The 57671-nt window shown below is 72.9% G+C and carries 54 protein-coding genes and 1 pseudogene (2 of these 55 cut by a window edge); 43 read left to right on the forward strand and 12 right to left on the reverse strand.

The features are described 5' to 3' along the window. The 4 genes in view from KZJ41_RS14050 to KZJ41_RS14065 are tightly spaced (at most 35 nt apart) and all read left to right on the forward strand, a layout consistent with a single transcriptional unit that may run on beyond the window. Positions 1-104, forward strand: the 3' portion of a protein-coding gene (locus tag KZJ41_RS14050; RefSeq protein WP_065922587.1) for a circularly permuted type 2 ATP-grasp protein. Its footprint begins 2482 nt before the window's first position; 104 of the gene's 2586 nt are visible here — the last part of the coding sequence; its start codon lies off the left edge, out of view; its stop codon occupies positions 102-104. After that, positions 101-1051, forward strand: a complete 951-nt coding sequence (locus KZJ41_RS14055; RefSeq protein ID WP_006944840.1) for a transglutaminase family protein — start codon at positions 101-103, stop codon at positions 1049-1051. Before KZJ41_RS14050 ends, KZJ41_RS14055 begins: the two co-directional genes overlap by 4 nt. After that, the gene (locus KZJ41_RS14060) at positions 1044-2069 is read left to right on the forward strand and encodes a putative zinc-binding metallopeptidase (RefSeq protein WP_006944841.1); all 1026 of its coding nucleotides are present in this window, start codon (positions 1044-1046) and stop codon (positions 2067-2069) included. Before KZJ41_RS14055 ends, KZJ41_RS14060 begins: the two co-directional genes overlap by 8 nt. A 35-nt stretch (positions 2070-2104) precedes the next feature. Beyond that, entirely contained in the window at positions 2105-3244 is a 1140-nt protein-coding gene (locus KZJ41_RS14065; RefSeq protein WP_080688626.1) for a kinase, read from the forward strand. Between the two features lie 43 nt (positions 3245-3287). Here the strand turns inward: KZJ41_RS14065 and KZJ41_RS14070 are convergent, their stop codons facing one another. The 3 genes from KZJ41_RS14070 to KZJ41_RS14080 all read right to left on the reverse strand — a co-directional run bounded on the left by KZJ41_RS14070 (position 3288) and on the right by KZJ41_RS14080 (position 6741). After that, positions 3288-3713: a CBS domain-containing protein gene (locus tag KZJ41_RS14070; RefSeq protein WP_006944843.1), complete on the reverse strand. Its 426-nt coding sequence runs from the start codon at positions 3711-3713 to the stop codon at positions 3288-3290. Positions 3714-3799: 86 nt separating this feature from the next. Next, positions 3800-5098: an alkaline phosphatase family protein gene (locus KZJ41_RS14075; RefSeq protein WP_185712730.1), complete on the reverse strand. Its 1299-nt coding sequence runs from the start codon at positions 5096-5098 to the stop codon at positions 3800-3802. Continuing rightward, positions 5095-6741: an alkaline phosphatase gene (locus KZJ41_RS14080; protein WP_185713471.1), complete on the reverse strand. Its 1647-nt coding sequence runs from the start codon at positions 6739-6741 to the stop codon at positions 5095-5097. Before KZJ41_RS14080 ends, KZJ41_RS14075 begins: the two co-directional genes overlap by 4 nt. A 148-nt stretch (positions 6742-6889) precedes the next feature. Here KZJ41_RS14080 and KZJ41_RS14085 point away from each other — a divergent pair, with 148 nt between their 5' ends. The 9 genes from KZJ41_RS14085 (at position 6890) to KZJ41_RS14125 (ending at position 16903) form a co-directional block, all read left to right on the forward strand. Continuing rightward, complete coding sequence (locus tag KZJ41_RS14085; RefSeq protein WP_006947018.1) at positions 6890-8299, forward strand: replication-associated recombination protein A; 1410 nt, start codon at positions 6890-6892, stop codon at positions 8297-8299. Between the two features lie 224 nt (positions 8300-8523). Continuing rightward, on the forward strand, positions 8524-11190 hold the full coding sequence (alaS, locus tag KZJ41_RS14090; protein ID WP_251550926.1) for an alanine--tRNA ligase: 2667 nt from the start codon (positions 8524-8526) through the stop codon (positions 11188-11190). After that, the gene (gene ruvX, locus KZJ41_RS14095; protein WP_170914086.1) at positions 11190-11714 is read left to right on the forward strand and encodes a Holliday junction resolvase RuvX; all 525 of its coding nucleotides are present in this window, start codon (positions 11190-11192) and stop codon (positions 11712-11714) included. The genes alaS and ruvX overlap by 1 nt, the downstream gene beginning before the upstream one ends. Then, on the forward strand, positions 11711-13519 hold the full coding sequence (gene mltG, locus KZJ41_RS14100; protein ID WP_251550928.1) for an endolytic transglycosylase MltG: 1809 nt from the start codon (positions 11711-11713) through the stop codon (positions 13517-13519). The genes ruvX and mltG overlap by 4 nt, the downstream gene beginning before the upstream one ends. Continuing rightward, on the forward strand, positions 13509-14342 hold the full coding sequence (locus KZJ41_RS14105) for a shikimate dehydrogenase (RefSeq protein ID WP_168579621.1): 834 nt from the start codon (positions 13509-13511) through the stop codon (positions 14340-14342). The genes mltG and KZJ41_RS14105 overlap by 11 nt, the downstream gene beginning before the upstream one ends. 86 nt (positions 14343-14428) lie before the next feature. Next, positions 14429-14869 carry an SRPBCC domain-containing protein gene (locus KZJ41_RS14110; RefSeq protein WP_029543580.1) on the forward strand — a complete coding sequence of 147 codons (441 nt, stop codon included), beginning with the start codon at positions 14429-14431 and terminating at the stop codon, positions 14867-14869. Then, a complete protein-coding gene (locus tag KZJ41_RS14115) occupies positions 14862-15203 on the forward strand; it encodes a helix-turn-helix transcriptional regulator (protein ID WP_006947009.1) in 342 nt (113 codons plus the stop codon). Before KZJ41_RS14110 ends, KZJ41_RS14115 begins: the two co-directional genes overlap by 8 nt. A 112-nt stretch (positions 15204-15315) precedes the next feature. Beyond that, complete coding sequence (locus KZJ41_RS14120) at positions 15316-15669, forward strand: YciI family protein (protein WP_161996557.1); 354 nt, start codon at positions 15316-15318, stop codon at positions 15667-15669. 7 nt (positions 15670-15676) lie between these two features. Continuing rightward, positions 15677-16903: an RNA polymerase sigma factor gene (locus KZJ41_RS14125; protein ID WP_168579622.1), complete on the forward strand. Its 1227-nt coding sequence runs from the start codon at positions 15677-15679 to the stop codon at positions 16901-16903. Here the strand turns inward: KZJ41_RS14125 and KZJ41_RS14130 are convergent. Next, positions 16896-17270 carry a DUF1622 domain-containing protein gene (locus tag KZJ41_RS14130; RefSeq protein WP_006947006.1) on the reverse strand — a complete coding sequence of 125 codons (375 nt, stop codon included), beginning with the start codon at positions 17268-17270 and terminating at the stop codon, positions 16896-16898. The genes KZJ41_RS14125 and KZJ41_RS14130 overlap by 8 nt on opposite strands. A gap of 162 nt (positions 17271-17432) precedes the next feature. Here KZJ41_RS14130 and KZJ41_RS14135 point away from each other — a divergent pair, with 162 nt between their 5' ends. The 5 genes from KZJ41_RS14135 to thrS all read left to right on the forward strand — a co-directional run bounded on the left by KZJ41_RS14135 (position 17433) and on the right by thrS (position 22613). Continuing rightward, positions 17433-18038 (forward strand): prepilin peptidase, encoded by a 606-nt coding sequence (locus tag KZJ41_RS14135; protein WP_049904244.1) that lies wholly within the window; start codon positions 17433-17435, stop codon positions 18036-18038. Positions 18039-18085: 47 nt separating this feature from the next. Next, positions 18086-19273 (forward strand): chorismate synthase, encoded by a 1188-nt coding sequence (gene aroC / locus KZJ41_RS14140; protein ID WP_006947004.1) that lies wholly within the window; start codon positions 18086-18088, stop codon positions 19271-19273. A gap of 4 nt (positions 19274-19277) precedes the next feature. Beyond that, entirely contained in the window at positions 19278-19862 is a 585-nt protein-coding gene (locus KZJ41_RS14145; protein ID WP_006947003.1) for a shikimate kinase, read from the forward strand. After that, positions 19859-20968: a 3-dehydroquinate synthase gene (gene aroB, locus KZJ41_RS14150; protein WP_006947002.1), complete on the forward strand. Its 1110-nt coding sequence runs from the start codon at positions 19859-19861 to the stop codon at positions 20966-20968. The genes KZJ41_RS14145 and aroB overlap by 4 nt, the downstream gene beginning before the upstream one ends. 415 nt (positions 20969-21383) lie before the next feature. Continuing rightward, a complete protein-coding gene (gene thrS / locus KZJ41_RS14155; RefSeq protein WP_255326728.1) occupies positions 21384-22613 on the forward strand; it encodes a threonine--tRNA ligase in 1230 nt (409 codons plus the stop codon). A gap of 45 nt (positions 22614-22658) precedes the next feature. Here thrS and KZJ41_RS14160 read toward each other — a convergent pair whose 3' ends face one another. From KZJ41_RS14160 to KZJ41_RS14185, 6 genes are all read right to left on the reverse strand, one after another. After that, positions 22659-24620 carry a cation-translocating P-type ATPase gene (locus KZJ41_RS14160; RefSeq protein WP_251550930.1) on the reverse strand — a complete coding sequence of 654 codons (1962 nt, stop codon included), beginning with the start codon at positions 24618-24620 and terminating at the stop codon, positions 22659-22661. Continuing rightward, entirely contained in the window at positions 24617-24997 is a 381-nt protein-coding gene (locus tag KZJ41_RS14165) for a helix-turn-helix transcriptional regulator (protein WP_043801063.1), read from the reverse strand. Before KZJ41_RS14165 ends, KZJ41_RS14160 begins: the two co-directional genes overlap by 4 nt. Positions 24998-25036: 39 nt before the next feature. Then, a complete protein-coding gene (locus KZJ41_RS14170) occupies positions 25037-25597 on the reverse strand; it encodes a hypothetical protein (RefSeq protein ID WP_029543588.1) in 561 nt (186 codons plus the stop codon). A gap of 164 nt (positions 25598-25761) precedes the next feature. Continuing rightward, entirely contained in the window at positions 25762-25905 is a 144-nt protein-coding gene (locus KZJ41_RS14175; protein WP_006937614.1) for a hypothetical protein, read from the reverse strand. 166 nt (positions 25906-26071) lie between these two features. Next, positions 26072-27292 carry a patatin-like phospholipase family protein gene (locus tag KZJ41_RS14180; protein ID WP_065922581.1) on the reverse strand — a complete coding sequence of 407 codons (1221 nt, stop codon included), beginning with the start codon at positions 27290-27292 and terminating at the stop codon, positions 26072-26074. A gap of 72 nt (positions 27293-27364) precedes the next feature. Further along, entirely contained in the window at positions 27365-27925 is a 561-nt protein-coding gene (locus KZJ41_RS14185) for a B-4DMT family transporter (RefSeq protein ID WP_029543592.1), read from the reverse strand. A 150-nt stretch (positions 27926-28075) separates the two neighbouring features. Between KZJ41_RS14185 and KZJ41_RS14190 the strand changes: the two genes are divergently transcribed. From KZJ41_RS14190 to KZJ41_RS28510, 18 genes are all read left to right on the forward strand, one after another. Next, positions 28076-29170 carry an aminopeptidase P family protein gene (locus KZJ41_RS14190; RefSeq protein WP_006937618.1) on the forward strand — a complete coding sequence of 365 codons (1095 nt, stop codon included), beginning with the start codon at positions 28076-28078 and terminating at the stop codon, positions 29168-29170. A gap of 35 nt (positions 29171-29205) precedes the next feature. Beyond that, positions 29206-29769: an elongation factor P gene (gene efp / locus KZJ41_RS14195; RefSeq protein WP_006937620.1), complete on the forward strand. Its 564-nt coding sequence runs from the start codon at positions 29206-29208 to the stop codon at positions 29767-29769. Then, the gene (gene nusB / locus KZJ41_RS14200) at positions 29770-30279 is read left to right on the forward strand and encodes a transcription antitermination factor NusB (RefSeq protein WP_006937621.1); all 510 of its coding nucleotides are present in this window, start codon (positions 29770-29772) and stop codon (positions 30277-30279) included. A 191-nt stretch (positions 30280-30470) separates the two neighbouring features. Then, positions 30471-31070 (forward strand): bifunctional pyr operon transcriptional regulator/uracil phosphoribosyltransferase PyrR, encoded by a 600-nt coding sequence (pyrR, locus tag KZJ41_RS14205; protein ID WP_006937623.1) that lies wholly within the window; start codon positions 30471-30473, stop codon positions 31068-31070. Further along, positions 31067-32011, forward strand: coding sequence for an aspartate carbamoyltransferase catalytic subunit (locus KZJ41_RS14210; protein ID WP_006937625.1), 945 nt, complete (start codon positions 31067-31069; stop codon positions 32009-32011). The genes pyrR and KZJ41_RS14210 overlap by 4 nt, the downstream gene beginning before the upstream one ends. 65 nt (positions 32012-32076) lie before the next feature. Further along, positions 32077-33396 (forward strand): dihydroorotase, encoded by a 1320-nt coding sequence (locus KZJ41_RS14215; RefSeq protein WP_065922580.1) that lies wholly within the window; start codon positions 32077-32079, stop codon positions 33394-33396. Next, positions 33396-33902 carry a hypothetical protein gene (locus KZJ41_RS14220; protein WP_029543596.1) on the forward strand — a complete coding sequence of 169 codons (507 nt, stop codon included), beginning with the start codon at positions 33396-33398 and terminating at the stop codon, positions 33900-33902. The genes KZJ41_RS14215 and KZJ41_RS14220 overlap by 1 nt, the downstream gene beginning before the upstream one ends. Positions 33903-33998: 96 nt before the next feature. Further along, positions 33999-35162 carry a glutamine-hydrolyzing carbamoyl-phosphate synthase small subunit gene (gene carA, locus KZJ41_RS14225; protein ID WP_006937638.1) on the forward strand — a complete coding sequence of 388 codons (1164 nt, stop codon included), beginning with the start codon at positions 33999-34001 and terminating at the stop codon, positions 35160-35162. Further along, a complete protein-coding gene (gene carB, locus KZJ41_RS14230; RefSeq protein ID WP_006937639.1) occupies positions 35163-38552 on the forward strand; it encodes a carbamoyl-phosphate synthase large subunit in 3390 nt (1129 codons plus the stop codon). After that, positions 38549-39373 carry an orotidine-5'-phosphate decarboxylase gene (gene pyrF, locus KZJ41_RS14235; protein WP_029543601.1) on the forward strand — a complete coding sequence of 275 codons (825 nt, stop codon included), beginning with the start codon at positions 38549-38551 and terminating at the stop codon, positions 39371-39373. The genes carB and pyrF overlap by 4 nt, the downstream gene beginning before the upstream one ends. 423 nt (positions 39374-39796) lie before the next feature. Next, entirely contained in the window at positions 39797-40117 is a 321-nt protein-coding gene (gene mihF / locus KZJ41_RS14240) for an integration host factor, actinobacterial type (protein WP_003935409.1), read from the forward strand. 67 nt (positions 40118-40184) lie between these two features. Continuing rightward, positions 40185-40832: a guanylate kinase gene (gene gmk, locus KZJ41_RS14245; RefSeq protein WP_006937649.1), complete on the forward strand. Its 648-nt coding sequence runs from the start codon at positions 40185-40187 to the stop codon at positions 40830-40832. After that, on the forward strand, positions 40829-41131 hold the full coding sequence (gene rpoZ, locus KZJ41_RS14250) for a DNA-directed RNA polymerase subunit omega (RefSeq protein WP_003935406.1): 303 nt from the start codon (positions 40829-40831) through the stop codon (positions 41129-41131). The genes gmk and rpoZ overlap by 4 nt, the downstream gene beginning before the upstream one ends. Beyond that, positions 41128-42411 carry a bifunctional phosphopantothenoylcysteine decarboxylase/phosphopantothenate--cysteine ligase CoaBC gene (coaBC, locus tag KZJ41_RS14255; RefSeq protein ID WP_006937650.1) on the forward strand — a complete coding sequence of 428 codons (1284 nt, stop codon included), beginning with the start codon at positions 41128-41130 and terminating at the stop codon, positions 42409-42411. Before rpoZ ends, coaBC begins: the two co-directional genes overlap by 4 nt. Positions 42412-42605: 194 nt before the next feature. Then, on the forward strand, positions 42606-43820 hold the full coding sequence (metK, locus tag KZJ41_RS14260; RefSeq protein WP_006937654.1) for a methionine adenosyltransferase: 1215 nt from the start codon (positions 42606-42608) through the stop codon (positions 43818-43820). A gap of 21 nt (positions 43821-43841) precedes the next feature. Continuing rightward, positions 43842-45860 carry a primosomal protein N' gene (locus KZJ41_RS14265; RefSeq protein ID WP_065922579.1) on the forward strand — a complete coding sequence of 673 codons (2019 nt, stop codon included), beginning with the start codon at positions 43842-43844 and terminating at the stop codon, positions 45858-45860. Between the two features lie 244 nt (positions 45861-46104). Next, positions 46105-47082 carry a triacylglycerol lipase gene (locus KZJ41_RS14270; RefSeq protein WP_006937662.1) on the forward strand — a complete coding sequence of 326 codons (978 nt, stop codon included), beginning with the start codon at positions 46105-46107 and terminating at the stop codon, positions 47080-47082. Between the two features lie 114 nt (positions 47083-47196). Then, positions 47197-48345, forward strand: a complete 1149-nt coding sequence (locus KZJ41_RS28510) for a phosphatase PAP2 family protein (protein WP_029543608.1) — start codon at positions 47197-47199, stop codon at positions 48343-48345. Here the strand turns inward: KZJ41_RS28510 and KZJ41_RS14280 are convergent. Next, a pseudogene (locus KZJ41_RS14280) lies at positions 48245-48625 on the reverse strand (rhodanese-like domain-containing protein); the annotation flags it as partial. The gene KZJ41_RS28510 and the pseudogene KZJ41_RS14280 sit on opposite strands and share 101 nt — an antisense overlap. 227 nt (positions 48626-48852) lie before the next feature. On the opposite strand from KZJ41_RS14280, the gene fmt reads away from it, so the two are divergent. The 3 genes from fmt to KZJ41_RS14295 all read left to right on the forward strand — a co-directional run bounded on the left by fmt (position 48853) and on the right by KZJ41_RS14295 (position 52239). Beyond that, the gene (fmt, locus tag KZJ41_RS14285; protein WP_006937666.1) at positions 48853-49776 is read left to right on the forward strand and encodes a methionyl-tRNA formyltransferase; all 924 of its coding nucleotides are present in this window, start codon (positions 48853-48855) and stop codon (positions 49774-49776) included. Further along, a complete protein-coding gene (locus KZJ41_RS14290) occupies positions 49773-51218 on the forward strand; it encodes an RsmB/NOP family class I SAM-dependent RNA methyltransferase (protein WP_006937668.1) in 1446 nt (481 codons plus the stop codon). Before fmt ends, KZJ41_RS14290 begins: the two co-directional genes overlap by 4 nt. 91 nt (positions 51219-51309) lie before the next feature. Beyond that, entirely contained in the window at positions 51310-52239 is a 930-nt protein-coding gene (locus KZJ41_RS14295; RefSeq protein ID WP_006937670.1) for a 1-phosphofructokinase family hexose kinase, read from the forward strand. Between the two features lie 87 nt (positions 52240-52326). On the opposite strand, the gene ppsA is transcribed toward KZJ41_RS14295, so the two are convergent. Further along, complete coding sequence (gene ppsA / locus KZJ41_RS14300; protein WP_006937672.1) at positions 52327-54606, reverse strand: phosphoenolpyruvate synthase; 2280 nt, start codon at positions 54604-54606, stop codon at positions 52327-52329. Positions 54607-54779: 173 nt separating this feature from the next. Here ppsA and rpe point away from each other — a divergent pair, with 173 nt between their 5' ends. The 4 genes in view from rpe to KZJ41_RS14320 are tightly spaced (at most 60 nt apart) and all read left to right on the forward strand, a layout consistent with a single transcriptional unit that may run on beyond the window. Beyond that, entirely contained in the window at positions 54780-55463 is a 684-nt protein-coding gene (rpe, locus tag KZJ41_RS14305; protein ID WP_029543611.1) for a ribulose-phosphate 3-epimerase, read from the forward strand. After that, positions 55460-56503: a bifunctional diaminohydroxyphosphoribosylaminopyrimidine deaminase/5-amino-6-(5-phosphoribosylamino)uracil reductase RibD gene (gene ribD, locus KZJ41_RS14310; RefSeq protein ID WP_231772842.1), complete on the forward strand. Its 1044-nt coding sequence runs from the start codon at positions 55460-55462 to the stop codon at positions 56501-56503. Before rpe ends, ribD begins: the two co-directional genes overlap by 4 nt. Positions 56504-56513: 10 nt before the next feature. After that, entirely contained in the window at positions 56514-57122 is a 609-nt protein-coding gene (locus KZJ41_RS14315; protein WP_006937678.1) for a riboflavin synthase, read from the forward strand. Between the two features lie 60 nt (positions 57123-57182). Beyond that, positions 57183-57671, forward strand: partial view of a bifunctional 3,4-dihydroxy-2-butanone-4-phosphate synthase/GTP cyclohydrolase II gene (locus KZJ41_RS14320; RefSeq protein ID WP_006937680.1) — the start only. 762 nt of this gene lie beyond the right edge of the window; the window shows 489 of its 1251 coding nt (coding positions 1-489); it begins with the start codon at positions 57183-57185; its stop codon lies off the right edge, out of view.

Below are 57671 nucleotides of genomic sequence, written 5' to 3' on the forward strand. Positions count from 1 at the left end.
CCGGACTCGAGCAGCTGGCCGAGCAGCTGCTGCGCGGGCCGCTGTCGCTGCCCGGCGGCACCCGGCCGCTGTGGGGCGGCGCCCAGCGGAGGACCCTGCCGTGACCGATCCGCTCGACCCCGCCCGGCGCCGGTACCGCATCGTGCATCGCACCACCTACCGGTACTCCGGCGTGGTGACCTCCTCGTACGGCCGCGGCTACCTGCTGCCCCGCGACACCGACAACCAGCGGGTCGTCTCGAGCAGCGTCACCGTCGACCCCGCCCCGGCCGACACGTCGGTGGGGGCGGACCTGTGGGGCAACCGCGACGTCTACTTCCACGTCGCCGAGCCCCACGACACGCTCGTCGTCACCGCGGAGTCCGAGGTGACGGTGACCCCGCCGGATCCGGCGCGGCTGGTCGCCGGTCCCGCCGTCGCGCCGTGGGAGTCGGCGCGGCCGGTCGGCACGGCCGGCGCCCTGGCCACCGACTTCGTTCTGGACCTCGACCCGCCCGAGGTCGACGCCGAGGTACTCGCCTACGCCGCGCCCACCTTCCCTCCGGGCCGGCCGCTGGTCGAGGCGATCGCCGAACTCACCCACCGCATCTTCACCGACTTCGCCTACCACTCCGGATCGACGTCGGTGTCCACGCGCGTCGCCGAGGTCCTGGTCGCGCGCTCCGGCGTGTGCCAGGACTTCGCGCGCCTGGCCCTCGCCTGCCTGCGCGCGCACGGCCTCGCCGCCCGCTACGTGTCCGGCTACCTCGCCACCGATCCGCCCCCCGGACGCGAACGCATGGTGGGCGTCGACGCGACGCACGCCTGGGCGGCGGTGTGGCTGCCCGGCGACACGTGGCTCGCCTTCGACCCGACCAACGACCAGTTCGTGGACGAGCGGTACACCACCGTCGCGTGGGGCCGCGACTACGCCGACGTGCCGCCGCTGCGCGGGGTGATCTACACCGAAGCCAAGGACAGCACCATCGACGTGTCCGTCGACGTGGCTCCGCTCGCGCCCACCGGCGGCGACCGCACCGACCCCGAACCGACAGGAGCGGCCGATGCGTGACTTCTCGTGCCCGATGTGCGGGCAGCAACTGACCTTCGAGAACTCGGTCTGCCTGCGCTGCGGCAGCGCAATCGGCTTCGACCTCGGCACCGTCTCGATGGTCGCGATCCTGCCCGAGGACGACGCCGACGGTCCGGCCTCCGGTGCGGTGCCGGCCCGCCGCTACCGGCTGTGCGACAACCTGCACCTGGCCCGCTGCAACTGGATCGTCGGCCGCGACGAGCCCGGCCTGTGCCGGTCGTGCCGGCTCACCCGCACCCGCCCGGCCGACGACGACACCGACGCGCTGGCCGCGTTCGCCGACGCCGAGGCCGCCAAGCGCCGGCTGATCGTCGAACTCACCGAACTCGGCCTGCCGCTCACCGGCCGCGACACCGACCCGGACACCGGCCTCGCGTTCGACCTGCTGTCGAGCCGCGACGAGCAGGTCCTCACCGGACACGCGTCGGGAGTGATCTCCCTCGATCTCGCCGAGGGCGACGACGTGCACCGTGAGCAGCTGCGGATCGAGATGGGCGAGCCGTACCGCACCCTGCTGGGCCACTTCCGGCACGAGATCGGGCACTACTACCAGATGGTCCTGATCGCCACCCCCGCCGTGCGGGCCCGGTTCGAGGCGCTGTTCGGCGATCCCGACGCGGACTACCAGGCGGCGCTGGACCGGCACTACTCCGAGGGAGCACCCGACGGGTGGGAGGACGAGTTCGTCTCCTCGTACGCGACGATGCATCCGGCCGAGGACTGGGCCGAGACGTTCGCGCACTATCTGCACATGCGGGACGCGCTGGACACCGCCGCCGGGTTCGGGTTCGCACCCGCCGGCGCCGCCCTGGACCGCCCCCAGCCCGGCCCGGCCGGCTTCGACAAACTCCTCGAGCGCTGGCTGCCGCTGGCCTGGTCGCTGAACATGGTCAACCGGTCGATGGGTCACACCGATCTGTATCCGTTCGTGCTACCCCCGCCCGTTTTGGTCAAGATGCGGTTCGTGCACGAACTGATCGTCGCCCGAACCGGGTAGATTGTCAGACGATGACTGCAACATTGGCGGAGCCCATGTCGGAAGTGGTGGAGGCGGCCGAAAAGCTGCTGACCCGGCGCACCGGCGCACCCGTGACCTTGGCCGATCCGGTGGATCTCGGCGGCAGTGGCCGCTCGGTGGTTCTGCGCGTGCGGGTCGCGGCGAACCCGTTCTCCCTGCCGCGCACCCTGGTGCTCAAGCAGGTGCCCCCGCGCGCCGAACGGCGGGTGGGCTTCCGTGGCGCCGCCACCGACGACGAGGTCGCGTTCCTGCGCGAGGCGGTGTCCTACCAGTTCGCCACCGCCCTGGCCAAGGACGACCGGCCGGGCGCCGAACTGCTGGCCTACGACTTCGAGTCGCGGCTGCTGGTGCTCAGCGACCTCGGCGACGCCACCCCGATCGCCACGCTGCTGCGCAGCGACGACACCGACACCGTCACCAACACCCTCATGGCGTTCGCCCAGGCCCTCGGCCGGATGCATGCCGCGACCGTCGGGCGCGAGGAGGACTTCGCCGCCCTGCTGCGCCGTGCCGAGGTGGCGCACTTCGCCGACGCCGTCGTCGAGCAGGCCACCGGCGCGCTGCGCGTCGTGCCCGACCGCTTCGCCACCGAGTTCGGCCTCGAGGTGCCGCAGAGCGTGATCGACCGCGCCGAGCGGGCCGCGAAGCTGTTCACCGCCGGCCGGTTCCGGGCCTTCAGCCCCTCGGACCTGTGCCCGGACAACATCGTCGTCGGCGACGAGGGCGTGCAGTTCCTCGACTACGAGTGGGGCGGCTTCCGCGACGCCACCCTCGACATCGCCTACGCCCTGACCTCCTTCCCGGCGTGCCTGTGCAAGGCGCCGCTCACGCTCGAGCGGGCCCGCGCGATGGCCGACGCGTGGCGGGCCGAGGTGGTGGGCATGTGGCCCTCGCTCGGCTTCGACGAGGTGCTCGCCGAGCGGCTGCTCGACGCGCAGCTCGCGTGGGTGTGGCTGAGCACCTACCTGTTCGTCCCCGAGGACCATGCCCGCATCGCGGCGGTGCGGGACCACCACCTGTCCGTGCCGTGGTCCGACGCGCTGCGCAGCCGCTGGTCGCTGCTCGCCGACTACGCCGCCGACACCGGACACGACGACGTCGCCGGGCATGCCCGAGACGTCCTCGAACGTCTCGAGCAGCGCGTCGGCGACTGACCGCGCTACGCCCGGGCCGTCACGCGCGGTATGCCCGGCCCGCCTACGGCGCGGTACGTGCGCAGATGGCCTCGACAAACCGGCCCACCTCCGACTCGGGCAGATGCGTGGCCAGGTCGGCCTCGCTGATCATGCCGATCAGCCGATGCTCCTCGACCACCGGCAGCCTGCGGATGCGGTGTTCCTCCATCATCGTCAGGACCCGGTCGACGTCCGCGTCCGCGTCGACCACGTAGGGCTTGCCCTGGGCGAGCTCACCGGCCGTCATGGAACTCGGGTCGCCGCCCGCGGCGACGCACTCGAGCACGATGTCGCGGTCGGTGATGATGCCGTGGAGCCGGTCGTCGTCGCCGCAGATCGGCAACGCGCCGATGTCCAGTTCCCGCATCCGCTGGGCCGCGGTCTCGAGGGTGTCGTGTTCGCCGATGCAGACCGCGTCGCGGTGCATGATGTCGCGTGCAGTGGTCATCACTGCCTCCTCCGTTGAAAACGGTTACTGCACTTCCATTGTCACGCGCGACGGCGACCGGCGGAAGGGCTGCGGAGGCATCGGGCTCACCCGGCGAAGGCGTGCGTTGCCGCGCGGCCGTCCCAGCCACCCGCCGGCCCGGCCAACCCGAACAGCGCCGCGACCGTCGGGGCGACGTCGAGGGTGCGCACGGGGTCGGCGACGGTGAGGCCGCGGCGGATACTCGCATGCCCGCCGGCGACGAAGAACGGGATCTCGACGGTCGCGGCGTGACCGTGATTGCCCGGAATCGGATTCGACAACGGGCTCGGATCGGAGAACCGCCACCCCGCGTCGCACAACGCCACCAGATCACCCGCGGCGGCGCCGAGACCCAGATCCGCACCCGCGTACAGTGCGGCCACGCCCGGGACGGCGGCGGCGACCTCCCGCATCCGCGCCACCGCGTCCACCCGGGCCGCCGGATCGCCGACCCAGTACAGCAGGTTCGCACCGCCGTTCTGGGCGGTGCGCACCGATCCGGCGAGCAGCGGGTCGGCGCCGAGCACGTCGACGAGGCCGATCAGCTGGTCCGGCGCCGACCAGTCCATCCCGTGGTCGGCCAGCACCATCAGCACCGACCGTTCCCACCGTCCCGTCGCGCGCAGGAACTCCACGAACCGGGCCACCTGCTCGTCCGCCGAGCGCAGCGCCGCGGTACGCGCGAGCCGCAGCGACGCGCCGAGCACGTCCAGGTGCCCGACGCGGTCCACGTCGCCGAGATTGGTGAACGTGAACCGCGGCGACCGCTCCTCCACCACGGAGATCAGCGCGTCGACCGTGAACCGATCCGGCGCGTGTTCGGTGAGCGGCAGCAGCGGCACCGGATCCCACGCCACCGACGCGCGGCCGCCGAACAGGCCGTGCAGGTACCGCTTGGACAGCACGCTCGCGGTCGTCAGCCCCAGCTCGCGGGGCAGCCGGTCGAGCACCGTCCCGGCGCGCAGGTCGGTCGGCCGGTCGAGGTCCCGGGTGCGGCCGAGCACCGGGTCGAAGATCGAGTTGGCGGGCACGCCGGAGCGGTGCGGCAGCACACCGGTCATCATCGCCGCATGGTTCGGCAGCGTCTCGGCCACCGAGATCGCCCGGGCCGCGGTGTACCGGGTGCCGGCGTCGGCGAGCGCGAGCAGATGCGGCGTGAGACCCGGCGCGAGCTCGTCCGGGCGCATCCCGTCGACGACGAGGACGTGCACGTCCGCGTCCGGTAGCAGCGCCGACGGCGTCGCCGCCCGGGCCGGAGCCGTGCCGATCAGGGCCGGAGCCGTGCCGATCAGGGCCGCGCCGGCCAGCACGGCCGTGCCGGCGAGCATCGTGCGCCGATCGATCGCTCCGGCGGGTGGCGTCACGGCCGGGCCTGCCGGCCGTGCGCACCCGGATCGAGCGCGGCCGCCGGCTCCAGCCGCGGCGTGCCGGCGGCGACCCGCCGGCTCGTGCCGTACCGCACGCCGGTGCCCGGGTCGGTCGGATCGAGCACGTACAGCCAGTCCATCTGCACCGCGTCGGGTGTCACGTCGAGGACACCGAAGCCGTGCGAGTCCAGTTCGACGTACCGGATGTGGTGGTTCGTCGCCAACACCGCCGCCTCGATCGACGGGGTGACGGTGCGGGGCGCGACGCCCAGCATCTCGTCGATATTCGCCGAGGTCACCGACGGCACCACCAGTTCGGTGGCCACGGTGCCCGCGCCGGGGTAGTTCGCGGCGTCGACGGGGATGTCGGCGGCCCACGACGAGTGGATGTCGCCGGTGAGGAACACCACGTCGCGGCCGGAGGCACGAATCGCGTCGAGCAGCCGTCGCCGGTCGGCGGGATAGCCGTCCCACTGGTCGACGTTGAACGGTGCCCCCGCCGCGGGGAGCCCCGCAACTGCGGTCAGCGCCGCCGTGGTCCGCTCGTCCAGGGGCGGCAGCAGCACCGGGGCGATCATCACCGGGTTCCCGATGAGCTGCCATCGCGTGCCCGAACTCGTCACGCCCGCGGTCAGCCACGCCATCTGCTCCGCGCCGGTGATGGTGCGCGCCGGGTCGTCGATGCGGCGCCCGTGCACCTGCTCGGTGCGATAGCTGCGCAGATCCAGCATCGACAGCTCGGCCAGGTCCCCGAACTGCAGCCGCCGGTACAGCCGGGGCGCGTCGGCGGTGCCGCCCGGCCGGAGGGGCTGCCACTCCAGGTAGGCCTGCAGGGCCGCGGCCCGTCGCTCCGCCCAGGCTCCCTCGACGGCGGGGTCGTGGTTCTGGGCGCCGCCGGACCACGCGTCGTTGGCGCTCTCGTGGTCGTCCCACACCACGATCCACGGCAGCAGCGCGTGCAGCCGCTGCAGATCGGGATCGCTCTTGTACTGGCCGTGCCGGATCCGGTAGTCGGCGAGGGTGACGATTTCGTGCCGCGGGTCGTGCGGGCGCACCACCCGGTTGCCGCCGGAGGCGTATTCGCCCGTGCCGTACTCGTACAGGTAGTCGCCGAGGTGCACGACGGCGTCGAGGTCCGGGCGCGCCGCCAGGTGCCGGTAGACGCCGAAGAACCCGGCCTCCCAGTTCGAGCACGACACCACCGCGAACCGTAGCCGGTTCAGCTCGGACCCCGGCCCGGGCGCGGTGCGGGTGCGGCCGACCGGGGAGGCCGCGTCGCCGGCGGTGAAGCGGTAGAAGTAGGCGGTGTCCGGCTCGAGGCCCGTCGCATCGATCTTGACCGTGTGGTCGGACGCGGGGGACGTCGTCACGGACCCCGAGGCCACCACGTCGCGGAGGTCGCCGTCGGTGGCGATCTCCCAGCGGACCGTCGTCGCGGCGCCGAGGCCGGAACCGGGCACGGCGTCCGGGGCGGGCGTGACGCGGGTCCACAGGATCACCCGGTCGGGTAGGGGATCGCCGGAGGCCACGCCGTGCGCGAACACGACGCTCTCCGCCGCGGCGGGGGAGACGGAGACGGCCGCCAGGGCCGCGGCGCCGAGGGCGACGCCGCCCGCGCGCAGCGCGGTCCGTCGCGACACGACACGGGTTTCGGTGGGAGGCACCGGACGATCAGACCAGCGTCCCCCGCGATGAGCAAGTACCGCGACGGAATGTCCCGAACGTTCACGGCCGGTTCACGCGCCGTCGGCCCGACCCGCCGTCGGGCCGGGACGGTAGCGTCGTGGGGTGAGCACCTTCTTCGGAGCGGAGGAACCAGCCGGACCGGACGCCCTGTTCGAGACCCCCCGCCCGACCGAGCCCGACCCCGCACCCGTACCACCGGCGTCGCGCCCGTCCCGCGGTGCCGGACCGAACGCGCCGCTCGCCGCGCGGATGCGCCCGGCCGACCTGAGCGAAGTCGTCGGCCAGCAGCACCTGCTCGCCCCCGGTGCGCCGCTGCGCCGCCTCGTCGAGGGCTCCGGCGCCGCGTCCGTCGTGCTCTACGGCCCGCCGGGGACCGGCAAGACCACCCTGGCCTCCCTCATCTCCGGTGCCACCGGCCGCCGCTTCGAGGCGCTGTCCGCGCTGTCGGCCGGCGTCAAGGACGTGCGGGCCGTGATCGACCTGGCCCGTCGCCGCCTGGGCGCCGGTGAACAGACCGTGCTCTTCATCGACGAGGTGCACCGCTTCTCCAAGACCCAGCAGGACGCGCTGCTCGCCGCGGTGGAGAACCGGATCGTGCTGCTCGTGGCGGCCACCACCGAGAATCCGTCGTTCTCCGTCGTCGCCCCGCTGCTTTCCCGCTCGCTGGTGCTGCAGCTGCAGCCGCTGGGCCCGGACGACATCCGGGCCCTGCTCGAGCGGGCCCGCACCGACGAACGCGGTCTCGGCGGCGGTGTGGAGATCACCGACGACGCGCTCGACCACCTGGTGCGCCTCGCGGGCGGAGATGCACGTCGCGCGCTGACCGCGCTCGAGGCGGCGGCCGAGACCGCGCTCGACCGCGGCGGTACGGGCGCGACGATCGACCTGCCGACCGTCGAGTCGAGCATCGACAAGGCCGCGGTGCGCTACGACCGCGACGGCGACCAGCACTACGACGTCGCGAGCGCGTTCATCAAGTCGCTGCGCGGCTCCGACGTCGACGCGGCGCTGCACTATCTCGCGCGGATGATCGTCGCGGGGGAGGACCCGCGGTTCATCGCGCGGCGGCTGATGATCCAGGCCAGCGAGGAGGTCGGCATGGCCGATCCCACCGCGCTGCAGGCCGCGACGGCGGCCGCGCAGGTCGTGCAGCTCGTCGGCATGCCCGAGGCGCAGCTCGCCCTGGCGCAGGCCACCATCCACATCGCGACCGCGCCCAAGTCGGGTGCGGTGACCGCCGCGCTCGGCGCCGCGATCGCCGACGTCAAGGCCGGCCGGTCCGGGTCGGTGCCGGCGCATCTGCGCGACGGTCACTACGCCGGCGCCCAGAAGCTCGGTAACGCCGTCGGCTACCGCTACCCGCACGACCACCCCGACGGCGTGCTGGCGCAGCAGTACGCGCCGGACGAACTCGTCGGCGTCGACTACTACACCCCGACCGGCCACGGCGCCGAGCGCGAGCTGGCGCAGCGGGTGCCCAAGCTGCGCCGGATCGTGCGCGGCGAACGGTAGGGCACCGCGTGCGCCGCAGGTCGCGCGGCAGTCCCCGAGCGAATGAACCATGCCGTCGGACTACGGAGGTGAACGATCCATTCGCTCGCCCCCCGGCGGGGGACGGAGCGGCGCGGGTGGCGAGAACGGCCACCGTCGCCCGCGCGATAAGCTGAACGATGGCCGATTCGCCGTGCCCGCGCGGGTTCGGCAGCCCACACCGTCAGACAAAGAGGACCATCGACGTGCAGACCCACGAGATCCGCAGGCGCTTTCTCGACCACTTCGTGAAGGCCGGCCACACCGAGGTGCCCAGCGCGTCGCTGATCCTCGCCGACCCGAACCTGCTGTTCGTCAACGCCGGCATGGTCCCGTTCGTGCCCTACTTCCTCGGCCAGCAGACCCCGCCGTTCAGCACCGCGACATCGGTGCAGAAGTGCGTGCGCACCCTCGACATCGAGGAGGTGGGCATCACCACCCGGCACAACACGTTCTTCCAGATGGCGGGCAACTTCTCGTTCGGCGACTACTTCAAGGAAGAGGCGATAGGCCATGCGTGGTCGCTGCTGACCAGCCCCGTCGAGGACGGCGGCTACGGCATCGATCCCGAGAAGCTCTGGGCGACGGTGTATCTGGACGACGACGAGGCGTACTCGATCTGGCACGACAAGATCGGTGTCCCCGCCGAGCGCATCCAGCGTCGCGGCATGAAGGACAACTACTGGTCCATGGGCATCCCCGGCCCGTGTGGCCCCTGCTCGGAGATCTTCTACGACCGCGGCCCCGAGTACGGCGCCCCGGGCGGCCCGGAGGCCGACGAGGACCGCTACATCGAGATCTGGAATCTCGTGTTCATGCAGAACGAGCGCGGTGAGGGCGGCGCCAAGGAGAGCTACCCGATCCTCGGGCCGCTGCCGAAGAAGAACATCGACACCGGCATGGGCGTCGAGCGCGTCGCGTTCCTGCTCCAGGGCGTCGAGAACGTCTACGAGACCGACCTGCTGCGCCCGGTCATCGACAAGGCCGCCGAGCTGACCGGCAGTGTCTACGGCGCCGACCACGCCTCCGACGTGCGGTTCCGCGTCATCGCAGACCACGCCCGCACCGCCGCGATGCTCATCGTCGACGGCGTCAACCCCGGCAACGACGGTCGTGGCTACGTGCTGCGCCGCCTGCTGCGCCGGATCGTGCGCTCGGCCCGGCTGCTCGGCGCCGACACGCCGACGATGGCCGAGTTCATGGCCGTCGTGCGCGACACCATGAGCCCGTCCTACCCGGAACTGGCCACGGACTACTCGCGCATCGAGACCGTCGCCGTCGGCGAGGAGACCGCGTTCCTCAAGACCCTGGGCACCGGCAGCAAGCTGTTCGAGGGTGCGGTCGAGACCGCGAAGGCGCAGGGCAGGTCCGTCCTCGGCGGCACCGAGGCCTTCACCTTGCACGACACCTACGGGTTCCCCATCGATCTGACGCTGGAGATGGCCTCCGAGGCGGGCCTGACCGTCGACGAGGACGGGTTCCGTTCCCTCATGGCCGAGCAGCGCCAGCGCGCGAAGGACGACGCCCGCGCCCGCAAGCACGCCCACGCCGACCTGACCGTCTACAAGGAGCTGCTCGACCGCGGCCCCACGGAGTTCACCGGCTTCACCGAGCTGGTGACCGAGGCGACGGTGCTGGCCGTCATCACCGGCGGCGAGCGGCTGCACGCGGCGCAGGCCGGCCAGGACGTCGAGCTGATCCTCGACCGCAGCCCCCTCTACGCCGAGTCCGGCGGCCAGATCGCCGACGTCGGCACCATCACCGCCGGCGGCCTGCGCATCAAGGTCAACGACGTCCAGAAGATCGCCAAGCAGCTGTGGGTGCACAAGGTGACCGTGCTCGAGGGACAGGTCACCGAGGGCGATGCCGTGCTCGTGCAGGTCGACCCGTCCTGGCGCAAGGGCGCCACCCAGGGCCACTCGGGTACCCACCTGGTCCACGCCGCGCTGCGTGAGGTCCTCGGCCCCAACGCCGTGCAGGCCGGCTCGCTGAACAAGCCGGGCTACCTGCGGTTCGACTTCTCCTGGCCCGGCGCGCTCAGCGAGCAGCAGAAGACCGACATCGAGGCCGTCACCAACGAGGCCGTCGCCGCGAACTACCCGGTGAACACCTTCGTCACGGACCTGGACAAGGCCAAGAAGATGGGCGCGATGGCGCTCTTCGGCGAGAACTACGGCGACGAGGTCCGCGTCGTGGAGATCGGCGGCCCGTTCTCGATGGAGCTGTGCGGCGGCACCCACGTCGAGCACTCCTCCCACGTCGGCACCGTCACCCTGCTCGGCGAGCAGTCCGTCGGTTCGGGCGTGCGCCGCGTCGAGGCGTACGTCGGCCTGGACTCGTACCGGCACCTGGCCAAGGAACGGGCGCTGCTCGCGGGTCTCTCCTCGACGCTGAAGGTGCCCTCCGAGGAGGTGCCCGCACGGGTCGAATCCCTGATCGAGCGGCTGAAGGTGGCCGAGAAGGAGCTCGAACGCACCCGCGCCGCCGCGGTGCTCGCCTCGGCCGGCACCTTCGCCGAGAAGGCGCAGCGCACCGGGGATCTTCTCGTCGTCGCCGAGACCGCCCCCGAGGGCGTGGCCGGGAACGACCTGCGCAGCCTCGCCTCCGACGTCCGCGGCCGGCTCGGCAGCGAGCCCGCCGTGGTGCTGCTGCTCGGTTCCGCCGACGGCAAGGTGCCGTTCGTCGTCGCCACCACCAAGGCGGCCCAGGCGAGGGGCATCAAGGCCGGCGACCTGGTGTCGAGCTTCGGGCCCGCCATCGGTGGCCGCGGCGGCGGCAAGCCCGACATGGCGCAGGGATCCGGATCCGATCCGGCCGGGATCCCTGCGGCGCTGACCGCGTTCCGGGCCCGGCTGAGCGAGCTGGCCGGCTGATCGTGGCCGACTTCGCCGGTCCCGACCGTCCGGGCGTCGACGACCCCGGCCGCGGCCGCCGCATCGGCATCGATGTCGGAAGTGTCCGAATCGGGGTCGCCTCGTCCGACCCTGACGGCATCCTGGCCACTCCGGTCGAGACCGTGCCCCGCTCGAAGGAACGCGGGTCCGACGCGCCGGATATCCGGCGCATTGTGGACATCGTCACGGAGTACGAGGCCGTGGAGGTTATCGTCGGACTGCCGCAGACCCTGCGCGGGGAGCCCGGCAAGGCCGCGAAACTGGCCCGTGATTTCGCGGGACGGCTGCGCCGGCGCCTGACCGGGATCCCTGTGCGGATGGCCGACGAACGATTCACGACGGTCACTGCGGCGCGGGCGCTCCGCGAGAGCGGAGTCAGCGCGCGCGGTGCGCGGCCGGTGATCGACCAGGCCGCCGCCGTCGCCATCTTGCAGGGTTGGTTGGACGAGCGGAGTGCAGTTGTGAACGTGGCCGAGGACGGCAAGCCGGGGAGCGGGCAGTGAGCCGGCACGGGCGGCCGGACGACGAGTCCACCGGGGCGGACCACGACTTCCCCGGGGGGCGCTCCGGCTTCGGACCCGCGCAGCAGGACGAGTGGTACCGCCCGCGGCACGGTTCTCCGGGGCCCGACGTCCCGGAGCCGCCGGCCCCGGCCGGGGACGGCTACCGATACGAGCACCCACCGCATCCGGCCGCCGGACATCCCTTCGACGACGCGCCGACCACCGAGCACGTCTACCGGCTCGACGACTACGCCCCCGGCGCCCCGTCGCAGCCCGACCCCCGCCACGACCGGCAGGACCTCGATCCCCACGGCCGGACTCCCACCGACGGGCCGGGCCACGACACCTTCGAGGCCCGGGCCCACGAGATGCAGGGCTACGAGACGCAGGGCTACGAGCCCCGGGACTACGACCCCCGCGACCACGACGGGTACGACCCCGAGCCGGGGGCCTACCGGTACGACGACTACGAGCAGCGGCCGGCCTACGACGAGGCGGGCTACGACCAGTTCGGCTACGCCGCGGTGGACGACGACCCCCGCGGATACGCCGAGACGCCGGCCGCAGGGCGGGACTGGACCGACTCCGCCGACCGCGCCGCCCCCGAAACCGTCGGAGTGTCCCCGGCCCGCCGGGCCCACGCCCGCTCGGCCCGGGCCCGCCGCACCCGCGGCCGGATCGTCGGGATCCTCGCCGTCGCGGCCGTGCTGGTCCTGCTCCTCGGCGGCGGATTCTTCGCCTACCAGAAATTCACCGGCCCGGACCTGCCGCCCGACTACACCGGTGCGGGCGGTCCCGCCGTCGTGGTGCAGGTGCACCCGGGCGACACCGCCGAGCAGATCGGCGCCGCCTTCAAGGAGGCGGACATCGTCGCCAGCTCCGATGCCTTCTACAACGCCGCCGTCCAGGACCCCGGCATGAACTCGCTGCAGCCGGGCTTCTACTCGATCGCCAGCCGGCTTCCCGCCCGCGAGGCCGTCGCCGCCCTGGTCGACCCCGCGAACCGGGTGGGGGCGGTGGTGATCTCCGAGGGCCGGCAGTTGCACGACATCCGTGACGTCAACACCGGCGCGGTGCGCAAGGGCATCTACACCCTCATCGCGGAGGCCAGCTGCCTCGACCGCGACGGGCAGCGCACCTGCCTGACGTACGAGGAGCTCGACGCGGCCGGCGCGAGCACCGACCTCGCCGCGCTCGGCGTGCCGGAATGGGCGCGGGGCGCGGTCGCGAACGTGCCCGACCGCAACCGTCAGCTCGAGGGGCTCATCGCGGCGGGCCGCTGGGACTTCGACCCCAGTGCCGGGGCCGCCGAGATCCTGCGGTACCTCGTCTCCACCAGCGCGCAGCGCTACGACGAGACCGGCATCACCCAGGCCGCGGCGAAGGTCGGGCTGACCCCGTACGAGATGCTCGTCGCCGCGTCCCTCGTGGAACGCGAGGCGCTGCCGGACGACTTCGCGAAGGTCGCGCGGGTGATCCTCAACCGCCTGAAGATCGGGCAGCCGCTGCAGTTCGACTCGACGGTCAACTATGCCCTCGACGAAACCGAGCTGGCGACCACCGACGCCGACCGGGCGCAGGTCACCCCCTGGAACACGTACGCGAGCCCCGGACTGCCCGCCACGCCGATCTCGTCGCCGAGCATCGAGGCGCTGCAGGCCGTGGAGAACCCGGAGGCGGGGGACTGGACGTACTTCGTGACCATCGACGCCCAGGGCACGACCCTGTTCACCAACAGCTACGACGAACACCTGACGAATACGCAGCAGGCTCTGGAAAGCGGAATCCTCGACAGTGGCAGATGACATCGTGACCGGCGGCCGCAAGGCCGCGGTCCTCGGCAGCCCCATCGCGCATTCGAAGTCCCCGCTGTTGCACCTGGCGGCCTACCGGGCGCTGGGGCTGACGGACTGGACGTACGAGCGCATCGAATGCACCGGCGAGCAGCTGCCGGCGCTGGTGGCCGGGCTCGGCCCCGAGTGGGTCGGGGTGTCGGTGACGATGCCCGGCAAGTTCGCGGCGCTCGAGTTCGCCACCGAGCGTACCGACCGGGCGGTGCTGATCGGCTCGGCCAACACCCTGGTGCGGACCGCGGACGGCTGGCGGGCCGACTGTACCGACGTCGACGGCGTCACCGGCGCGCTGCGCGCCGCCGGCGTCGGGGATCTGACCGGCGCCTCGGCGGTGGTGGTCGGGGCCGGGGGGACGGCGCGCCCGGCCCTCGTGGGGCTCGCCGAGCTCGGGGTCACGTCGGTGACCGTCGTCGCCCGCAGCGAGCTCCGGGCCGCCGAGACGTTCGACTGTGCCGAGGCGGTGGGCATGAAGCCGCGCTGGCTGCCGTTCGAGGCCCCGGAACTCGGGGAGGTGTGCGCGTCCGCGGGCGCGCTGGTGAGCACCGTGCCGGCGGCGGCGGCCGCGCCCTACGCGCAGCGGCTCGGCCGCGCGCCGTTCGTCCTCGACGCGATCTACGACCCGTGGCCCACGCCGCTCGCCGAGGCCGCCGCGGCGCACGGCTCGGTCGTCGTGGGTGGCCTGCAGATGCTGCTGCACCAGGCGTTCGGCCAGGTCGAGCAGTTCACCGGCCGGCCGGCCCCGCGGGAGGCGATGGCAGCGGCCGTCGCCGGCTGAACCACCGGTAGGTGCTACCGTCCGGTTGCACATCGTCCGGGTAGGTGCAACCATGAAGTTGCATGTCATCGGACGAGGAGGTTCCCATGGACACGCAGGACCGCATCGAACGGGAGATCCGCATCGAGGCGCCCGCCGCTCGGGTGTGGCAGCTCGTCGCCCGGCCCGGCTGGTGGATCGGCGACGGCGACCGTTCCGGGCACACCGTGACCACCGACGGCGACCTGATCGTCGTCCACGACCCGCGGTACGGGAAGTTCCCGATGTACCGGGTGGCGTCCGATGAGCCCCGGTACCTCGCGTACCGCTGCTCGGCGGTGATCGACGAGCCGCCCCGTGACGGCGCCGCCACCCTCGTCGAGTTCTTCCTCACCGAGGTGGGCGGCGGCACCGTCCTGCGCGTCGTCGAGAGCGGGTTCGGCGCCCTGGACGGGACCCCGGCACAGCGCCGCGAGGCGTTCGAGGGCAACACCGACGGCTGGCGGCAGCAGCTCGACATCGCCAAACGGGACGTCGAGAGTGCCTGACCCCGCCGATTCCGCCGTCGGCGCGGTGCTCGCGGCGCTGGCCGACCCGACCCGCCGGCTCATCCTCGGCACGCTCGCCGAACTGGGGAGGGCCAGCGCCACCACGCTCGCCGGGCGGGTCCCGGTCTCGCGCCAGGCGGTGGTCAAGCAACTCCAGATCCTCGAGACCGCGGGCCTGGTCGACGCCGCCCGCGCCGGCCGGGAGGTGCTCTACACCCCGCGCCCCGAGACCCTGGACGGCTCGGCCCGGTGGCTCGCCGAGCTGGCCGACGCCTGGGACCGCCGTCTCGGGGCGGTGAAACGCGCCGCCGAAGAGGGCCGGCCCTCCCGCTGACCGGCGGAGGAAGAAAATTCCGCGCCGGATGTCGATCCACCCGCCGGCCGTTCGTGTACAGGTTGGATCACCGGCACCGGGCCGGGGACCGCCACCGCGAGGAGGATCGGCCATGACCCAGTACCTGCTGAGCATCTACCAGCCCGACGGTGACCCGCCGCCGCCGGAGTTCCTCGACCCGATCATGCGCGACGTCGAGGCCGTCGATGCCGAGATGCGTGCCGCCGGCGCCTGGGTGTTCGCCGGGGGACTGCACCCCCCGAGCACCGCCACCGTGCTCCGGCTCGCGGGCGACGGCATCCTCACCACCGACGGCCCGTACCTCGAGGGCAAGGAACACATCGGCGGGTTCACCGTGATCGAGGCGCCCGACCTAGACGCCGCCCTGGAATGGGGCCGCAAGCTCGCCCGCGCGATCACGCTGCCGATCGAGGTGCGGCCGCTGCAGGGCGGGCACTGCGGGTGACACGCCCGTGCCCGAGGTGACGGACGCGGAGATCGCGCGCGTGTTCCGCGCCGAACACGGCCGTGCGGTCGCCGCGCTCGTCCGCGCCTTCGGGGACATCGACCTGGCCGAGGAATCCGTGCAGGACGCGTTCGCCGTCGCCGTCGCCCGGTGGCCGGTCGACGGGCTGCCGCCGAGCCCGGCCGGGTGGATCGTCACCACCGCCCGGCGCCGCGCGATCGACCGGATCCGCCGGGAGAAGGCCCGCGCCGGCAAGCACGCCGAGGCCGCCCGGCTGCACGAATCCGGGGACACCGCCGTCGACGGCGAGGAGACCGTCGTGCCCGACGACCGGCTGCGCCTGATCTTCACGTGTTGCCATCCCGCGCTGGCGCCCGCCGCCCGCGTCGCCCTCACGCTGCGGTTGCTCGGCGGCCTGACCACGGCCGAGATCGCCCGGGCCTTCCTCGTCCCGGAGACGACCATGGCGCAGCGGCTGGTGCGCGCCAAGGGCAAGATCCGCGACGCCCGCATCCCGTACCGCGTTCCGGACCCCGGTGAGCTACCCGCCCGCCTCGGCTCCGTGCTCGCCGTCGTCTATCTCGTCTTCACCGAGGGGCACACCGCGGCCGGTGGGGACCGGCTGGTCCGCGACGACCTGTGCACCGAGGCGATCCGGCTCGCCCGCCTGCTGGCCGAGCTCATGCCCGACGAACCCGAGGTACTGGGCCTGCTCGCGCTGCTGCTGCTCGCCGACGCGCGACGACCGGCCCGCACGAACGCCGCCGGGAATCTGGTGCCCCTCGCCGAGCAGGACCGCGGGCTGTGGGACCGCGACCGGATCGCCGAGGGACAGGCCCTCGTCCGGCGCTGCCTGCGGCTCGGGCGGCCCGGCCCGTACCAGATCCAGGCCGCGATAGCCGCCGTCCACGGCGACGCCGCCACGGTCGAGACGACCGACTGGCGGCAGGTCGTCGCGCTCTACGATCAGCTGCTCGTCGTCGCACCCACCCCGGTCGCCGCCCTGCACCGGGCAGTCGCGGTGGCCGAGGTCGACGGCCCCGCCGCGGGTCTCGCCCTCGTCGACGCCCTCGACCTGGACCGCTACCACCTGTTCCACGCGGTGCGCGCCGACCTGCTCCGCCGGCTCGGCCGCATCCCGGAGGCCACCGCGGCGTACGACGCGGCGCTCGCGCGGACCGCCAACGCCGCCGAGCGCGGCTTTCTGCAGCGCCGTCGCGCCGAGCTCAGCTGACCGGCGACTCCTCCGCCGGCGGCCCGGTCCTGCCGTTCTGCCACGGCCACCGGCCGGAGATCTCGAGCTGCAGGGACCAGCTCAAGAAGGTCCGGATGAGGACGATGACCGCCAGTACCCCCACCGAGGTGAAGGTGGGGGTGACGGCGACCGTCTTGATGATGTCCGCGGCCACCAGGAATTCGAGACCGAGCAGGATCGACCGCCCGAGATCGCGCCGATAGCGTTCGTAGATCGGTGCGGCGGCGGAGCGGCGCCAAGACCGCACGGCGACCCAGCTCGCCACCGCCGCACCGACGACGATCACCGCCACCCCGACCACGTCGACGGCGCCGCCGACGGTCTCGAGCACGCGGGACAGCTCCATGCGAACCTCCGGGGTGCGGACGGGACGATTCGGTCATGTTCGCAGGTCCGGCTCGATCCGTCCCGGCAACCGGTTGTCCACACCCGGACCGGTTATCCACAGATTCCGCCTGCGGGCGGCGAGATCGCCGTGCCGGCGCCGCGCGCGCGGCACGCTGCCGCCATGACCGTATTGCTGTTCGCCGTGCTCGGCGCCGCGGCCGGTGCCGGCGCGCACCGCCTCGTCGCCCGCCTCGCCGGGCGCCACCCACCGCGCGGGGTGTGTGAGGCCGCCGCCGCGGCCGGCGGCGCCGTGGCCGTGCTCGCCACCGCCACGGCACCGGGTGCGGCCGCCGTCGCGGCGCTGATCTGGTGGTGTGTGTGCCTGAGCGCGGCCGACCTGTCGGCGCGGCGGCTGCCGAACGTCCTGACGGTGCCGGGCGCCGCCGTCGTCCTCGCGGTCGCCGCAGGAGCGGGACACGCGGCCCCCGCGCTCGCCGGGGCGGTCCTGCTGGCCGGGCCGTACCTGCTCGCTCACCTGGCCGCCCCGCGGAGTCTCGGCGCGGGCGATGTGAAGCTCGCCGCCGGGCTGGGGGCGGCCGCGGGCGCGAACGGCGCGGCCGCGTGGACGACGGCGGCCCTGCTGCCACCGCTGCTCACCGCCGCGGCGGGCGCCGTCGTCGTCGGCGCGGGTTGGGTACGGGCACATCGCCGCCCGCGCGGTGTGGTGCTGCCGCACGGGCCGTCGATGTGCGCGGCGGCCGTCGCCGCGGTCCTGGCGGCGGGTTGACCGGGGCGGCGTCCTGCCGGTGGCGGTGCACGTGGAAGGATGGGATTGTGCTGCGCTGGATAACTGCTGGAGAGTCCCATGGTCCCGCCCTCGTCGCGATGCTCGAGGGGATGGTCGCCGGTGTCGAGGTGACGTCGAGCGACATCTCGGAGCAGCTGGCGCGGCGCCGCCTCGGCTACGGCCGCGGCGCGCGCATGAAATTCGAGGCCGACAAGGTCACCATCCTCGGCGGCGTCCGGCACGGCCACACCCTCGGCGGCCCGGTGGCCATCGAGATCGGCAACACCGAGTGGCCCAAGTGGGAGACCATCATGTCCGCCGACCCGGTGGACGCCGAACTGCTCGCCGGGCAGGCCCGCAACGCGCCGCTGACCCGTCCGCGACCCGGCCACGCCGACTACTCCGGCATGCTCAAGTACGGCTTCGACGACGCCCGGCCCGTCCTCGAGCGCGCCAGCGCCCGGGAGACTGCGGCCCGCGTCGCCGCCGGCACCGTGGCCCGCAACTTCCTGCGCCAGGTGTTCGGCGCCGAGGTCGTCTCGCATGTGATCTCCATCGGCGCGTCCGAACCCTACGTGGGGGTAGAGCCGACCGGCGCCGACCTCGCCGCCATCGACGCCAGCCCGGTGCGGGCCTTCGACAAGTCGGCCGAGGAGTCGATGATCGCCGAGATCGAGGCCGCCAAGCGCGACGGTGACACCCTCGGCGGTGTCGTCGAGGTCGTGGTGCACGGCTTGCCCGTCGGTCTCGGCTCGTTCATCAGCGGTGCCGACCGGCTCGACGCCCGGCTCGCCGCGGCCCTCATGGGCATCCAGGCCATCAAGGGCGTCGAGGTCGGCGACGGCTTCGAGACCGCCCGCCGCCGCGGCAGCGTCGCCCACGACGAGATGCGGCCCGGCCCCGACGGCGTGCTCCGCTCGACCAACCGGGCCGGCGGCCTCGAGGGCGGCATGACCAACGGCGAGGCGCTGCGGGTGCGGGCCGCGATGAAGCCCATCTCCACGGTGCCGCGCGCCCTCGCCACCGTCGACATGTCGTCCGGCGAGGAGGCCGTCGCGATCCACCAGCGCTCCGACGTGTGCGCCGTGCCCGCGGCCGGCGTCGTGGCCGAGGCGATGGTGGCGCTCGTCGTGGCGCAGGCCGCGCTCGAGAAGTTCGGGGGCGACTCGATCGACGAGACCCGCACCAACGTCCGCAACTACCTCGAGGCCGTCGCGGCCCGGGTGCCACGGTGACGACATGACGCCACGCGCAGTTCTGATCGGGCCGCCCGGGGCCGGCAAGTCGACCATCGGCCGCCGGCTCGCCCAAGCCCTCGACCTGCCGTTGCTCGATACCGACGCCGAGATCGAGCGCACCACCGGGCGCACGATCCCGGACATCTTCGGCACCGACGGCGAACCGGCGTTCCGGCGGATCGAGGAAGAGGTGGTGGCCGACGCGCTCGCCCGTCACGACGGGATCGTCTCGCTCGGCGGCGGCGCGATCCTGTCCGAGCGCACCCGCGCCCTGCTCGAGGGGAGGACGGTGATCTACCTCGAGATCAGCGTCGCCGAGGGCCTGCGCCGCACCGGGACCAACACCACGCGGCCGCTGCTCGCCGGGGCGGATCCCGCGGCGAAGTACCGGGAGCTGATGCGCCGGCGCCGCCCGCTGTACCGGCAGGCGGCCACCATCCGGGTGCGCACCGACGGGCGCAGCCCCGGCCGCGTGGTGCAGCAGGTCCTTGCCAAACTGGAGGCGCAGACGGATCTGGCCGCCACCGGTGCCCACCCGTCCGCTGCCAGCGGGACCAGTACAGAGAATCGGAGCAATCAACCGTGACCGAACCGGTACGCGTCGACGTCCAGACGGCCCAGCCCTACCCGGTGATCATCGGCCGAGGCCTGCTCGGTGAGCTCGTCGACGAACTCACCGGCACCCGCACCGTCGCGATCCTGCACCAGCCGCCGCTCGCGGAGACCGCCGAGGCGGTGCGCACCGCGTTGGCGGAGAAGGGGATCGACGCCCACCGGGTCGAGATCCCCGACGCCGAAGACGGCAAGGACCTCGCCGTCGCGGGATTCTGCTGGGAGGTGCTCGGGCGCATCGGGTTGACCCGCAGCGACGCGATCGTCAGCCTCGGCGGGGGAGCGGCCACCGACCTGGCCGGGTTCGTCGCCGCGACGTGGATGCGCGGGGTGCGGATCGTGCACGTGCCCACCACGCTGCTCGCGATGGTCGATGCCGCGGTCGGCGGCAAGACCGGCATCAACACCGACGCCGGCAAGAACCTCGTCGGCGCCTTCCACGAGCCGTCCGCGGTGCTCGTCGATCTCGCGACCCTCGAGACGGTGCCGCGCAACGAGATCGTCGCCGGCCTCGCCGAGGTCGTCAAGACCGGCTTCATCGCCGACCCGAAGATCCTCGAGCTGATCGAGGCCGACCCGGAGGCCGCGCTCGACCCGGCGGGAACGGTGCTGCCCGAACTGATCCGACGCTCGATCGAGGTCAAGGCGAAGGTCGTCGCCGCGGACCTCAAGGAGTCGAGCCTGCGCGAGATCCTCAACTACGGGCACACCCTCGGGCACGCCATCGAACGGCGCGAACGCTACCGGTGGCGTCACGGCGCCGCTGTCGCCGTCGGCCTGGTCTTTGCCGCCGAGCTGGGCCGCCTCGCGGGGCGCCTGGACGACGCCACCGCCGACCGGCACCGCAGCATCCTCGAGCTCGTCGGGCTGCCCACGACCTACGACGCCGACGCCTTCCCGCAGCTGCTCGAGGGCATGCAGTCCGACAAGAAGAACCGCGCGGGCATGCTCCGGTTCGTCGTCCTCGACGGCCTCGCCAAGCCCGGCAGGCTCGAGGGACCGGATCCGTCGCTGCTCGCGGCGGCGTACTCGGCCGTCGCGCGGGAGGGGACCGCCGACCCGGGCACCGTGCTCCTGTGATCCGCTGAGCCCCCTCGACGGGCCGGCGCACCGAAGGGTGCGCCGGCCCGTTCCATTTTTCCGGGATCCCTCGGCTTACTCGGCCAGAGGTAATTCGAACCGGACGGAATCAAAGAATTTTCCGAATCGAAGGTCGCGGCCCCACCGGACGGCCGACCGCAGCCACGGAAATGAAAGACTTTTCGCCGCAACGTGTTCGGATTCGCCCTCGGCTCTTCGTTGATTTCCGGGTGGTACCGGCCGTACGATTCCCGTCATGATGAACGCTCAGCAGGTCACGACGACGCCGGATGCCTTCCGGCGCCGCGTCGCTCACTGCTGACCCACCACGCGAGCCCCGGGAGTCGACGTCCCGGGGCTTTCGTCGTGTTCGGGCACGTCGCTTCCTCTCGCCGACACGAGAGTCGAGGAACGGATCATGAACGGTGCAGATCACCGAGTGCTCGGTCGCGAACTCGAAATGTTCGCCACCGCACCGATAGTGGGTGCGGGCCTTCCGCTGTGGCTGCCGGACGGTGCGGTGATCCGTGCCGAACTCGAGGCCTTCGCCGCCGAGGTGGCGGCCGAAACCGGCTGTCGCCGCGTCTACACCCCGGTGCTCGCCAAGAAGGAATTGTTCGTCCGGTCCGGCCACTGGTCCAAATTCGCCGACGACATGTTCCCCGAGATGCGGGTCGGAGGCGAGAGTTTCGTTCTCCGGCCCGCCAATTGCCCCCACCACGCCCAGATCTTCGCCTCGCGGGGCCGCAGCTACCGCGACCTGCCGATCCGCCTGTCGGAGCTGGGATCGATGTTCCGCAGCGAACTGTCCGGCGTGCTCGCCGGCCTGAGCCGGGTCCGGCAGATCAGTCTCGACGACGCGCACGTGTTCTGCGCGCCCGAACAGGTCGGCGCGGAGGTGGAACTCGCGCTGAGTGCGATCGAGCGCTGCTACGGGGTCCTCGGGCTCGACGACCGGCGTTACCGCCTGTCCCTGGGTGACGCCGGCGGGCGGTATCTCGGCACCGGCGAGCAGTGGGCGCACGCCCAGGATCAACTGCGCGGAGCGCTCGAACGGCGCGGGCTGGACTTCTTCGAGGCCGAAGGGGAGGCCGCGTTCTACGGTCCGAAGATCGACATCCAGGTCGCCGGCGCGCACGGGCGCGAGGAGACCGTGTCCACCGTCCAGCTCGACTTCACTCAGCCCGAGCGCTTCGGCCTCGAATACACCGGCGAGGACGGGCGCAGGCATCGGCCCGCGATGATCCACCGGGGTGTGCTCGGGTCGATGGAGCGGCTGATCGCGATGCTCGTCGAACGCTTCGAAGGGCGCATGCCGCCCTGGCTGTCGCCCCGCCAGGTGGCGGTCCTGCCCGTCGGGGACGGCCACGGCGACGGGGCCGGCAGGCTGCGGGACAGGTTGGTGGCCGAGGGGATTCGCGTCGACGTGCTCGCCGGGGGTTCGTTGGGCAGCCGTATCCGGGCCGCGCGCCTGCACCGCGACCCGTACATCGCGATCGTCGGCGACGAGGAACTCGCGGACGAGACCGTCAGCGCACTGGTGCCGCAGTCGGGGCAGCGGGCGTGCCTCGGGCGCGAGCAGTTCGTGCAACGGGTGCGGGCCGACGTCCGGGGCCGGGTCCTGCGTCCGTCCGCGCTGCCGTGAACGCCCCCTCGTGGACGCCGGCCGAGGGGGAGCCGGCGTCTCGGGTCATGACCGGGTTCCGGCGATCGGCTCGGCCGCCGTCGGCGCTGGTCGTGCCGTCGCAGTCGGGCTCCGAGCGCGCCCGGCCCGGACTCCGTTGGCGATCACGACGATCTCGGCGACCTCGTGGACGAGGACGACCGCGGCCAGGCCGAGGACTCCGAACAGGGCGAGTGGCATCAGAACGGTGATGATCGCCAGGGACAGTCCGACGTTCTGCAGCATGATCGTCCGCGACCGTCGAGCGTGGCGGAGCGCTCGGGGCAGGTGCCGCAGGTCCTCGCCCATCAGGGCGACGTCGGCGGTGTCGATGGCGACGTCGGAGCCCATCGCACCCATCGCGATGCCGAGGTCGGCGGCCGCGAGCGCAGGGGCGTCGTTGACCCCGTCGCCGACCATCGCGGTCGGCCGTGTGGCGCGCAGGGTCTCGACGAGACGGGCCTTGTCCTCGGGGCGCAGGTCGGCGTGCACCTCGTCGACACCGGCGTCGGCGGCCAGGGCTCGGGCGGTGCGGTCGTGGTCGCCGGTGAGCATCGCGACGGTGTAGCCGTCACGGCGCAGCCCGGCGACCACCTCGCGCGCTTCCGCGCGGAGCTCGTCGCGGACGGCGACCGCCCCGATCGCGGCGCCTTCGCGTTCGACGAGGACCGCGGTGGCCCCGGCATGCTGCATCCGCTCGATGTCCGCGGCGAGCGGACCGGCGTCGATCCAGCCGGGCCGGCCCAGCCGGACAGGAGCGCCGGCGATGCGGCCGGTCAGGCCGGCACCGGGGACCGCGTCCACCTGTTCGGCCGGCACGTAGTCGTCGACGGCGGCGAGAATCGCCGGGGCGAGGGGGTGTTCGCTGCGGGCCTCCAGAGCGGCGGCCACGGCGAGAACGTCGTGGGGGGTCGTTCCCTCCGCGGTGGCGACGTCGAGCACGGCGGGCCGGTTCCGGGTGAGGGTGCCGGTCTTGTCCAACGCGATGCCGCGGATGCGGCCGAGAGCCTCGAGGGCGGCGCCGCCCTTGACCAGGACGCCGAACCTGGATGCGGCGCCGACCGCGGCGACGACCGTAACCGGGATCGCGATCGCCAGCGCGCACGGCGACGCGGCGACCAGCACCACCAGGGCGCGTTCGATCCACACGCGCGGATCCCCGGCCAGGCTGCCGACGACGGCGATGGCCGCGGCCGCGACCATCACGGCCGGGACGAGTGGGGTGGCGATCCTGTCGGCCAGGCGTTGCGCGTCGCCCTTGCGGGACTGCTCGGCCTCGACGATCCGCACGATCCTGGCCAGCGAGTTGTCCTGCGCGCCGGCGGCGACCTCGACCTCGAGGACACCGGTGCCGTTGATCGACCCGGCGAACACCTCGTCGCCCGGACCGGCCTCGACGGGCATCGATTCCCCGGTGACGGCGGAGGTATCCAGGGCGGTGCGCCCGGATCGGACGATCCCGTCGGTGGCGATCCGCTCCCCGGGTTTGACGATCATGACCTCGCCGAGCGCGAGGTCGGCAGGCGGAACGGTCTGCTCGCGACCGTCGCGCAGCACCGTGGCGGTGTCCGGGACCAGGGACAGCAGTGCGCGCAGGCCACGGCGGGTGCGGGTGACGGCGTACTCCTCGAGTCCCTCGCTGATCGCGAACAGGAACGCGAGCATCGCGGCCTCGCCGACCTCACCGAGCAGCACCGCGCCGAGGGCCGCGATCGTCATCAGGGTCCCGACGCCGATCCCGCCCCTGGCCAGGCGTTCGAGCGTGGCGGGGACGAAGGTGTAGCCGGCGACGATCAAGGCCACCGCCTCGAGTCCCACACCGAGAGCGTCGGGTCCGCCGCCGACACGGACGATCAGGGCCGCCACCAGCAGGACCCCCGCGGCGGCGGCCGCCCGGATCTCCGTGATCTGCCACAACTTCTCGGGCGCGTCCTCGTCCTCGCCGGGGAGGCGGGGTTCGGCGTGGCCGCAACCGCAGGCGTCGCTCACGACGCGCTCCCGGTGCCGGTGCCGTAGTTCGGGCACAACGCGACCGCGTTCCCGGTCGCGGCCAGCAACGTCTCGGCCGAGGCGAGCAGATCCATCAACTCGGGTCGGGTCAGCGAGTAGAACACCTGCCGGCCCTGGGGGCGGCCCTCGACGAGGTTGCAGTCCCGCAGGCACGCCATGTGCGCAGAGACCGTCGACTGCGCCAACCGCAGCTCACCGACGAGGTCCGCCACCCGCGCCTCACCCTCGGCGAGCCGTCGCACGATCGCCAATCGGGTGCCGTCCGAGAGGCTGTGGAACAGCGCCACCGCGGCGTCGAGGTCCGACACCGGCCCGGTCGACGTCCGGACCGCACCACCGTCGCGATTGATCGTCATACGGCGATGATAGCGGTTTCAGGCGATGTAACGCTGCGACTACTCGGCGCCGCGCACGACCTGCAGGCCGGGACGGCCGGCACGCGACGGCACGGGCGTTCCGCGGCGGCCCCGGTTGTCCCGGACGGGATGGGAGAGCCGGTGGGCGTGCAGGTAGGCGACGCCCACGCGGGAATACCAGGCGGCGGTCCAGGACGGGATGCCGCCCAGCATCGACAGCGCGAACCCGTGGTGGCGGTCGACGAAGTCGACGGTCACCGCGTACAGATCCACCCCCGGGCACTTCCTGGCCGCCGCCTCGATGTCGAGGTCGTCGGGCCACCAGCTCGCGGGCAGGACGGGGTCGGCCGCCTCGGGGGTGCCCGGGTGGCGGCGACCGAGCACTCGTCCGCGCACCACCTTGGCGGCGGCGCTGCACGAGCCCTTCGCGAGGCCCCACGTCGTGGACCACAGGCCGGCGGGGTGCGTCAGCGGCAGGATCGCCCCGAGCAGTCGTCCCAGCTGCGGTTCACCACCGGTCCGGGAGCACCAAGGCCCACCCTCGTCCGAGCCGTTCGGGGCCGTCTTCCCGTCGGGGCATACCGGAGCGCGCTCTCCCATGGTTCCCTACTCTAAATGTATTGGGCGCCAGTCGGATTGATTTTCGGTGATCGCATCGCGGCAGGGGGATCCGACCGGGCGGCTCCGCCTGCCCGGCATCCGGGTCGCGGACGGGGCGGTGCTGGGGCGGTCGCTGCGCGTGGGGACTCTGCCGAGGATCGGTCTCATCCGCCGTCGAGGCTCCGGTGGGCCAGTTCCTCGCGCGCGGCGGTCTCGACGCCGACCGGGAGGGCAGGGGTGCGGCCCAGTTCGAGGTCGGCCACGAACTCGGCGAGCAGGTCGGTCGGCCATCGATCGAAGTCGGCCATCGCAATCCCCCTCGGTGCGTCCGATCGGGCGAGCGGCTTTCCCTCGCCTGCTCCCGATTCTCGATCCCGATGCTTCACAATTACACCACCGGCACGTCGTGTGACACGACTCCTCGCATAATCGGTCCGTTCCGCCCGTCCCGTCCGATTCCGGCCCGGGCGCGGATCACGCCCGGATGCCCTCCACGGCCGGCGCGGAGCTCGGTTCGGCGCCGTGTTCCCGGCCCAGGTCGGCGATCGCGGAGGTGAACTCCGGGTCGAACAGCAGGAAGCTGAGCAGGTCTCCGCGATCCTCGTCATCGCCGCCGACCAGCCGCGCGACGACGGACGGCGCGGGGTTGCGCAGGAACCGGCGCACGGCGGGCCGGCGACGCACCACGTCCTCCGCGATCTCGGCGATCCGGCCGGCCTGGCCCGGTGGTGGGCCGGCGAAGTCGATCCCGATGGGACGGTCGGTCGGGGACACCGCGCGGGTCTGCGCGATCCGTGCGTTGCGGAATTCGAGCGTGTGCAGATCCTCGATCATCCGGTAGCCGAGCATCGCGCGCAGTGCCAGGGCCGCGACGCCGGCCACGTCGGGAGGCGCCGGCCGGTGCCTCCCGGTGCGCGCCGCGACCGGCGGGGGCCACACCCGCGGCTGCGTCGCCACGACGCCGACGTCGTTCGCGCCCAGCAGCAGCGCGGGTTTGATCGGGGTGTTGAGCAGCAGTCCGCCGTCGATGTACCAGCCGGAGCGCTGCGGGGCGCATCGGTCGGTGACGTGGATGGGCCGGAACAGGATCGGGACCGCCGAGGAGGCCAGCAGGTGGTCGACGGTCAGCGTCGTCTCGACGTAGCTGATGTTGCGGCGGATGTCGTACTCGGGCAGGCGCACCGAATCGTTCTTCTCCACGAACACCACCGTCCCGCCGGTGGCCACGGACGTCGTCGCGACGGCGACCGCGTCCACCAACCCGGCCCGGATGTTCTCGTGCAGCCGGGTCCACGGGACGAGGCGCTGCAGGGTTCCCCGGATCGGGGTCGTATCGAGCAGGCTGACGAGACGCGTGCGGGGAAAGCCGATCGCCTGGCCCAGGAAGGCCGCGCCGGTGCCGAGAAGGCTGTGCACCGACGAGTACACGTCGGACGAGCCCACCCCGGTCCACAGGTCCACGACCCGTTCCGCGGCCGTGGGCAGTCCCTCGTCGGCAAACGCGGCGAGCCCGAGCACGTTGATCGCGCCCGCGCTGGTCCCGACGAGGATCGCGGGCGCTGCGCCGTGCCGCGTCATCCGGGGAAGCAGGGAGGTGATCGCCCCGGCCTGATAGGCACCGCGCGCGCCCGCGCCCGCGACGACCAGCGCCGTCCGCCGGCGTCCGTGGGTACCGCGCGCCCCGCGTCCGGCCATGGGCGGAACGGTACCTGCCGGCCTCCGGCCACGGACCCGATTCCGCAACCGGCCCGGTCCGATCGGGAGACGCTAGGGGCGGCGGTCCGGATCGATCCGCTCGAACACCTCGGTCGGGGCGTCGTCGTCGCGCCACCCCGGATCCGGCGCCGCGGCCGCCCCGACCGGCGCCGGCCCGGCGTCGGGCTTCGCCTTCGGCGCGGACTTGCGCTGCTCCCGGCGCACCAGGAACCGCCCGAGCATCACCGCGGCCGTCGCGGGGACGTACACCAGCAGCACGGTGAACGCCGCACCCGAGGTCAGTTCGAAGAACAGCGACTTGACCCCGACCTGGATCGGGCTGACCGTGTCGATCAGCCAGGTGAGCAGGCCGGCGACGAGGCCGGTGACCGCCGCCGCCTTCAGCCACAGCATCGTCAGGTCCGCACCGTCCTCCGACTGCGGGTGCGCCCGCTGGTCGCGGATCCCGTCGAGCCCGGCCCACACGATCGCGGCGAGCACGACGACGGCCAGCGCGACCATCCGCAGCACCGAGCCTTGCAGCGGCCATTGCACCAGGGCGGCCCCCAGCAGGACCCGCACGAGCACGTGCACGAGGGTCAGGCCGAGCCCGCGAAGCAACCAGGGTTTCATGTACCTCAGAGTAACGTCTGGATCGGCGGAAGTGTGTTCCGCCCCACATGGTCTCCGCTCCTCATCGTCCTGCCCTTCGTCGTCCTGCCCTTCGTCGTCACCGCCCGGGCGGCGGCCGTTCCGGCCCCGCCCCGGGAGTACGTTGAGCCCATGCCCGCCGATCACGCCTCCCGCCGCGCCGCGCTGCGCCGGCTGCTCGCCGACCGGGACCTCGATGCGCTCCTGGTGACGGACCTGCTCAACATCCGCTACCTCACCGGCTTCACCGGTTCGAACGCCGCGCTGCTCGTCACCGCCGACGACGACGCCGACGAGTCCCGCACCGTCGTGTGCACCGACGGCCGCTACCTCACCCAGATCGCCGCGCAGGTGCCCGACCTGCGGGCCCGGATCGCCCGCGCCAGCGCCGATCACCTGGTCGGTTCCGCGGCCACGCCGGCCCGGTGGGGCTTCGAGAGCCACATCGTCACCGTCGAACAGCACGTGCGCTGGGCGGGGCTGGACAGCCCGCTCACCCTCACGCCCGCGCCCCGGCTGGTCGAGCAGTTGCGCATGGTCAAGGACGAACACGAGGTCGGGCTGCTGAAGGCGGCGTGCGCCGCCGCGGACCGGGCGCTGGCCGACCTCGTCGCCGCCGGCGGGCTGCGCCCGGGCCGCACCGAACGGCAGGTCGGCCGCGATCTCGAGGCCCGCATGCTCGACCACGGCGCCGACGGCATCTCCTTCGAGACGATCGTCGCGACCGGGGCGAACTCGGCTGTGCCGCACCACCGGCCCACCGACGCGGTGCTCGCCGCCGGGGACTTCGTCAAGCTCGACTTCGGCGCGCAGGTCGGGGGATACCACTCCGACATGACCCGCACCTACGTCCTCGCGCGGGCCGCCGACTGGCAGCGGGAGGTGTACGACCTCGTCGCGCGCGCCCAGGCGGCCGGGCGGGCGGCGCTCGTGCCGGGCGTCGACCTGGCCGCCGTGGACGCCGCGGCCCGCGGCGTCATCGCCGACGCCGGGCACGGTGATCTGTTCCTGCACGGACTCGGCCACGGGGTCGGTCTGGAGATCCACGAAGCACCCGGAATCGGCCAGGCGGCGACCGGTACACTTGCCTGCGGTGCGGCGGTGACCGTCGAACCGGGCGTGTACTTCTCCGGGCGCGGAGGCGTGCGGATCGAGGACACGCTCGTGGTGCGTGAGCAGGGACCGGAGCTGCTCACGCTCACCGACAAGACATTGACCGTCGTATAAGGGCGGTACCTCGACTCTAGGAGACGCGAAACCAAGTGGCCGATACCAGCGATTTCAAGAACGGGCTCGTGCTGAAGATCGATGGTCAGCTGTGGCAGATCATCGAGTTCCAGCACGTCAAGCCCGGCAAGGGGCCGGCGTTCGTCCGTACGAAGATCAAGAACGTGCTCTCCGGCAAGACCGTCGACAAGACCTGGAACGCCGGGGTGAAGGTCGAGACCGCCACCGTCGACCGCCGCGACATGACGTACCTGTACCACGACGGCACCGACTACGTGTTCATGGACGGCGAGACCTACGACCAGATCTCCATCAACGAGGAGACCCTGGGCGACGGCGCGAAGTTCCTGCTCGAGAACATGCAGGTGCAGGTGGCCACCCACGAGGGCACCCCGCTGTTCGTCGAACTGCCGGTCACCGTCGAACTCGAGGTCACCCACACCGATCCCGGCCTGCAGGGCGACCGCTCCACCGGGGGCACCAAGCCGGCGACCCTCGAGACCGGCGCCGAGATCCAGGTCCCGCTGTTCATCAACACCGGCGACAAGCTCAAGGTCGATTCGCGTGACGGCAGCTACCTCGGGCGAGTGAATTCCTGAGTGTCCGGTACGCAGAAGAAACTCGGAGCCCGGCACAAGGCGCGTAAGCGCGCCGTCGACCTGCTGTTCGAGGCCGAAGCCCGCGACATCGACCCGGTCGGTCTCGCGGCCGACCGCATCGCGCTCGCCGTAACCGACGACCAGGTCGCCCAGGTGCCGCCGTACACGCAGACCGTCGTGCGCGGCGTGGCGGAGCATCTCGACGAGCTCGACCAGGTGATCGCCGAGCACCTGCACGACTGGACGCTCGAGCGGCTGCCCGCCGTGGACCGGGCGATCCTGCGCATCTCGGTGTGGGAGCTGTTCCACGCCTCCGACGTGCCGCCGGTGGTGGCCGTCGACGAGGCCGTCGAACTGGCCAAGCAGCTGTCCACCGACGACTCGCCCGCCTTCGTCAACGGCATCCTCGGCCAGATCGTGGCGCTCGCCGACCAGGTCCGTGCCGCCGCGGCGGCCACCTCGTCGCGCGCCGCCGAGCCGGCCGAGCAGCGGGAGTCCGAGCGGCCCTGACATCGCAACGTGAGCGGGCCCGGCCGGGGACGGAAGTCGCCGGCCGGGCCCGCTCGTCGCTACCGGGACGGCGGCCTGTGGCACGCCTCACCCCGCACCCGTGTCTGGGGGTCACCGGCCGCTGCTAGGCTGATGCACCGTCAGGCATCCTTTAACGATCCGTCCAGCGAGGCGGAGAAGGAGGTCGCAGTATGGCCATGTCCGAAGACGGGTCGCCGGTATCCACGCCCGGTCCGGCCCGCGAATTGCTCTCCGCAGCCGACGTCGGCCGCACCGTCGCCCGCATCGCGCACCAGATCATCGAGAAGACCGCGCTCGACGCCCCCGAGGGCGAGGCCCCCCGCGTCGTCCTCGTCGGTATCCCCACCCGCGGCACCACCCTCGCGCACCGGCTCGCCGAACGCATCGCCGAGTTCTCCGGGGTGACCGTGCCCGTCGGCTCCCTCGACATCACCCTCTACCGCGACGACCTGCGCACCAAGCCGCACCGGCCGCTCGAGCGCACGTCGGTGCCCGAAGGCGGCGTCGAGGACGCCCTCGTCGTCCTCGTCGACGACGTCCTGTTCTCCGGCCGCTCGGTGCGCGCCGCGCTCGACGCCCTGCGCGACCTCGGCCGGCCCCGCGCCGTGCAGCTCGCCGTCCTGGTCGACCGCGGCCACCGCGAACTGCCGCTGCGCGCCGACTACGTCGGCAAGAATGTCCCCACCGCCCGCGCCGAGGACGTGCGGGTCCTGCTCACCGAGCAGGACGACCGCGACGCCGTGGTGATCTCCGGAGGCAAGATTTCGTGAAGCACCTGCTCTCCATCGCGGACCTGACCGAGGCGTCCGCGACCGAGCTTCTCGACGAGGCCGAACGGTTCGAGCAGGCGCTGCTCGGCCGTGAGGTGCGCAAGCTGCCGACCCTGCGGGGCCGCACCGTGATGACGGTGTTCTTCGAGAACTCCACCCGCACCCGGGTCTCGTTCGAGGTCGCCGGCAAGTGGATGAGCGCGGACGTGATCAACGTCAGCGCCTCGAGCTCGTCGGTCGCCAAGGGCGAATCGCTGCGCGACACCGCGCTGACCCTGCACGCCGCCGGCGCGGACGCGTTGATCGTGCGGCACCCCGCCTCGGGCGCCGCGCACCGCATCGCCGACTGGACCGGCGACGGCAACGGCGGCGGGCCGGCGGTGATCAACGCCGGCGACGGCACCCACGAACACCCCACGCAGGCCCTGCTCGACGCGCTGACCCTCCGGCAGCGGCTCGGGTCGATCGCCGGCCGGCGCATCGGGATCGTCGGCGACATCCTGCACAGCCGTGTCGCCCGCTCCAACGCGCTGCTGCTGTCCACGCTCGGCGCCGAAGTGGTGCTGGTCGCGCCCCGCACGCTGCTGCCGGTGGGCGTGGAGACCTGGCCGGTGACCGTGTCGCACTCGCTCGACGCCGAACTGCCCGGCCTCGACGCGGTGCTCATGCTGCGGGTGCAGGCCGAACGCATGAACGGCGGGTTCTTCCCGTCGGCGCGCGAGTACTCGATCGGATACGGGTTGTCGGAGAAGCGGCTGGCGATGCTCGGCGAGCACGCCGTGGTGCTGCACCCCGGTCCGATGCTGCGCGGCATGGAGATCGCCTCCGCGGTCGCCGACGCCCCGCAGACCGCGGTGCTGCAGCAGGTGAGCAACGGCGTGCACGTGCGCATGGCCGTGCTGTTCCGTCTGCTCGTCGGCACGGAGAGCGCGATCGCATGACCGGCTCGCACGCGGACCGCGCAGCCGCGCAGGATACGAAGAACACTGGGACAGGAGAAGATTCGGTGTCGCCGCAGGTGCTCATCCGCAACGTGCTCGTCTACGGGGAGGGCGCGCCGACCGACGTGCTGCTCGGCGACGAGCAGATCCTCGGGATCGGGACCGACCTCGATGCCGGCTCCGACGCCGAGGTGATCGACGGCGCCGGACGGGTCCTGCTGCCCGGCTTCGTCGACCTGCACTCGCACCTGCGCGAGCCCGGCCGCGAGGACACCGAGACCATCGACACCGGATCCGCCGCGGCGGCGCTCGGCGGCTACACCGCGGTGTTCGCGATGGCCAACACCGACCCCGTCGCGGACTCCGTCGTCGTCACCGACCACGTGTGGCGGCGCGGGCAGGAGGTCGGCCTCGTCGATGTGCACCCCGTCGGCGCCGTCACCGTCGGCCTCGCGGGCAAGCAGCTCGCGGAGATGGGCACCATGGCCGCCGGCGTTGGCCGCGTCCGGATGTTCTCCGACGACGGGCACTGCGTGTACGATCCGCTCATCATGCGCCGGGCGCTCGAGTACTCGAGTTCGCTCGGGGTCCTCATCGCCCAGCACGCCGAGGAACCGCGGCTGACCGCCGGAGCCGTCGCCCACGAGGGCCCCACCGCGGCGCGCCTCGGCCTGGCCGGCTGGCCGCGCGCGGCCGAGGAGTCCATCGTCGCGCGCGACGCCCTGCTCGCCCGGGACGCCGGAGCCCGCGTGCACATCTGCCACGCCTCCACCGCCGGCACCGTCGAGCTGGTGAAATGGGCCAAGGCGCAAGGGATCCCGATCACCGCCGAGGTCACCCCGCACCACCTCCTGCTGGACGATTCGCGGCTCGAGACCTACGACGGCGTCAACCGCGTCAACCCGCCGCTGCGTGAGCGCTCCGACGTCGAGGCGCTGCGCCGCGGCCTGGCCGAGGGCGTGCTCGACTGCGTCGCCACCGACCACGCCCCGCACGCCGAGCAGGACAAGTGCTGCGAGTTCTCCCAGGCCCGTCCCGGCATGCTCGGCCTCGAGACGGCCCTGTCGATCGTCGTCGAGACGATGGTCCGCCCCGGGCTGCTGGACTGGCGCGGCGTCGCGAAGGTGATGAGCGAACGGCCCGCCGAGATCGTCGGCCTCGACGACCAGGGGCGGCCCCTCGAGGTGGGGGAGCCGGCCAACGTGGTGCTCGTCGACCCCGACGCCGAGTGGACGGTGCGCGGACCGGAGCTGGCCTCGGTCGCGCACAACACGCCGTACGAGGCGATGACCCTGCCCGGCAAGGTCGTCGCGACCGTGCTGCGCGGCCGGATCACCGCGCTCGACGGCACGGTCCGGCCGGCCACCGGAAGCGGGGTGCGGTGATGGACCGCGTGTTGCTCACACTCGGCTTCGTCGCCCTGTGGGTGGTGCTGGCCCTGCTGATGTGGAAGGGCTGGCGCGGCCGCGGCCGACGCCAGGCCGATGCCGTCGGTGCCCTCCCGCCGGTGCCGGCCGAGCTGGGGGAGCAGCTGGTGGCCCCGAGCACAGGCCTGTACGTGGGCAGCACCCTCGCGCCGAGCTGGCAGGACCGGATCGCCGTCGGCGACCTCGGCCACCGCGCGGCCGGCGAGCTCAGCCGCTACCGCGCCGGAGTGCTGCTCGAACGCGACGGCGCCTCGCCGATCTGGATCCCGCAGGACTCGATCCGGGCGATCCGCACCGAACGGGGCCTCGCCGGGAAGGTGATGACCAAGGACGGTGTGCTGGTGATCCGCTGGCAGCTGCCCTCCGGCACCGAGATCGACACGGGATTCCGCGGCGACGACAAGACCATCTACCCCCTGTGGGTGCAGGAGACGAACGAGAATTACCGGGACAGTGAAAGCTAGGACGACAGCCTGGACGGCTGGTACAGCGACGACGGTACGCGAGATTTCGGCTGATGCGGCGAGCTCCGGTGAGGTCGAGCAGAACGGAGAGAACGCATGAGCGGCAACAACTTCGACACGGACACCGCGATCCTGGTGCTCGAGGACGGGCGCACGTTCCGCGGCACCGTCTTCGGTGCGGTGGGGCAGACCCTCGGCGAGGCCGTGTTCAGCACCGGCATGACCGGCTACCAGGAGACCCTCACCGACCCGAGCTACCACCGGCAGATCGTGGTCTCCACGGCCCCGCAGATCGGCAACACCGGGTGGAACACCGAGGACAACGAGTCCGTCGGGCCCACCGGTGACCCCGCCGGCGCGAAGATCTGGGTCGCCGGCTACGTCGTGCGCGACCCGGCGCGCCGCACCTCGAGCTGGCGCGCGTCCGGCTCCCTGCAGGACGAGCTCGAGCGGCAGCACATCGTCGGCATCGCCGGGATCGACACCCGTGCCCTGGTGCGGCACCTGCGCACCCGCGGCTCGATGCGGGCGGGCGTCTTCTCCGGTGATGCCCTCGCCGACGAGCAGACCCTGCTGGATCGGGTGCGGAGCCAGCCGTCGATGCTCGGCGCCGACCTGGCCGGTGAGGTCACCACCACGAGCGGCTACGTCGTCGAGCCCGACGGCGAGGCCCGCTTCACCGTCGCCGCGATCGACCTCGGGATCAAGACCAACACCCCGCGGATGTTCGCCCAGCGCGGCATGCGCGTGCACGTGCTGCCGTCCACCGCGACGCTGCACGACATCCTGGACCTGAAGGCCGACGGGGTCTTCCTCTCGAACGGCCCCGGCGACCCGGCCACCGCGGACGGCGCGGTGCACCTGACCAAGGAGGTGCTCGGGCAGGGACTGCCGCTGTTCGGCATCTGTTTCGGCAACCAGATCCTCGGCCGCGCCCTCGGCCTGGGCACCTACAAGATGAAGTTCGGCCACCGCGGCATCAACATCCCCGTGATCGAGCACGAGACCGGCCGCATCGCCATCACCGCCCAGAACCACGGCTTCGCGCTCGAGGGCGAAGCGGGGCAGGAGTTCGACACGCCCTACGGCCGGGCCGTGATCAGCCACACCTGCGCCAACGACGGCGCCGTCGAGGGCGTGCGCCTGCTCGACGGGTCCGCCTTCTCCGTGCAGTACCACCCCGAGGCGGCGGCCGGCCCGCACGACGCCTCCTACCTGTTCGACCGGTTCACCAGCATGCTCGAGGGAGAGAAGAACTAAATGCCACGCCGTACCGATCTCTCCCACATCCTCGTCATCGGCTCCGGCCCGATCGTCATCGGCCAGGCCTGCGAGTTCGACTACTCCGGCACGCAGGCGTGCCGGGTGCTGCGCGAGGAGGGCCTGCGGGTCTCCCTCGTCAACTCCAACCCGGCGACGATCATGACCGACCCGGAGTTCGCCGACTCCACCTACGTCGAGCCGATCACCGCCGAGTTCGTCGAGAAGGTCATCGCCGCCGAGCAGGCCAAGGGCACCCCGATCGACGCGGTGCTGGCCACCCTGGGCGGGCAGACCGCGCTCAACACCGCAGTCGCCCTGCACGAGCAGGGCATCCTCGCCAAGTACGACGTCGAGCTCATCGGCGCCGACTTCGACGCCATCCAGCGCGGCGAGGACCGGCAGAAGTTCAAGGACATCGTCGCCAAGTGCGGGGGCGAGTCCGCGCGCTCGCGGGTCTGCTACACGATGGACGAGGTGCGCGACACCGTCGCCGAACTCGGCTACCCCGTCGTGGTGCGCCCGTCGTTCACCATGGGCGGCCTCGGCTCCGGCATGGCCTACGACGAGGCCGATCTCGAGCGCATCGCCGGCGGCGGCCTCGCCGCCTCGCCGACCGCGAACGTGCTCATCGAGGAGTCCATCCTCGGCTGGAAGGAGTACGAGCTCGAGCTCATGCGCGACGGCCGCGACAACGTCGTGATCGTCTGCTCGATCGAGAACGTCGACCCGGTCGGCGTCCACACCGGCGACTCGGTCACCGTCGCGCCGGCGATGACCCTGACCGACCGCGAGTACCAGGAGATGCGCGACCTGTCGATCGCGATCCTGCGCGAGGTCGGCGTCGACACCGGCGGTTGCAACATCCAGTTCGCGATGGATCCGCGCGACGGTCGCCTCGTGGTGATCGAGATGAACCCGCGCGTGTCGCGCTCGTCCGCGCTGGCGTCGAAGGCCACCGGCTACCCGATCGCGAAGATGGCCGCCAAGCTCGCCATCGGCTACACCCTCGACGAGATCGTCAACGACATCACCAGGGAGACGCCGGCCTGTTTCGAGCCGACGCTCGACTACGTCGTCGTCAAGGCCCCGCGGTTCGCGTTCGAGAAGTTCCCCGGCGCCGACGGCACCCTGACCACCACCATGAAGTCGGTGGGTGAGGCCATGTCCATCGGCCGCAACTTCACCGAGGCGTTCGGCAAGGTCCTGCGGTCGCTCGAGACCAAGCGGTCCGGGTTCTGGACCGGCCCCGAGGTCGAGACGGAAGATCTCGGAAGCCTGCTCGAGGAGCTGAAGGTCCCGCACGACGGCCGCTTCTACGGCATCGCCAAGGCCTTCGAGCTCGGCGCCACCGTCGAGCAGCTGTTCGACGCCACCAAGATCGACCCGTGGTTCCTCGACCAGATCCAGCAGATCGTCGAGCTGGGGGAGAAGGTGCGCGCCGCCGGGACGTTCGGTGCGCGGGAACTGCGCTTCGCCAAGCACCACGGTTTCTCCGACCGGCAGCTCGCGGCGCTGCGCCCCGAACTCGGCGACGAGGACGCGGTGCGTGCCCTGCGCGAGCAGCTCGGCGTGCACCCGGTGTACAAGACCGTCGACACCTGCGCCGCCGAGTTCGAGGCCAGGACCCCGTACCACTACTCGACGTACGAGCTCGACCCGGACGCCGAGACCGAGGTCGCCGAGCAGCACGAGCGGCCGAAGGTGCTCATCCTCGGCTCGGGCCCCAACCGCATCGGCCAGGGCATCGAGTTCGACTACTCGTGCGTGCACGCTGCCCTGACCCTGTCGCAGGCCGGCTACGAGACCGTCATGGTCAACTGCAACCCCGAGACGGTCTCGACCGACTACGACACCGCCGACCGCCTCTACTTCGAGCCGCTCACCTTCGAGGACGTCCTCGAGGTGTACCGGGCCGAGTCGCAGTCCGGCACCGTCGCCGGCGTCATCGTCCAGCTCGGCGGCCAGACCCCGCTCGGGCTCGCGCGGCGGCTGAAGGCTGCCGGGGTGCCGATCGTCGGCACCAGCCCGGAGGCCATCGATCTGGCCGAGGACCGTGGCGAGTTCGGCCGGGTGCTCACCGAGGCGGGCCTGCCGGCGCCGAAGTTCGGCACCGCCACCACCTTCGAGGGCGCCCGTGAGATCGCCGCCGGCATCGGCTACCCGGTGCTGGTCCGCCCGTCCTACGTGCTCGGCGGGCGCGGCATGGAGATCGTCTACGACGAGACGGCGCTCGAGAACTACATCTCCCGCGCCACCGAGATCTCCGAGGACCGCCCGGTGCTGGTCGACCGCTTCCTCGACGACGCGGTCGAGATCGACGTCGACGCTCTGTGCGACGGCACCGACGTCTACATCGGCGGCATCATGGAGCACATCGAGGAGGCCGGCATCCACTCCGGCGACTCGTCGTGTGCGCTGCCGCCGATCACCCTCGGCCGCTCCGATCTCGAGAACGTGCGCCGCTCCACCGAGGCCCTCGCGCGCGGCATCGGCGTCAAGGGCCTGCTCAACGTGCAGTACGCCCTCAAGGACGACATCCTCTACGTGCTCGAGGCCAACCCGCGCGCCTCCCGCACCGTGCCGTTCGTCTCGAAGGCCACCGCGGTGCAGCTCGCCAAGGCCTGCGCCCGGGTCATGATGGGCGAAACCATCGCCGACTTGCGCGCCGAGGGCATTCTGCCCGCCCACGGCGACGGCGGGCACGCCCCGGCCGACGCTCCCGTCGCGGTGAAGGAGGCGGTGCTGCCGTTCAACCGGTTCCGCCGCGCCGACGGCACCGGCATCGACTCGCTGCTCAGCCCGGAGATGAAGTCCACCGGCGAGGTCATGGGCATCGACGACGACTTCGGCACCGCGTTCGCCAAGAGCCAGACCGCCGCCTACGGGTCGCTGCCCACCTCCGGCTCGGTGTTCGTCTCGGTCGCCAACAAGGACAAGCGGTCGCTGATCTTCCCCGTCAAGCGGCTCGCCGACCTCGGCTTCCGGGTGCTCGCCACGATCGGCACCGCGGAGGTGCTGCGCCGCAACGGCATCCCGTGCGAGCACGTGTACAAGGTGTCGGAGGAGGAGCGGCCCGAGGGGGCACACACCATCGTCGAGAAGATCCGCGCCGGCGAGGTCGACATGGTGATCAACACCCCGTGGGGCAATTCCGGGCCGCGCATCGACGGCTACGAGATCCGCACCGCCGCCGTCGCCGCGAACATCCCGTGCATCACCACCGTGCAGGGTGCCTCCGCGGCCGTCCAGGGCATCGAGGCCGCCATCCGTGGCGACATCGGGGTCCGCTCGCTGCAGGAGATGCACGCCGGGCTCCGCGAGGACGCGGCGGCGGAATCCGCCGGCGTCGGCGGCCTGCCCGACGGCACCACGGGCCCGGCGTCGTGACGACGTTCGGGCAGCGCCTGCACGCGGCCCTCGCCGAGCGCGGGCCGCTGTGCGTCGGCATCGACCCGCACCCGGAACTGCTCACCGACTGGGGGCTGACGGTCGACGTCGCGGGTCTCGAGCGGTTCGCGGAGGCGTGCGTCGACGCCTTCGCCGGGCAGGTGGCCGTGGTCAAGCCGCAGGTCGCGTTCTTCGAGGCGTTCGGTTCCGCGGGCATCGCGGTGCTCGAACGCACCGTCGCGGCGCTGCGGGGCACCGGCACCCTCGTCCTCGCGGACGCCAAGCGCGGCGACATCGGTTCGACGATGGACGCCTACGCCCGCACGTGGCTGACCGACGCGTCCCCGCTCGGGTCCGACGCGGTCACCGTCTCGCCGTACCTGGGGTTCGGGTCGCTCGAGCCGGCGCTGCGCCGCACCGCCGACGGGCGCGGGGTGTTCGTCCTCGCGGCCACCTCCAACCCGGAGGGGGCGCAGGTGCAGCACGCGCGCGTCTCCGACGGGCGCAGCGTCGCGCAGGTGATGGTCGACGAGGCCGCGGCCCGCAACGCCGGCGCCGACACCCTCGGCTCGGTGGGTGTCGTCGTCGGGGCGACCCTCACCCGGGCGCCGGACCTGAGCGCGCTGCACGGGCCGATCCTGATGCCCGGCGTGGGCGCCCAGGGCGGCACCGCCGACGACGTGCGCCGTCTGGCGGGCGAGCACCTCGACGCCGTCGTGCCGAACGTCTCTCGCGAGGTGCTGCGGGCGGGCCCGACGGTCGCGGCGCTGCGCGGCGCCGTGGCCCGCACCGTGGACTCGTTCGCCTTTCTGCGGGCCTGACCGGCCCCGCACCGCCACCTCCGGCTCGGCCCGGATCCGATTCCCGGATCCGGGTCGAATGTCCGTTCCGACGCAGGTGGGAGCGCCCCGACACGCTCGCGCGCGGATATTTTTCCGATCCGTTTCCGGCCGGGACGAGCCGGCGTCGGCGTCGCCTCGCAGGCGGACGCCCGCACCGGCCCGCCACGCCGAGCGCAGCGCCTCTACCTGCGGTGATGCCGTGTTCGCCGAGGTGGTGGACGGTGCCCGCGGGGCCCGGCCGGACCGGGTCGGGGACGGCGATCCGGGCGCACTACCGCACGTGTTTTCGAGCCGAAACGGCGGGGGGTGGGTTCGCAATCGTCGTCCGGCGTGAGTACGGTCGCTATCGCCGCTGGTTAACCGGCGGATGAGACTGTTTGCCAACGATGAGACGGAGGAACCGTGGCCCTTCCCCAGCTGACCGACGAGCAGCGCGCCGCTGCTCTGGAGAAGGCGGCTGCTGCCCGTCGCGCCCGGGCTGAGCTCAAGGACCGCCTGAAGCGCGGCGGCACCGACCTCAAGCAGGTCCTGGCCGATGCCGAGAACGACGAGATCCTCGGCAAGATGAAGGTGTCCGCCCTGCTCGAGGCCCTGCCGAAGGTGGGCAAGGTCAAGGCGCAGGAAATCATGACCGAGCTCGAGATCGCCCCGACGCGTCGCCTGCGCGGCCTGGGCGACCGTCAGCGCAAGGCGCTGCTCGCCAGGTTCGACTTCGACGCCTGAGCGACCGGTGGTAGCTGACGCACACACCGTGTCGGACAGCGGTTCCACGACGCGGAGGGGCCGGCTGGTGGTGCTGGCCGGCCCCTCCGCCGTCGGGAAGTCGACCGTTGTCCGCCGGCTCCGCAGCCGGGTGCCCGACCTGCTGTTCAGCGTGTCGGCCACCACCCGCGATCCCCGGCCCGGCGAGGTGAACGGGGTGGACTACCACTTCGTCAGCCGCGACGACTTCGATCGGATGATCGAGTCCGGGGACCTGCTCGAGTGGGCCGAGATCCACGGCGGTCTGCAACGCTCGGGCACTCCCGCGGGGCCCGTGCGGGACGCGCTCGCCTCGGGACGCCCCGTGCTCGTCGAGGTGGACCTCACCGGCGCCCGGTCCGTGCGCGCCGCCATGCCGGAGGCCGTGCTGGCCTTCCTGGCGCCGCCGAGCTGGGATGTGCTGGTCGCCCGACTCACCGGCCGTGGCACCGAATCGGACGAGGTCGTCCGCCGCCGGCTCGAGACCGCCCGGACCGAACTCGACGCGCGCGACGAGTTCGACACGGTGATCGTGAACGAGGACGTCGACCGCGCCTGCGACGAATTGGTATCCTTGTTGGTCGGTCCCCGCGACGATCCCGCCGACCGTCCGCGGCCGATCACCACATCCCCGGCCTCGACCCCGAACCCCGGACCCCGCCAGAGCTCCGGAACGACACAGGAGAATACCGAGTGAGCAGCACCCAAGCAGCCGTGTCCGACACCGCCGGGCACGACCTGCCGGCCTACGACACCCCGCTGGGCATCACCAACCCGCCCATCGACGAGCTGCTCGAGCGCACCTCCTCGAAGTACGCGCTGGTGATCTACGCGGCCAAGCGCGCCCGGCAGATCAACGACTACTACAACCAGCTCGGCGACGGCATTCTCGAGTACGTCGGCCCGCTCGTCGAGCCGGGCCTGCAGGAGAAGCCGCTGTCGATCGCGCTGCGGGAGATCCACGCAGACCTGCTCGAGCACGCCGAAGGCGAGTGAGCCAGCGCGCCGCGGGCACCGCGGACCACTCGGAATTCGGGCAGCGCCGCCGCGTCGTCATCGGCGTCGGCGGCGGCATCGCCGCGTACAAGGCCTGTGCGCTGATCCGCGCCTTCACCGAGAGCGGACACCACGTACGGGTCATCCCGACGGACTCGGCGCTCGAGTTCGTCGGCCGCGCCACTTTCGAGGCCCTGTCCGGCAACCCCGTGCACACCGGCGTGTTCGCCGACGTGCCGCAGGTGCCGCACGTGCGGCTCGGGCAGGAGGCCGACCTCGTCGTCGTCGCCCCCGCCACCGCCGACCTGATGGCCCGCGCCGCCCACGGCCGCGCCGACGACCTGCTCACCGCCACGCTGCTCACCGCGCGGTGCCCGGTCGTGTTCGCGCCGGCGATGCACACCGAGATGTGGGAACACCCCGCGACGGTGGACAACGTCGCCACCCTGCGCCGTCGCGGCGTCGTCGTCGTCGAGCCCGCCTCCGGCCGGCTCACCGGGCACGACACCGGCGCCGGCCGGCTGCCCGAGCCCGACGAGATCTTCGGCCTGGCGTCGCTGCTGCTCGAACGGCCCGACGCGTTGCCGCGGGACCTGACCGGCCGGCGCATCGTCGTCTCCGCCGGCGGCACCCGCGAACCGCTGGACCCGGTCCGGTTCCTCGGCAACCGCAGCTCCGGCAAGCAGGGCTACGCCCTCGCCCGGCTGGCCGCCCAGCGCGGCGCCGACGTCACCCTCGTCGCCGGGGCCGTGGCCGGCCTGGCCGACCCTGCCGCGGTGGACGTGGTGCGGGTGCAGACCGCCGCCCAGATGCAGGCCGCGGTCACCAAGCACGCCGCCGGCGCCGATGCGGTCGTCATGTCCGCGGCCGTCGCCGACTTCCGGCCCACCACCTTCGCCACCAGCAAGATCAAGAAGGGCCGGGGTGAGCCGGACGCGATCGCGCTGACCAAGAACGAGGACATCCTCGCCGGGCTGGTGACCGCCCGCACCGAGGGCACGCTGCCGGCGAGCACCGTCATCGTCGGCTTCGCCGCCGAAACGGGCGACGCCGAGGGCGACGTCCTCACCCACGCCCGCGCCAAGCTGGCCCGCAAGGGCTGCGACCTGCTGGTCGTGAACGCCGTCGGCGATGGGAAGGCGTTCGAGGTCGACCACAACGACGGCTGGTTGCTGGCCGCGGACGGTTCCGAGACCGCCCTCGCGCACGGCTCCAAGGCGCTGATGGCCAGCCGTGTCCTCGACGCACTGCGGCCGCTGCTGGCGCCGGAACGTCCGTGACCCCCGGGGCGGCGCGCCCGTGACCCCCGGGGCGGCGCGCCCGTGACCCCCGGGGCGGCGCGCCCGTGACCCCCGGGGCGGCGCGCCCGTGAGCGAAAGTCTCGCGCCGGCGCGACCGGAACAGTAGCGTCGCCCATATCGTTGACATCAGTTCGTTCGTTCGAGCTAGACACAACCAGTCGAGAGGGAGTTCCGTGAGCAAGACCGGCGGTCGGCTTTTCACCAGTGAGTCCGTGACGGAGGGGCACCCGGACAAGATCTGTGACGCGATCAGCGACTCCGTCCTCGACGCGCTGCTCACCGAAGACCCTCGCGCCCGTGTCGCGGTCGAGACCCTCGTGACCACGGGGCAGGTGCACGTGGTCGGCGAGGTCACCACCTCGGCCTACGCGGACATCCCGAAGATCGTGCGCGACCGGGTCCTCGAGATCGGGTACGACTCGTCCTCGAAGGGTTTCGACGGCAACTCCTGCGGGGTGAACATCGCCATCGGCGCGCAGTCCCCGGAGATCGCCGGCGGCGTCGACGTCTCGCACGAGGCGCGTTCCGGGGTGCTCACCGACGACGAGGTGGCGCTGCAGGGCGCCGGCGACCAGGGCCTGATGTTCGGCTACGCCTGCTCGGACACCCCGGAACTGATGCCGCTGCCCATCGCGCTGGCGCACCGGCTCTCGCGCCGGCTCACCGAGGTCCGCAAGACCGGGGTGCTGCCGTACCTGCGGCCGGACGGCAAGACCCAGGTCACCATCGAGTACGACGGTGACCGGCCGGTGCGGCTGGACACGGTGGTGATCTCCACCCAGCACGCGGCGGACATCGACCTGAACAACCTGCTCACCCCGGATCTGCGCACCCACGTCGTCGAGGCGGTGCTGGCGGATCCGAGCCTGGCCGGGCTCGACACCGCCGAGGTGCGGCTGCTGGTGAACCCGTCCGGGTCGTTCGTGCTCGGCGGCCCGATGGGCGATGCGGGCCTGACCGGCCGCAAGATCATCGTCGACACCTACGGCGGCATGGCCCGTCACGGTGGCGGCGCGTTCTCGGGCAAGGACCCGTCGAAGGTGGACCGCTCGGCGGCCTACGCGATGCGCTGGGTGGCCAAGACCGCCGTGGCAGCGGGCCTGGCCGGCCGGCTCGAGGTGCAGGTGGCGTACGCGATCGGCAAGGCCGCCCCGGTGGGGCTGTTCGTCGAGACCTTCGGCACCGAGAAGACCGACCCGGCGCGGATCCAGCAGGCGATCACCGAGGTGTTCGATCTGCGGCCCGGCGCGATCATCCGGGACCTGGACCTGCTGCGTCCGATCTACGCGCAGACCGCCGCGTACGGGCACTTCGGCCGCACCGACATCGACCTGCCGTGGGAGAACACCGACCGGGCCGAGAAGCTGCGCGCCGCCGCCGGTCTGTAACCCGCCCCGTCAGGGGTCCGGGTGGCCACCGACAGGACCGCCGCCGAGACGGATCCGGTGGCGCGGATCCTGCCGCTGCTGCCGCTGCCGCATCTCGACCGCGAGTTCGACTATCTGATCCCGCGTGAGCTCGATGCCGAGGCGCGGGTGGGCGTGCGGGTGCGCGTCCGGTTCGCCGGCCGGCTCGTCGACGGCTTCCTGCTGGCCCGGGCCCCGAGCAGCGAGCACACCGGCCGGCTCGGCTGGCTCGACCGGATCGTCTCCCCGGAGGTCGTGCTGACCCCGGAGATCGCCGCCCTCGCCGACGCGGTCGCCGCCCGCTACGCCGGCACCCGCGCCGACGTGCTGCGGCTGGCGGTGCCGCCGCGGCACGCGCGGGTCGAGGCGGAGGACCCGCCGCCCGCCGCACCGCCCGCCGCGCCGGAGGTCGACCGGGCCGCCTGGGCCCGGTACCGGCACGGCGAGAACTTCCTCGACGCCCTCGCCGCCGGCCGCACCCCCCGCGCGGCCTGGCAGGCGCTGCCGGGGGAGGACTGGCCCCGCCGCCTGGCCGAACTCGCCGCGTCGGTCGCCGCCACCGGGCACGCCGCGGTGCTCGTGGTACCCGATCAGCGCGACCTCGACCGGGTCGTGGCGGCCTGTACCGACCTCGCCGGCGCCGACTGCGTCGTCGGGCTCGCCGCAGGGCTCGGTCCGGCCGTGCGCTACCGGCGCTGGCTCGCCGCGTTGCGCGGCACCGCCCGCATCGTCGTCGGGACCCGGGCCGCGGTGTTCGCCCCCACCCCGGCCGTCGGGCTGATCGTGGTGTGGGACGACGGCGACGACCTGCACTCCGAGCCGCGCGCGCCGTACCCGCACGCGCGGGAGGTGGCGCTGCTGCGGGCCCACGCCGCCGGCGCCGCCGTCGTCCTGGCCGGGCACGCCCGCACCGCCGAGACCCAGGCCCTCGTCGACGCCGGGTGGGCCCACGACCTCTCCGCGCCCCGCGACGTCGTCCGGGCCTGCGCTCCGAAGATCACTGCGCTCGCCGACAGCGACCAGGCGCTCGCACGCGATCCCGCCGCCCGCGCCGCCCGCCTGCCGGCCATCGCGTTCGCCGCCGCCCGCGCCGCCCTGAAGGCCGACCGGGGGGTGCTGGTGCAGGTGCCACGCCGCGGCTACGTGCCCGCGCTGGCGTGCGCCAAGTGCCGGACCCCGGCCCGCTGCCGGCACTGCAACGGCCCGCTCGCGTTGCCGCAGGCGGCCGGCCCGGACGGCGCCGCGACGCCCGCCTGCCGGTGGTGCGGCATCACCGACGCCACCCATCGTTGCCACGCGTGCGGCGCCCGCGCGCTGCGCGCCGTCGTGGTCGGCGCCGGGCGCACCGCGGAGGAACTCGGCCGGGCCTTTCCCGGTGTCCCGGTGGTCACCTCCGGCGGGGCGGAGGTCAAGGCCACCGCCCCGGAGGGGCCTGCGCTCGTCGTCGCCACCGTGGGTGCCGAGCCCGTCACCGCCGGCGGGTACGGCGCGGCGCTGCTGCTCGACGGGTGGGCGCTGCTCGGCCGCGCGGACCTGCGGGCCGCCGAGGAGACGATGCGCCGCTGGCTCACCGCGTCGTCGCTGGTGCGGCCCTTCGCCGACGGCGGCCAGGTCGTCGTCGTGGCCGACTCCGGCATTCCCACCGTGCAGGCGCTGGTGCGGTGGGACCCGATCGGGCACGCGCAGTCCCAGCTCGCCGAGCGCGCCGAGGTCGGTTTCCCGCCCGCGGTGCACATGGCCGCGGTCGACGGCACCGCGGCCGCGGTCGCCGACCTGCTGGCCGCCGCGACGCTGCCGCCGGAGGCGGAGGTGCTCGGTCCGGTGCCGTTGCCGCCGGGGGAGCGGTTACCGTTCGGGGCCGACGATCCCGAGCCGGACGAGGTGCAGCGCATGGTGATCCGGGTGCCGCGCGGTCGGGGCCTCGCCCTCGGCCGGGCGTTGCGCGAGGCGCAGGCCGCCCGCAGTGCCCGCCGTGGTGAGGGCGCGCTGCGGGTGCAGATCGATCCGCTGCGCATCGGGTGACGGCCGTCGTCTCTCCCGGCCGGGACGGTGCGCGCCGGCTGTGTCCCGCCCGGCCGGGTGCCCCGAGAGGGCGAGGACCCTGCCGTGCGACAGGACGGCAGAACCGCCCGCCACCTGCAGAAAGACGGTATGCCGCGAGAGGGCGACTGTGTCACGATAAATCACAGGGGCAGGGTCGATCCTGGTGAACCGAACCAGTGGCGGACGGTGCGGACCGGCACGGGCGGACCGGAAGGGAGGGGCCGTGAACGGCACACGCAGGATCGTTGCAGCGCTGGCCGGTGCGGCGGCCGTGGCCGCCGTGTCCGTCACCGGCGCGGGCGCCGCGCCCTCGGGATCGACAGCGTTCGTGCCCGTCACCCCGGGCCCCGTCGCCACCACGCATGCCCAGGCCGCCGGCTACGCCGAAGACCACCCCGGGGCGGCGCCGGCGCGGTCGAACGACTTCGGGTGCGTGCCCGCCCCGGACCATCCGCGGCCGGTGGTCCTCGCCCACGGCACCGACTCCAACTCCTACTCGGACTGGGCCGCGGTCGCCCCGATGCTCGCCGACGCCGGCTGGTGCGTCTTCGCTCTCGACTACGGAAAGGCCGACGGTGCCGACGACTACGGCACCGGGGACATCCGGGTCAGCGCCGCGCAGCTCGGCGGGTTCGTCGAGCGTGTGCGCGCCGACACCGGCGCCGACAAGGTCGATCTCCTCGGCTACTCGCAGGGCGCCACCGTCGCGCGGTACTACGTCAACCGCCTCGGCGGATCGGCCGTCGTGGACCGCTGGGTGGGCGTGGCCTCGCCGAGCTACGGTGGCACCTTCTACGGGCTCGGCACCGCGGCCGTGGCCGCTCCCGGCGCCACCGACGCGGTCGAGGACTTCTTCTCGGTGGCCCTCGCGCAGCAACTGCAGGGTTCGGAACTGCTCACCGAACTCAACACCCCGGTCGACACCGTTCCCGGCGTCCGCTACACCACCATCGGATCCCGCGTCGACGAGGTCATCCAGCCGTCCACCAACGTGGCGCTGCGCGGACCCGGGGCGGTCAACCTGATGATCCAGGACCTGTGCCCACCGGATCAGACCGGGCACTTCAACATGGTGTACGACCCGTTCTCGCTCACCGTGATCCGGCACGCGCTCGCCCCCGAGCGGTACGCCCTCGGCGAGTGCGTCCCGGTGCCGCTCGGCACGGGCATCCCCGAACTGATCATCGAGAGCAACTCCTGACCCGATCCGCCCCCGGGGCGTGCCCGGTGCCCCGATCATGGGTATGCGGGCGGCACGAGCCCCTGCGGACGACGGTCACCGGCGCCCGGGACAGCGCGCCGAAGGGAGGTAGCGGTGAACCCCCCCTCGCTTCCGGGACGCGCTCTCGCGGTGATGCGGGCGCCGCAGCTGGTGTCGCCGCGCCAGTACCTCCGGGTGGCCGCGCGGTGCGTGTACCTCGCTGCGCTGATCGGCACCGTCGTCACGATGGGCATCCCCGCCGACCGGGTGTACCAGGCGGCCTGGATCGTCGCCGGGCTGATCGCCTTCGCGATCGACCGGCCGTGGCGCGGGCACGTGCGCGTCGTCGTCGACTGGCTGCCCCTGGTCGCGGCGCTCGTGGTCTACGACCACACCCGCGGCATCGCCGACGAACTCGGCCTGCCCGTGCGGGTACACGAACCGGTCGCCGTGGAGAGCTGGCTGTTCGGCGGCACGGTCCCGACGGTGTGGCTGCAGGAACGCCTGCTCGGCGCGGACGGGGAGCGGCCCGGCTGGACCATGATCACCGCCGTCGTCTACACCAGCCATTTTCTCGTGCCGTGGTTGCTCGCGGCCCTGCTGTACCTGTACTCGCGGTCACGCTGGGCCGGGTACATGCGACGGGTGCTGCTCCTGTCGTACTTCGGACTGATCACCTACATCCTCGTGCCGGCGGCCCCACCGTGGTACGCCTCCGAGGTGGGCGTGCTGCCGGACGGCGTCGGGCGGGTCACCGGCTTCGGTTTCGGGGTGGTGCCGATCGACGTCGGCACCCGATGGCTGGAGGCGCAGGGCAACCCGGTCGCCGCGCTGCCGTCGCTGCACTCGGCGTTCGCGCTGCTCGTGGCGGTCGCCCTGTGGCCGATAGCGCGGCGCGGCTGGATGCGGGCGCTGCTGGTGGCGTTCCCGCTCGCCATGGCCTTCACGCTCGTCTACGGCGGCGAACACTACGTGGTCGACGTGCTGCTCGGCTGGGGCTACGTCGGTTTCGCCGCGCTGGCCGCCCGGGCCTGGGAGGCGCGCCGCGGAGCGCGGCTCGCCCCGCAGATCAGTCCACCTGCTCGAGCGGCATCGCCAACGTCACCCAGTCGTGCAGGCCACCGCGGTAGTACGCCAGCGAGGACGCCGGATATCCCGCCTCGAGCAGCTCCCGGATCGCCATCGGGGACTGCGGGCACTGCGGGCCGTTGCAGAACAGGATCGACACCCGGGACGGATCGAGCCGGTCCCGCAGCTCCGTGATCCGGCCGTGCGGCAGGTTGACCGCGCCCGGAATGGACCTGCCCTTGCGCGAGTCCGGGACACGGGTGTCGACGAGCACGGCTCCGTTCGCGACCAGCTCCGTCAGTTCCAGCTCACCGACGGTCACCACCCCGGGCGCGCACTGCAGCGGCTGCAGCTCGCCCCACGTGGTGTCCACCAGGACCACGTCCTGCTCCTGCGCCGCCGGCCAGGGCACGCCCGCGGGGTCCGCCGAGCGCACACGGGGGGACCGTGCCATCCGTTCTCGCGTCTCTGCCATCGGCTCAGCCTATCGACGCTGCACGGCGGTTGCCGGGATTCGTCACGTCCGGCCCGACCCCTCGGGTTCGCGGACGGCTGTCACCGCCCGCAGGCCCGGTCCCTAGACTGAGGGCACCATTCGTCGTCGAGATCCGGGAGCAGCATTCGTGAACAGTTCGGTCGGCCCAGCGCAGTCCGCCTCCCGGGGCCGGGGCCTCGCTCCTCGCGCGCGGACGGGCCGCTGACGTGCGGCTGGTGTTCGCCGGGACCCCCGAACCGGCCGTACCGTCGCTGCGCCGCCTGCTCGACTCGCCGCGCCACGAGGTGGTCGCGGTGGTGACCCGGCCCGACACCACCGCCGGCCGCGGGCGGCGTGTCGTCCGCTCGGCCGTGGGGCGGCTCGCCGACGACCACGGCATCGAGGTCCTCACCCCGGAGCGGCCGCGCGACCCCGACTTCGTGGCCCGGCTGACCGAACTCGCCCCCGACTGCTGCCCGGTCGTCGCCTACGGCGCGCTCATCCCGCAACCGGTGCTCGACATCCCGAAGTTCGGCTGGGTGAATCTGCACTTCTCGCTGCTGCCCGCGTGGCGCGGCGCCGCGCCCGTGCAGGCCGCGCTCGCCGCGGGGGACGAGGTGACCGGCGCGAGCACGTTCCGGCTCGAGGAGGGCCTGGACACCGGCCCGGTCTACGGGGTGGTCACCGAGACGATCCGGCCCGCCGACACGGCGGGGGATCTGCTCGCCCGGCTCGCCGATTCCGGTGCCGCGCTCCTCGAATCGACTCTCGACGGTCTCGAGGACGGGGTGCTCACGGCCGTGCCGCAGCCCACGGACGGCGTCTCGCACGCCCCCAAGGTCACGGTCGAGTCGGCCCGCGTGAGCTGGGACCGGCCCGCGCACCTCGTGGACCGCCACATCCGTTCGGTCACGCCCGCACCCGGTGCCTGGACGATGATCGGCGACCTGCGCGTCAAGCTCGGGCCCGTGACCGGCACCGAGGAGACCCTCGCGCCCGGGCAGATCCTGGCCCGCAAGGACGGTGTCCTCGTCGGCACCGGCAGCACCGCCGTGCGGCTCGGGCAGGTCCAGCCGCCCGGCAAGAAGACGATGGCGGCCGCGGACTGGGTTCGCGGCGCCCGGCTCGACCCGGAGGTACGCGCCCAGTGACCGAGTCCCGACGCCCCGCCCGCCGCTCGCGCCGCGGACCCGGCGACCGCAACAACAAGCCTCGGCAGGCCCGCCGGCCGTCCCCCGCGGAGGCCGGCCTCGACCAGGCCCGTCTCGCCGCCCGCGACGTGCTGCGCGCGGTCCGGGAGCGCGACGCCTACGCCAACCTGGTGCTGCCGGCGCTGCTGCGGGAGCGGCGTCTCGACGGTCGCGACGCCGCCCTGGCCACCGAGCTGACGTACGGCGCCGCCCGCGCCCAGGGTCTGCTCGACGCCGTGATCGCCGCGTGCGCCAACCGGCCCGTCACCGAGATCGACGGGGCGCTGCTGGACACCCTGCGGCTGGGCACGTACCAGCTGCTGCGCACCCGCATCGCCCCGCACGCGGCCGTCGCGACGAGCGTCGACATCGTCCGCAGCGAATTCGGCCACGGCAAGTCCGGATTCGTCAATGCGGTGCTGCGGCGCGTCGCGGAGAAGCCCGAGGAACAGTGGATCGTCGAGCTCGCCCCCGACCCGGCTCGTGACCCCGTGGGACACCTGGCATTCCGGTATGCGCATCCGGAGTGGATCGCGAAGGCCTTCGCGGTCGCGCTCGGTCCCGACGCCGGGGAGCTCGAGGAGGTGCTCGCGGCGGACGACGCCCGGCCGGTGGTGCACCTGGTGGCTCGTCCGGGGGTGATCACCGCGGAGGAGCTCGCGCTGGCCACCGGCGGGGAGATCGGCCCCTGGTCGCCCTACGCCGTGCATCTCGACGGCGGCGGCGACCCCGGCAAGCTCGACCCCGTGCGCGAGGGCATGGCCGGCGTGCAGGACGAGGGCAGCCAGCTGGTGGCGCGGGCGCTCACGCTCGCCCCGCTCGACGGACCCGACCACGGCCGGTGGCTGGACCTGTGTGCCGGTCCCGGCGGCAAGGCCGCCCTGCTCGGCGCGCTGGCGGACATCGACGGCTTCACCGTCGACGCCGTCGAGCCGGTCGAGCACCGCGCCGAGCTGATCCGCAAGGCCACCCGCGGCCTCCCGGTCACGGTGCACGTCGCCGACGGTCGCGATCCCGGCCTCGGGTCCGGCTACGACCGCATCCTGGTCGACGCGCCGTGCACCGGGCTGGGCGCCCTGCGGCGCCGGCCCGAATCGCGGTGGCGTCGCAGCCCCGGCGACGTCGCCGAGCTGGTGCGGCTGCAGAAACAGCTCCTCGCCTCGGCGATCGGCCTGCTGCGGCCCGGCGGCGTGGTGCTGTACGCGACGTGCTCCCCGCACACCTCCGAGACCCTCGCCGTCGTCGCCGACGCCGTCCGTCGGCACCAGGTCGAGCAGCTCGACACGCGCGAGCTCGTACCCGGCGTGCCGCGTCTCGGCGACGGCCCGTCCGTGCAACTGTGGCCGCACCGGCACGGCACCGACGCGATGTTCATGGCCGCGCTGCGTACACCGGCGGGCTGATCCGCGAGCCTGTGGCGCGAACGCCGGAAGAATCGGTCCGCGCTCGGATACGGTCGGACGCAACCCGGCCGCTCCCTGCAGGAGGCACGTCGTGCCCGACATCGTCACCCTGACCATGAACCCGGCGCTCGACGTGACCACCTACACCGCCGAGGTGCGGCCCACCAGCAAACTGCGCTGCGAGGCGCCGCGGCTCGAGGCCGGGGGAGGCGGGATCAACGTCGCGAAGGTCGCCGGGGTGCTCGGCGTGTCGGCCGGGGCGGTGTATCCGGCCGGCGGTCCGACCGGGGATACGCTCTCGGCGCTGCTGGCCGCCGGGGGTGTCGACAGCCGGCGCATCGACATCGACGGCATGACCCGCGAGTCGTTCACGGCGATCGAACGCAGCACCGGCCACGAGTACCGGTTCGTGCTGCCCGGCCCGGAGCTGAGCGTGGAGGACCAGGAACGGTGCCTGGACCTGCTCGTCGAGACCGCCACCGGCGCACGGTACGTCGTCGCCAGCGGCAGCCTTCCGCCGGGCGTGCCGGGCGAGTTCGTCCAGCGCGTGGCCGACGCCGCCACCGACGCCGGTGCGCGCTTCGTCCTCGACTCGTCGGGGGACGCACTGCGCCGCATCAAGTCGGGCGTGCACCTGGTCAAGCCGAGCCTGCGGGAGCTGCGCGAATGGGTGGGCCGGGAACTGCGCACCCCGCACGAACAGGCCGCGGCCGCCCACGAACTCGTCGACGCCGGCGTCGCCGAGGTCGTGGTGGTGTCCCTCGGGCCGGAGGGGGCGCTGCTCGTCTCCGCCGACACCACCGCCCGGCTGAAGGCCCTGGACGTGCCCGTGCGCAGCGCCGTGGGCGCCGGCGACAGCATGGTCGCCGGGCTGGTCGTGGGCCTGCTGCGGGGCCGCTCGCTGCGCGACGCCCTGGCGCTCGGCATCGCGGCGGGCTCGGCGGCCCTGCTCACCCCGGGCAGCCAGGTCTGCCGCCGCGACGACGTCGAGCGGTTCGACGTCCTCGCGCGGCAGCGGTGACGCCCCGAGCGACCGGATCGTTCCCCCCGTCAGGGCGGTCCCGAGCGGCCGACGGCATGGTCCGCTCGCTCGGAGCGCACGACGCGGTCAGTGCTCGTGCCGTGCACGGTCCAGGACGATCCGTTGCTCGGCCTGCGCCACCGTGCGCCGGGTCTGCGCCGCCGCGTCCGGCGTCACCGACACCGACGTGATGCCCCGGCGCACGAGATGCTCGGCCAGTTCCGTGCTGGTGGAGACGGCCTGCCCGCACAGCGACGTGGTCAGGCCGGCCGCCGACGCCCGCTCGATGATGTGGTCGATCGCGTCCAGCACCGCCGGGTCGAGCGTGTCGAACAGATCCTTGCACACCTCGGAGTCGCGGTCGACGCCGAGCACGAGCTGGGTCAGGTCGTTGCTGCCGATCGACACGCCGTGGATGCCGAGCTTCGCGTACTCGGGCAGCCAGTACACCACCGACGGCACCTCGGCCATGATCCAGCGCAGCATCCGGCGATCCGGGCCGAGCGGATGCGCGTCGAGCTGGGCCAGGCACTCCCTCAGTTCCCAACGGGTGCGCACGAACGGGATCATCAGGTGCACGTTGGGGTGCTGCGCGCGCACGCGGTGCAGGACGTCGAGGTCGAGCGAGAACAGCTCGGGATCGCGCACGTAGCGGAAGCAGCCGCGGTACCCGATCATCGGGTTCTCCTCGTCCGGCTCCACCTCGCCCCCCTTCAGGTTCGCGAACTCGTTGCTGCGCAGGTCGATTGCGCGGTACACCACCGGCCGCGGGGCGAAGGCCGCCGCGATCCGCGCGACGCCCTCGGCCATCTTCGACACGTACTCCTCGCGCCGGCCCTGCGCGATCATGTAGGCGGGATGCTCCCCGGCGAGCGCCTCGGTGATCATGAACTCCGCCCGCAGCAGCCCCACCCCGTCGACGTCGGTGGCGGCGACGGCCTGCGCGGCGTCGGGGGTGGCGAGATTGACGTACACGGCCGTCGCGGTGACGGTCGGGGAGGGGGCCGCGGCCGCCGGGGCGGCGGTCTGCGCCGCGGTCGGCCGGTCGGCGCGGACCTCCCCGTCGAACACGACGCCGGCATCGCCGTCCACCGTGATCACCTGGCCGTCCCGCAGGTCCTGCGTCGCGGTGCGGGCGCCGACGACGACGGGCTTGCCGAGTTCGCGGCCGACGATCGCGGCGTGACAGGTGATGCCGCCACCGTCGGTGACGATGCCCCCGGCGCGGCGCAGGATCGGCAGCCAGTCGGGCCGCGTCATCGGGGCCACGAGGATCTCCCCCTCGGTCAGGCGCTTGCCGTCGACCAGTTCCTGCAGCACCCGGACCCGTCCGGTCGCCCGGCCGGGGCCGGCGCCGAGCCCGGTCAGCAGCGGTGTCGCCTGCCCGTTGCCGGACGCCGCGGCGGCCCCGGGCATCCCCAGGGTGGTGATCGGGCGGGTCTGCACGATCCACAGCTCGCCCTCGGCGAACGCGAACTCGAGGTCCTGCGGCCGGCCGTAGTGCTGCTCGACGCCCGCGGCGAGCCGCGCGACCTTCTCGAGCTGCTCCTCGTCGAGCACCCGCGTCTGCCGCGACGAATCGACCGCGACGCGGCTGTCGCCGGTGTCGGTGGAGGCGATCTGGAACTCCTGATGCCCGAGATGCACGTCGAGCACGGCGAAGCCGTCCTTGGCGACGACGTAGGTGTCCGGCTCGACCTGGCCGCCCACGACGACCTCGCCGAGGCCGAGGGCGGCCTCGACGACGATGCGGTCGAGCTCGCCGGTGCGGGGGTCGGCCGTGAACGCCACCCCCGAGGCCTCCGAGCGCACCATCACCTGCACCACGACGGCGATGGACGGTTCGTCGGTCACCCCGCGCAGGCCCCGGTAGGTCCGGGCCCGCTCCGACCACAACGACGCCCAGCACGCCTGCACGGCGCGCACCACCGCGTCGGCGCCGGCGATGTTGGTGTACGACTCGTGGATCCCGGCGAACGAGGTGTCCGCGGCGTCCTCGGCGGGCGCGGAGGACCGCACCGCCACCGGCACGTCCACGCCCAGCTTCTCGTAGGCGGCGACGATGTCGGCGCGGATCTCGTCGGGCACCGCGGCCCCGGTCACCAGCGCGGCCAGTTCCGCGGAGGTGCGGATCAGCGTCGCGTCGTCGATGTCGGAGGCCGGGACGGCCTCGGCGCGCAGCCGGTCGCGCACCCCCGCGGCGGCCATCGAATCGAGATAGGCGGCGGTGGTGATCGCGAAGGCGGGCGGCACGGGGAACCCGGCCCGGGTCATCTCCCCGAGGTTGGCGGACTTGCCCCCCACGGTCGGCGCATCCTCCGCGCCCACCTCGCCGATCGGTCGAACCCACACCGTGTGCGTGGCCATCGTCGCTCCCCACTGCCGCTTCGGGCCCAGCGGATCCGGGCCCGCCACCGTCCACTCAAGCATCGCCCAGAGGGTCGAACCAGGGGTCGAAAGTCATGAAAACCTGTCCCCGGGCGGGCGGGCGCCGCGACGCGCGGCGGGCCCCGCCGGCGGGACCGTTAAACTCGGTGGACGTGGCCCACCCGATGATCGCCCCCTCCATCCTCTCCGCGGATTTCGCGCGCCTGGCCGACGAGGCCGCCGCAGTCGCGGACGCGCACTGGCTGCACGTCGACGTCATGGACGCGCACTTCGTGCCGAACCTGACCCTCGGCCTGCCGGTGGTGCAGTCGCTGCTGAAGGCAACCGACATCCCACTCGACTGTCATCTGATGATCGAGGACCCGGGCCGCTGGGCGCCGCCCTACGCCGAGGCGGGCGCGCACAATGTCACCTTCCACGTCGAGGCCACCGAGAATCCCGTCGCCGTCGCCCGCGACATCCGGGCCGCCGGCGCCAAGGCCGGCCTGAGCGTCAAGCCCGGCACCCCGCTCGAGCCCTACCTCGAGATCCTGAAGGAGTTCGACACGCTGCTGGTGATGAGCGTCGAGCCCGGCTTCGGCGGCCAGTCGTTCATCCCCGACGTGCTCGACAAGGTCCGCGCGATCCGCCGTCTCGTCGACGCCGGGGAGCTGACCCTGCTCGTCGAGATCGACGGCGGCATCAACGCCGACACCATCGAGGCGGCCGCCGAGGCCGGGGTGGACTGCTTCGTCGCCGGGTCGGCCGTGTACGGGGCCGACGACCCGGGCGAGGCGGTGCGCAAGCTGCGCGAACGGGCCGCCCACGCCTCCCCGCACCTGACCCTGGCCACGTGAGCGATGCACCGCTCGAGGCGGCCGTGAGCGGTGCCCCGCTCGAGGCGGCACTGCGCCTCGCGCTCGACGCCGGGGAGTCGGTGCGCGGCACCACCAGCCCCAACCCGCCCGTCGGCGCGGTGATCCTCGACGCGGCGGGACAGGTCGCCGGGGTCGGGGCGACCCGGCCGCCGGGCGGCCCCCACGCCGAGGTCGTCGCACTCGAGGCGGCCGGGGAGCGGGCCCGCGGCGGCACCGCCGTCGTGACCCTGGAGCCGTGCAATCACACCGGCCGTACCGGTCCGTGCGCGCAGGCCCTGCTGCGCGCCGGCGTCGCCGCCGTCTACTACGCGGTGGCCGATCCCCACCCGGCGGCGGCCGGGGGTGCGCGGACGCTGCGGGACGGCGGCGTGCGGGTGCACGGCGGGTTCGGCGCCGAGCCCGCCGAGGCGGGAGCCCTGCGTGCCTGGCTGCACCGGCAGCGCACGGGACGGCCCCACGTGACGTGGAAGTACGCCGCGAGCCTGGACGGGCGCAGCGCCGCCGCCGACGGCACCAGCCGCTGGATCTCCGGCCCGCAGTCACGCGCCCGCGTGCACGCCGAGCGCTCGCGGCTCGACGCGATCGTCGTCGGCACCGGCACCGTCCTCGCCGACGACCCGTGGTTGACCGCCCGGCTGCCGGACGGCTCGCTGGCCCCGCACCAGCCCCTGCGCGTGGTCGTCGGCAGGAGCGAGATCCCGAAGACCGCAAGAGTTCTCGATGATGCCGCGCCCACCCTGGTGCTGCGCACCCACGATCCGGACGAGGTGCTCGGCGCGCTCGCGGATTGGGTGGACGTGCTGCTCGAGGGCGGCCCGCGCCTGGCCGGTGCGTTCCTCGCCGCGGGCCGGGTCGACCGCATCCAGGCCTATCTCGCGCCGGTGCTGCTCGGGTCCGGACCGTCCGCAGTGCGGGACGCCGGCGTGCGCACGATCGCCGAGGCGCTACGGTTTCGTCGGGAGCGCGTCGAAACCGTCGGCGCCGACGTGTTGCTGACCCTGGTCCCCGACCGGGAGTGAGGAGCGAGCTGTGTTCACCGGGATCGTGGAGGAACTGGGCGAGATCGTCGCGCGGGAGGACCTGGCCGACGCGGCGCGGTTCACCGTCCGCGGACCCGTCGTGACCTCCGACGCCGGCCACGGCGACTCCATCGCCGTCAACGGTGTGTGCCTGACCGTCGTCGACGTCCCGGGCGGCGACTCCTTCACCGCCGATGTGATGAAGGAGACCCTCGACCGTTCGAGCCTGTCGCAGCTCGGTCCCGGCAGCCGCGTCAACCTCGAGCGGGCCGCCGCGCTGAACAGCCGCCTCGGCGGGCACCTGGTCCAGGGCCACGTCGACGGCACCGGCACCGTGCTCTCGCGCACCCCGTCGGAGAACTGGACCGTGGTGCGGATCTCGTTGCCTGCCGACGTGTCCCGGTACGTGGTGCACAAGGGCTCGATCACGGTGGACGGGGTCTCGCTGACCGTCTCCGCGCTCGGCGGCGAGCCCGGCGACGAGTGGTTCGAGATCTCCCTGATCCCGACCACGCTGTCGCTGACCACCCTGGGCAGCGCCGCCCCCGGCACGCTCGTCAACCTCGAGGTCGACGTCATCGCGAAGTATGTGGAGCGGCTGCAGGCCGCCGGCCGCTGAGTCGTACTGTTGAACTCGGCAATCAGTTTGTCCGTACACGAGATTTTGGAGCCCACGCAAGTGACGAGGTTCGACACCATCGAGCGCGCGATCGCCGATATCGCAGCCGGCAAGGCGGTCGTCGTGGTCGACGACGAGGACCGCGAGAACGAGGGCGACCTCATCTTCGCAGCCGAGAAGGCCACTCCCGAACTGGTGGCGTTCATGGTGCGCTACACCTCCGGGTACCTGTGCGTGCCGCTGGCCGGGGAGGACTGCGATCGCCTCGGCCTGCCCCCCATGTACTCGACCAACCAGGACAAGCACGGCACCGCCTACACCGTGACCGTCGACGCGCGGGAAGGGATCGGCACCGGCATCTCCGCCTCGGACCGGGCCACCACGATGCGGCTGCTCGCCGATCCGAACAGCACCGCACAGGACTTCACCCGCCCCGGGCACGTGGTGCCGCTGCGCGCCAAGGAGGGCGGCGTGCTGCGCCGGCCCGGCCACACCGAGGCCGCCGTCGACCTCGCCCGCATGGCCGACCTGCGCCCGGCCGGCGTGATC

It is taken from the genome of Rhodococcus sp. 11-3, assembly GCF_023704055.1.
Classification (GTDB): Bacteria; Actinomycetota; Actinomycetes; order Mycobacteriales; family Mycobacteriaceae; genus Rhodococcus; species Rhodococcus aetherivorans.

Coding starts and splice junctions, on each gene's coding strand:
- KZJ41_RS14060 (WP_006944841.1), top strand. CDS start 1,044: ATGCGTGACTTCTCGTGCCCGATGTGCGGGCAGCAACTGACCTTCGAG.
- KZJ41_RS14065 (WP_080688626.1), top strand. CDS start 2,105: ATGTCGGAAGTGGTGGAGGCGGCCGAAAAGCTGCTGACCCGGCGCACC.
- KZJ41_RS14070 (WP_006944843.1), bottom strand. CDS start 3,713: ATGACCACTGCACGCGACATCATGCACCGCGACGCGGTCTGCATCGGC.
- KZJ41_RS14110 (WP_029543580.1), top strand. CDS start 14,429: ATGGACACGCAGGACCGCATCGAACGGGAGATCCGCATCGAGGCGCCC.
- KZJ41_RS14120 (WP_161996557.1), top strand. CDS start 15,316: ATGACCCAGTACCTGCTGAGCATCTACCAGCCCGACGGTGACCCGCCG.
- KZJ41_RS14130 (WP_006947006.1), bottom strand. CDS start 17,270: ATGGAGCTGTCCCGCGTGCTCGAGACCGTCGGCGGCGCCGTCGACGTG.
- KZJ41_RS14135 (WP_049904244.1), top strand. CDS start 17,433: ATGACCGTATTGCTGTTCGCCGTGCTCGGCGCCGCGGCCGGTGCCGGC.
- KZJ41_RS14145 (WP_006947003.1), top strand. CDS start 19,278: ATGACGCCACGCGCAGTTCTGATCGGGCCGCCCGGGGCCGGCAAGTCG.
- KZJ41_RS14165 (WP_043801063.1), bottom strand. CDS start 24,997: ATGACGATCAATCGCGACGGTGGTGCGGTCCGGACGTCGACCGGGCCG.
- KZJ41_RS14170 (WP_029543588.1), bottom strand. CDS start 25,597: ATGGGAGAGCGCGCTCCGGTATGCCCCGACGGGAAGACGGCCCCGAAC.
- KZJ41_RS14175 (WP_006937614.1), bottom strand. CDS start 25,905: ATGGCCGACTTCGATCGATGGCCGACCGACCTGCTCGCCGAGTTCGTG.
- KZJ41_RS14180 (WP_065922581.1), bottom strand. CDS start 27,292: ATGGCCGGACGCGGGGCGCGCGGTACCCACGGACGCCGGCGGACGGCG.
- KZJ41_RS14185 (WP_029543592.1), bottom strand. CDS start 27,925: ATGAAACCCTGGTTGCTTCGCGGGCTCGGCCTGACCCTCGTGCACGTG.
- KZJ41_RS14190 (WP_006937618.1), top strand. CDS start 28,076: ATGCCCGCCGATCACGCCTCCCGCCGCGCCGCGCTGCGCCGGCTGCTC.
- pyrR (WP_006937623.1), top strand. CDS start 30,471: ATGGCCATGTCCGAAGACGGGTCGCCGGTATCCACGCCCGGTCCGGCC.
- KZJ41_RS14220 (WP_029543596.1), top strand. CDS start 33,396: ATGGACCGCGTGTTGCTCACACTCGGCTTCGTCGCCCTGTGGGTGGTG.
- carA (WP_006937638.1), top strand. CDS start 33,999: ATGAGCGGCAACAACTTCGACACGGACACCGCGATCCTGGTGCTCGAG.
- carB (WP_006937639.1), top strand. CDS start 35,163: ATGCCACGCCGTACCGATCTCTCCCACATCCTCGTCATCGGCTCCGGC.
- ppsA (WP_006937672.1), bottom strand. CDS start 54,606: ATGGCCACGCACACGGTGTGGGTTCGACCGATCGGCGAGGTGGGCGCG.